This is a genomic window from Amycolatopsis sp. NPDC104587 (assembly GCF_055583645.1).
On record NZ_JBVJNO010000001.1, the window covers coordinates 482958 to 537857 of the forward strand.

The 54900-nt window shown below is 70.8% G+C and carries 56 protein-coding genes and 2 pseudogenes (2 of these 58 running past the window's edge); 26 read left to right on the forward strand and 32 right to left on the reverse strand.

All coding sequences use genetic code 11. The annotated features are described in order from the left end of the window. The 3 genes from ACZ61C_RS02345 to ACZ61C_RS02355 all read left to right on the forward strand — a co-directional run. A protein-coding gene (locus ACZ61C_RS02345) for an ABC transporter ATP-binding protein (protein ID WP_465301942.1) crosses the window boundary here: on the forward strand, positions 1–406 show its 3' portion. Its footprint begins 281 nt before the window's first position; 406 of the gene's 687 nt are visible here — the last part of the coding sequence; its start codon lies off the left edge, out of view; the stop codon is at positions 404–406. Further along, the gene (locus ACZ61C_RS02350) at positions 403–1608 is read left to right on the forward strand and encodes an ABC transporter permease (protein ID WP_465301944.1); all 1206 of its coding nucleotides are present in this window, start codon (positions 403–405) and stop codon (positions 1606–1608) included. The genes ACZ61C_RS02345 and ACZ61C_RS02350 overlap by 4 nt, the downstream gene beginning before the upstream one ends. 88 nt (positions 1609–1696) lie before the next feature. After that, positions 1697–2920 carry a glycosyltransferase 87 family protein gene (locus tag ACZ61C_RS02355; RefSeq protein WP_465301946.1) on the forward strand — a complete coding sequence of 408 codons (1224 nt, stop codon included), beginning with the start codon at positions 1697–1699 and terminating at the stop codon, positions 2918–2920. Here ACZ61C_RS02355 and serC read toward each other — a convergent pair. Next, the gene (serC, locus tag ACZ61C_RS02360) at positions 2913–4037 is read right to left on the reverse strand and encodes a phosphoserine transaminase (RefSeq protein WP_465301948.1); all 1125 of its coding nucleotides are present in this window, start codon (positions 4035–4037) and stop codon (positions 2913–2915) included. The genes ACZ61C_RS02355 and serC overlap by 8 nt on opposite strands. A 164-nt stretch (positions 4038–4201) precedes the next feature. Here serC and ACZ61C_RS02365 point away from each other — a divergent pair, with 164 nt between their 5' ends. Further along, positions 4202–4519, forward strand: coding sequence for a hypothetical protein (locus ACZ61C_RS02365; protein WP_465301950.1), 318 nt, complete (start codon positions 4202–4204; stop codon positions 4517–4519). A 49-nt stretch (positions 4520–4568) separates the two neighbouring features. Here ACZ61C_RS02365 and ACZ61C_RS02370 read toward each other — a convergent pair whose 3' ends face one another. Genes ACZ61C_RS02370 through ACZ61C_RS02390 form a run of 5 tightly spaced genes read right to left on the reverse strand, consistent with a single transcriptional unit; the run spans position 4569 to position 9385 of the window. Continuing rightward, a complete protein-coding gene (locus ACZ61C_RS02370) occupies positions 4569–5909 on the reverse strand; it encodes a serine hydrolase domain-containing protein (protein ID WP_465301952.1) in 1341 nt (446 codons plus the stop codon). Between the two features lie 59 nt (positions 5910–5968). Next, positions 5969–6589, reverse strand: a complete 621-nt coding sequence (locus ACZ61C_RS02375; RefSeq protein WP_465301954.1) for a response regulator transcription factor — start codon at positions 6587–6589, stop codon at positions 5969–5971. Continuing rightward, positions 6586–7743 carry a sensor histidine kinase gene (locus ACZ61C_RS02380; protein ID WP_465301956.1) on the reverse strand — a complete coding sequence of 386 codons (1158 nt, stop codon included), beginning with the start codon at positions 7741–7743 and terminating at the stop codon, positions 6586–6588. Before ACZ61C_RS02380 ends, ACZ61C_RS02375 begins: the two co-directional genes overlap by 4 nt. Next, positions 7740–8549, reverse strand: a complete 810-nt coding sequence (locus ACZ61C_RS02385) for an ABC transporter permease (protein ID WP_465301958.1) — start codon at positions 8547–8549, stop codon at positions 7740–7742. Before ACZ61C_RS02385 ends, ACZ61C_RS02380 begins: the two co-directional genes overlap by 4 nt. Further along, the gene (locus ACZ61C_RS02390; protein WP_465301960.1) at positions 8546–9385 is read right to left on the reverse strand and encodes an ABC transporter ATP-binding protein; all 840 of its coding nucleotides are present in this window, start codon (positions 9383–9385) and stop codon (positions 8546–8548) included. The genes ACZ61C_RS02385 and ACZ61C_RS02390 overlap by 4 nt, the downstream gene beginning before the upstream one ends. Positions 9386–9626: 241 nt before the next feature. Here ACZ61C_RS02390 and ACZ61C_RS02395 point away from each other — a divergent pair, with 241 nt between their 5' ends. Continuing rightward, entirely contained in the window at positions 9627–11321 is a 1695-nt protein-coding gene (locus tag ACZ61C_RS02395) for an SDR family oxidoreductase (protein WP_465302749.1), read from the forward strand. A gap of 17 nt (positions 11322–11338) precedes the next feature. Beyond that, positions 11339–11926, forward strand: a complete 588-nt coding sequence (locus ACZ61C_RS02400; protein ID WP_465302751.1) for a TetR/AcrR family transcriptional regulator — start codon at positions 11339–11341, stop codon at positions 11924–11926. 57 nt (positions 11927–11983) lie between these two features. On the opposite strand, the pseudogene ACZ61C_RS02405 reads toward ACZ61C_RS02400, so the two are convergent. Next, positions 11984–13133, reverse strand: a pseudogene (locus ACZ61C_RS02405) (citrate synthase 2). 288 nt (positions 13134–13421) lie between these two features. Here ACZ61C_RS02405 and ACZ61C_RS02410 point away from each other — a divergent pair. Genes ACZ61C_RS02410 through ACZ61C_RS02435 form a run of 6 tightly spaced genes read left to right on the forward strand, consistent with a single transcriptional unit; the run spans position 13422 to position 17823 of the window. Beyond that, entirely contained in the window at positions 13422–13724 is a 303-nt protein-coding gene (locus tag ACZ61C_RS02410) for an urease subunit gamma (protein ID WP_465301962.1), read from the forward strand. Between the two features lie 10 nt (positions 13725–13734). Then, positions 13735–14040, forward strand: a complete 306-nt coding sequence (locus ACZ61C_RS02415) for an urease subunit beta (RefSeq protein ID WP_465301964.1) — start codon at positions 13735–13737, stop codon at positions 14038–14040. Position 14041: 1 nt separating this feature from the next. Beyond that, a complete protein-coding gene (locus ACZ61C_RS02420; protein WP_465301966.1) occupies positions 14042–15757 on the forward strand; it encodes an urease subunit alpha in 1716 nt (571 codons plus the stop codon). After that, on the forward strand, positions 15757–16437 hold the full coding sequence (locus ACZ61C_RS02425; RefSeq protein WP_465301968.1) for an urease accessory protein UreF: 681 nt from the start codon (positions 15757–15759) through the stop codon (positions 16435–16437). The genes ACZ61C_RS02420 and ACZ61C_RS02425 overlap by 1 nt, the downstream gene beginning before the upstream one ends. Continuing rightward, the gene (gene ureG / locus ACZ61C_RS02430; protein WP_465301970.1) at positions 16427–17131 is read left to right on the forward strand and encodes an urease accessory protein UreG; all 705 of its coding nucleotides are present in this window, start codon (positions 16427–16429) and stop codon (positions 17129–17131) included. The genes ACZ61C_RS02425 and ureG overlap by 11 nt, the downstream gene beginning before the upstream one ends. After that, a complete protein-coding gene (locus tag ACZ61C_RS02435; RefSeq protein WP_465301972.1) occupies positions 17128–17823 on the forward strand; it encodes an urease accessory protein UreD in 696 nt (231 codons plus the stop codon). Before ureG ends, ACZ61C_RS02435 begins: the two co-directional genes overlap by 4 nt. 193 nt (positions 17824–18016) lie before the next feature. Here ACZ61C_RS02435 and ACZ61C_RS02440 read toward each other — a convergent pair whose 3' ends face one another. Further along, the gene (locus tag ACZ61C_RS02440; RefSeq protein WP_465301974.1) at positions 18017–19123 is read right to left on the reverse strand and encodes a lipase family protein; all 1107 of its coding nucleotides are present in this window, start codon (positions 19121–19123) and stop codon (positions 18017–18019) included. Between the two features lie 88 nt (positions 19124–19211). Between ACZ61C_RS02440 and ACZ61C_RS02445 the strand changes: the two genes are divergently transcribed. Continuing rightward, a complete protein-coding gene (locus tag ACZ61C_RS02445) occupies positions 19212–19922 on the forward strand; it encodes a TetR/AcrR family transcriptional regulator (protein ID WP_465301976.1) in 711 nt (236 codons plus the stop codon). Positions 19923–19971: 49 nt separating this feature from the next. Here the strand turns inward: ACZ61C_RS02445 and ACZ61C_RS02450 are convergent, their stop codons facing one another. Then, entirely contained in the window at positions 19972–21639 is a 1668-nt protein-coding gene (locus tag ACZ61C_RS02450) for a purine-cytosine permease family protein (RefSeq protein ID WP_465301978.1), read from the reverse strand. Positions 21640–21859: 220 nt separating this feature from the next. On the opposite strand from ACZ61C_RS02450, the gene pdxH reads away from it, so the two are divergent. Beyond that, positions 21860–22537, forward strand: coding sequence for a pyridoxamine 5'-phosphate oxidase (pdxH, locus tag ACZ61C_RS02455; RefSeq protein WP_465301980.1), 678 nt, complete (start codon positions 21860–21862; stop codon positions 22535–22537). Between the two features lie 9 nt (positions 22538–22546). On the opposite strand, the gene ACZ61C_RS02460 is transcribed toward pdxH, so the two are convergent. Beyond that, positions 22547–23416: a YwqG family protein gene (locus ACZ61C_RS02460; RefSeq protein ID WP_465301982.1), complete on the reverse strand. Its 870-nt coding sequence runs from the start codon at positions 23414–23416 to the stop codon at positions 22547–22549. A 436-nt stretch (positions 23417–23852) separates the two neighbouring features. Between ACZ61C_RS02460 and ACZ61C_RS02465 the strand changes: the two genes are divergently transcribed. Together ACZ61C_RS02465 and ACZ61C_RS02470 are read left to right on the forward strand one after the other, a co-directional pair. Continuing rightward, positions 23853–25118 (forward strand): MFS transporter, encoded by a 1266-nt coding sequence (locus tag ACZ61C_RS02465; protein ID WP_465302753.1) that lies wholly within the window; start codon positions 23853–23855, stop codon positions 25116–25118. Positions 25119–25140: 22 nt separating this feature from the next. Then, positions 25141–25689 carry a DUF3558 family protein gene (locus ACZ61C_RS02470; RefSeq protein ID WP_465301984.1) on the forward strand — a complete coding sequence of 183 codons (549 nt, stop codon included), beginning with the start codon at positions 25141–25143 and terminating at the stop codon, positions 25687–25689. 3 nt (positions 25690–25692) lie between these two features. Here ACZ61C_RS02470 and ACZ61C_RS02475 read toward each other — a convergent pair whose 3' ends face one another. Genes ACZ61C_RS02475 through ACZ61C_RS02485 form a run of 3 tightly spaced genes read right to left on the reverse strand, consistent with a single transcriptional unit; the run spans position 25693 to position 27928 of the window. Further along, on the reverse strand, positions 25693–26517 hold the full coding sequence (locus ACZ61C_RS02475; RefSeq protein ID WP_465301986.1) for an MBL fold metallo-hydrolase: 825 nt from the start codon (positions 26515–26517) through the stop codon (positions 25693–25695). Next, positions 26514–27350 carry an MBL fold metallo-hydrolase gene (locus ACZ61C_RS02480; protein WP_465301988.1) on the reverse strand — a complete coding sequence of 279 codons (837 nt, stop codon included), beginning with the start codon at positions 27348–27350 and terminating at the stop codon, positions 26514–26516. Before ACZ61C_RS02480 ends, ACZ61C_RS02475 begins: the two co-directional genes overlap by 4 nt. Then, positions 27350–27928, reverse strand: a complete 579-nt coding sequence (locus ACZ61C_RS02485) for a TetR/AcrR family transcriptional regulator (RefSeq protein ID WP_465301990.1) — start codon at positions 27926–27928, stop codon at positions 27350–27352. The genes ACZ61C_RS02480 and ACZ61C_RS02485 overlap by 1 nt, the downstream gene beginning before the upstream one ends. A 66-nt stretch (positions 27929–27994) precedes the next feature. Here ACZ61C_RS02485 and ACZ61C_RS02490 point away from each other — a divergent pair, with 66 nt between their 5' ends. From ACZ61C_RS02490 to ACZ61C_RS02500, 3 genes are read left to right on the forward strand one after another with little or no spacing between them, the layout of a single operon-like run. After that, the gene (locus ACZ61C_RS02490) at positions 27995–28900 is read left to right on the forward strand and encodes an aldose 1-epimerase family protein (protein ID WP_465301992.1); all 906 of its coding nucleotides are present in this window, start codon (positions 27995–27997) and stop codon (positions 28898–28900) included. After that, on the forward strand, positions 28867–29373 hold the full coding sequence (locus ACZ61C_RS02495) for a GNAT family N-acetyltransferase (RefSeq protein WP_465301994.1): 507 nt from the start codon (positions 28867–28869) through the stop codon (positions 29371–29373). The genes ACZ61C_RS02490 and ACZ61C_RS02495 overlap by 34 nt, the downstream gene beginning before the upstream one ends. 11 nt (positions 29374–29384) lie before the next feature. Then, the gene (locus ACZ61C_RS02500) at positions 29385–30602 is read left to right on the forward strand and encodes an amidohydrolase (protein ID WP_465301996.1); all 1218 of its coding nucleotides are present in this window, start codon (positions 29385–29387) and stop codon (positions 30600–30602) included. 48 nt (positions 30603–30650) lie between these two features. Here the strand turns inward: ACZ61C_RS02500 and ACZ61C_RS02505 are convergent, their stop codons facing one another. After that, positions 30651–31208, reverse strand: coding sequence for a Uma2 family endonuclease (locus ACZ61C_RS02505; protein WP_465302755.1), 558 nt, complete (start codon positions 31206–31208; stop codon positions 30651–30653). An 86-nt stretch (positions 31209–31294) separates the two neighbouring features. Further along, positions 31295–32440: an acyl-CoA dehydrogenase family protein gene (locus ACZ61C_RS02510; protein ID WP_465301998.1), complete on the reverse strand. Its 1146-nt coding sequence runs from the start codon at positions 32438–32440 to the stop codon at positions 31295–31297. A gap of 105 nt (positions 32441–32545) precedes the next feature. Between ACZ61C_RS02510 and ACZ61C_RS02515 the strand changes: the two genes are divergently transcribed. The 4 genes from ACZ61C_RS02515 (at position 32546) to ACZ61C_RS02530 (ending at position 37031) form a co-directional block, all read left to right on the forward strand. Next, entirely contained in the window at positions 32546–33121 is a 576-nt protein-coding gene (locus tag ACZ61C_RS02515; RefSeq protein WP_465302000.1) for a TetR/AcrR family transcriptional regulator, read from the forward strand. Positions 33122–33163: 42 nt separating this feature from the next. Beyond that, positions 33164–34105 carry a carbohydrate kinase family protein gene (locus tag ACZ61C_RS02520; protein ID WP_465302002.1) on the forward strand — a complete coding sequence of 314 codons (942 nt, stop codon included), beginning with the start codon at positions 33164–33166 and terminating at the stop codon, positions 34103–34105. Between the two features lie 197 nt (positions 34106–34302). Beyond that, on the forward strand, positions 34303–35619 hold the full coding sequence (locus ACZ61C_RS02525) for a citrate synthase (protein ID WP_465302004.1): 1317 nt from the start codon (positions 34303–34305) through the stop codon (positions 35617–35619). Between the two features lie 65 nt (positions 35620–35684). Next, positions 35685–37031 carry a cryptochrome/photolyase family protein gene (locus ACZ61C_RS02530; RefSeq protein ID WP_465302006.1) on the forward strand — a complete coding sequence of 449 codons (1347 nt, stop codon included), beginning with the start codon at positions 35685–35687 and terminating at the stop codon, positions 37029–37031. Here the strand turns inward: ACZ61C_RS02530 and ACZ61C_RS02535 are convergent, their stop codons facing one another. The 6 genes from ACZ61C_RS02535 to ACZ61C_RS02560 form a co-directional block, all read right to left on the reverse strand. Then, positions 37032–38222 carry an ABC transporter permease gene (locus ACZ61C_RS02535; protein ID WP_465302008.1) on the reverse strand — a complete coding sequence of 397 codons (1191 nt, stop codon included), beginning with the start codon at positions 38220–38222 and terminating at the stop codon, positions 37032–37034. Then, the gene (locus ACZ61C_RS02540) at positions 38219–39133 is read right to left on the reverse strand and encodes an ABC transporter ATP-binding protein (RefSeq protein WP_465302010.1); all 915 of its coding nucleotides are present in this window, start codon (positions 39131–39133) and stop codon (positions 38219–38221) included. The genes ACZ61C_RS02535 and ACZ61C_RS02540 overlap by 4 nt, the downstream gene beginning before the upstream one ends. Further along, positions 39126–39674: a hypothetical protein gene (locus ACZ61C_RS02545; protein WP_465302012.1), complete on the reverse strand. Its 549-nt coding sequence runs from the start codon at positions 39672–39674 to the stop codon at positions 39126–39128. Before ACZ61C_RS02545 ends, ACZ61C_RS02540 begins: the two co-directional genes overlap by 8 nt. After that, on the reverse strand, positions 39671–39940 hold the full coding sequence (locus ACZ61C_RS02550) for a helix-turn-helix transcriptional regulator (protein ID WP_465302014.1): 270 nt from the start codon (positions 39938–39940) through the stop codon (positions 39671–39673). Before ACZ61C_RS02550 ends, ACZ61C_RS02545 begins: the two co-directional genes overlap by 4 nt. An 89-nt stretch (positions 39941–40029) precedes the next feature. Next, complete coding sequence (locus ACZ61C_RS02555) at positions 40030–41571, reverse strand: glycerol-3-phosphate dehydrogenase/oxidase (protein WP_465302016.1); 1542 nt, start codon at positions 41569–41571, stop codon at positions 40030–40032. After that, on the reverse strand, positions 41568–42131 hold the full coding sequence (locus ACZ61C_RS02560; protein WP_465302757.1) for a TetR/AcrR family transcriptional regulator: 564 nt from the start codon (positions 42129–42131) through the stop codon (positions 41568–41570). The genes ACZ61C_RS02555 and ACZ61C_RS02560 overlap by 4 nt, the downstream gene beginning before the upstream one ends. 97 nt (positions 42132–42228) lie before the next feature. On the opposite strand from ACZ61C_RS02560, the gene ACZ61C_RS02565 reads away from it, so the two are divergent. Next, positions 42229–43848 carry an FAD-binding oxidoreductase gene (locus ACZ61C_RS02565; protein WP_465302018.1) on the forward strand — a complete coding sequence of 540 codons (1620 nt, stop codon included), beginning with the start codon at positions 42229–42231 and terminating at the stop codon, positions 43846–43848. Here ACZ61C_RS02565 and ACZ61C_RS02570 read toward each other — a convergent pair. The 3 genes and pseudogenes from ACZ61C_RS02570 to ACZ61C_RS02580 all read right to left on the reverse strand — a co-directional run bounded on the left by ACZ61C_RS02570 (position 43826) and on the right by ACZ61C_RS02580 (position 46626). After that, a complete protein-coding gene (locus ACZ61C_RS02570; RefSeq protein WP_465302020.1) occupies positions 43826–44380 on the reverse strand; it encodes a gamma-glutamylcyclotransferase in 555 nt (184 codons plus the stop codon). The two genes, ACZ61C_RS02565 and ACZ61C_RS02570, sit on opposite strands and share 23 nt — an antisense overlap. 65 nt (positions 44381–44445) lie before the next feature. Beyond that, positions 44446–45543: an S-(hydroxymethyl)mycothiol dehydrogenase gene (locus ACZ61C_RS02575; protein WP_465302022.1), complete on the reverse strand. Its 1098-nt coding sequence runs from the start codon at positions 45541–45543 to the stop codon at positions 44446–44448. A 293-nt stretch (positions 45544–45836) separates the two neighbouring features. Beyond that, positions 45837–46626: pseudogene (locus tag ACZ61C_RS02580) on the reverse strand (sigma factor-like helix-turn-helix DNA-binding protein). Here ACZ61C_RS02580 and ACZ61C_RS02585 point away from each other — a divergent pair. Then, on the forward strand, positions 46619–46873 hold the full coding sequence (locus ACZ61C_RS02585; protein ID WP_465302024.1) for a carboxymuconolactone decarboxylase family protein: 255 nt from the start codon (positions 46619–46621) through the stop codon (positions 46871–46873). The pseudogene ACZ61C_RS02580 and the gene ACZ61C_RS02585 overlap by 8 nt on opposite strands. Position 46874: 1 nt before the next feature. Here the strand turns inward: ACZ61C_RS02585 and ACZ61C_RS02590 are convergent, their stop codons facing one another. The 4 genes from ACZ61C_RS02590 to ACZ61C_RS02605 all read right to left on the reverse strand — a co-directional run bounded on the left by ACZ61C_RS02590 (position 46875) and on the right by ACZ61C_RS02605 (position 51095). After that, positions 46875–48128: a peptidase C39 family protein gene (locus ACZ61C_RS02590; protein ID WP_465302026.1), complete on the reverse strand. Its 1254-nt coding sequence runs from the start codon at positions 48126–48128 to the stop codon at positions 46875–46877. 71 nt (positions 48129–48199) lie between these two features. After that, on the reverse strand, positions 48200–48601 hold the full coding sequence (locus tag ACZ61C_RS02595) for a PaaI family thioesterase (protein ID WP_465302028.1): 402 nt from the start codon (positions 48599–48601) through the stop codon (positions 48200–48202). A gap of 57 nt (positions 48602–48658) precedes the next feature. Next, entirely contained in the window at positions 48659–50383 is a 1725-nt protein-coding gene (locus tag ACZ61C_RS02600) for a TIGR03767 family metallophosphoesterase (protein ID WP_465302030.1), read from the reverse strand. Between the two features lie 127 nt (positions 50384–50510). Continuing rightward, positions 50511–51095 (reverse strand): TetR/AcrR family transcriptional regulator C-terminal domain-containing protein, encoded by a 585-nt coding sequence (locus tag ACZ61C_RS02605; protein ID WP_465302032.1) that lies wholly within the window; start codon positions 51093–51095, stop codon positions 50511–50513. Between the two features lie 55 nt (positions 51096–51150). Between ACZ61C_RS02605 and ACZ61C_RS02610 the strand changes: the two genes are divergently transcribed. Then, positions 51151–51603 (forward strand): hypothetical protein, encoded by a 453-nt coding sequence (locus tag ACZ61C_RS02610; RefSeq protein WP_465302034.1) that lies wholly within the window; start codon positions 51151–51153, stop codon positions 51601–51603. On the opposite strand, the gene ACZ61C_RS02615 is transcribed toward ACZ61C_RS02610, so the two are convergent. The 4 genes in view from ACZ61C_RS02615 to ACZ61C_RS02630 are tightly spaced (at most 57 nt apart) and all read right to left on the reverse strand, a layout consistent with a single transcriptional unit that may run on beyond the window. After that, on the reverse strand, positions 51524–51979 hold the full coding sequence (locus tag ACZ61C_RS02615; RefSeq protein ID WP_465302036.1) for a DUF4190 domain-containing protein: 456 nt from the start codon (positions 51977–51979) through the stop codon (positions 51524–51526). The genes ACZ61C_RS02610 and ACZ61C_RS02615 overlap by 80 nt on opposite strands. A gap of 57 nt (positions 51980–52036) precedes the next feature. After that, positions 52037–52855, reverse strand: coding sequence for a carbohydrate ABC transporter permease (locus ACZ61C_RS02620; RefSeq protein ID WP_465302038.1), 819 nt, complete (start codon positions 52853–52855; stop codon positions 52037–52039). Then, positions 52852–53748: a carbohydrate ABC transporter permease gene (locus ACZ61C_RS02625; protein ID WP_465302040.1), complete on the reverse strand. Its 897-nt coding sequence runs from the start codon at positions 53746–53748 to the stop codon at positions 52852–52854. The genes ACZ61C_RS02620 and ACZ61C_RS02625 overlap by 4 nt, the downstream gene beginning before the upstream one ends. Next, positions 53745–54900 carry the 3' portion of an ABC transporter substrate-binding protein gene (locus ACZ61C_RS02630; protein ID WP_465302042.1) on the reverse strand. The gene runs 131 nt beyond the window's last position, so 1156 of the gene's 1287 nt are visible here — the last part of the coding sequence; its start codon lies off the right edge, out of view; the stop codon is at positions 53745–53747. The genes ACZ61C_RS02625 and ACZ61C_RS02630 overlap by 4 nt, the downstream gene beginning before the upstream one ends.

Genomic DNA, 54900 nt, shown 5'->3' on the forward strand with positions numbered 1-54900 from the left:
CGACGAGGGGATGAGCGCGGTGGACAACGTCTGCACCGGCCTGCTCTACGCGGGGGTGCCGCGGCGACGGCGGCGCGGGCGGGCGCTGGCCGCGCTCGACCGCGTCGGGCTCGGGCACCGGGCGTGGCACCGGCCGGGCGAGCTGTCCGGCGGGGAACGCCAGCGCGTCGCGATCGCGCGGGCGGTCGTCAACAACCCGGCGATCCTGCTGGCCGACGAGCCGACCGGCAACCTCGACACCGGCACCGGCGCGTCCGTGCTCGGGCTGCTCGGGGCGCTGTCCGCCGACGGCACCACGATCGTCGTGATCACCCACGACCGCGAGATCGCCGCGGGCATGCCGCGGCGGATCGAGCTGCTCGACGGGCACCTGCGGCTCGACACCGGCCTGGTGGGTGCGCGATGACGATGGTGACGCTGCCGGAGCCCGCCCGGCTCAAGCCGCCGGACGTCGTCGCGCTCGGCGCCCACGGCATGCGCACGCGGCCGGTGCGCGCGGTGCTTTCCGCGCTGGGCATCGCGATCGGCGTCGCGGCGATGGTCGCGGTGCTGGCGATCCCGGCGTCCGGCGCGCAGGCCCTGCACGACCGGCTGGCCGCGCTCGGCACCAACCTGCTCACCGCCGGGCCGGGCCAGACGCTGTTCGGCAAGGACGCGACCCTGCCCGACGACGCCATCCCGATGGCCCAGCGCATCGGCCCGGTGCAGGCGGCCAGCGGCACCGGGAACACGTCCGCGAACGTCCGCCGCAGCGACAAGATCGCGGTGGACGACACCTCCGGGCTCGCGGTGTTCGCCGCGCGGCCGGACCTGCTGGGGGTGCTCGGCGGGAAGGTCCGGGTCGGGTCGTTCCTGGCGGCAGGAAACCAGGACTACCCGGTGACGGTGCTCGGTTCGCAGGCCGCGGCCCGGCTCGGCATCGACCGCGTCGACCCGGCACGGCCGCCGCAGGTGCTGATCGGGACGCAGTGGTTCACCGTCGTCGGGATCCTCGCGCCGATGCCGCTCGCGCCGGAGGTCGAGCGGTCGGCGCTGGTCGGCTGGGACGTCGCGAAGCGGCTGCTCGGCTTCGACGGCCACCCGTCCACTGTGTACGTCCGCGCCGAAGAGTCCCAAGTGGACGGTGTGCGGTCGGTGCTGGCCGCGACGCTGAGCCCGCAGGCGCCGAACGAGGTCGAGGTGCGCCGCCCGTCGGACGCGCTCGCCGCGCAGAAGCTGACGGACACGACCTACAGCGCGCTGTTCCTCGGCCTCGGCGGGGTCGCGCTGCTCGTCGGCGGGGTCGGGGTGGCGAACACGATGGTGATTTCGGTGCTCGAGCGACGTCGTGAGATCGGCCTGCGCCGCGCGCTCGGGGCCACGAAACGGCAGGTCCGCGGGCAGTTCCTGGCCGAGTCGGTGCTGCTGTCGGGGCTAGGCGGGCTCGCCGGGGTGCTGGCCGGGGTGCTGGTGACGGCGGGGTACGCGCTGAGCCAGGGCTGGCCGGCGGTGCTGCCGTGGGGCGCGCTGGCCGGCGGTGTCGGCGTCGCGGCGCTGGTCGGGGCGGTCGCCGGGGCCTACCCGGCGGTCCGCGCGGCGCGGCTCGCCCCCACCCAGGCCCTCGCCTGAGCGGCACTTTCACGTGAAAGTGCAGGTCTGCCGAGGGGGGTGGGGCACGCCGGGTAATCTCGGCCGGTCTAAGACCTGAGGGGGACGTGTGGTGCTGTCGGGGCGGAGGCTTGCGGGAGCGCTGGTCGTCCTCGAGGTCGTGGCCGTTGTGCTCGTGCTGCTGCTGAAGCGGTTCGACGGCCTCGACCTGGAGGTCTACCTGGGCGGCGCGAAGGCGCTGGCCGAGCAGGGCTCGCCGTACGACGCCTGGGTGCCGACCACGCACCAGATCCTGCTGCCGTTCACCTACACGCCGTTCGCCGCCGCGGTGTTCCTGCCCGGCACGCTGCTGCCGTTCGCGGTGACGATGAAGCTGGTCAGCATCGCGTCGATCCTCGCGACCGGCGTGGTCGCCTATCTCTACGTCGCGACGCTCAACGGCTCGCTGACCGACGCGTCGAAGGTCCGCGGCCGCGCGGTGGCCGCGCTGGTCGCCATCGGCGCGCAGCTCGCCGGGGCCCTGCTCGAGCCGGTCCGCTCGACGCTCGGCTTCGGCCAGATCAACGCGCTGCTCATGGTCCTGGTGGTGCTCGACGTCCTGCTGCCCGGCGAGCGGCGGCGGACGAAGGGCCTGCTCATCGGCGTCGCCGCGGCGATCAAGCTGACGCCCGCCGTTTTTGTCGTGTACTTCCTGTTCCGCCGTGACTTCAAGTCGGCCGCGCGGGTCGTCGTCGGGTTCCTGGCCGCGGGCGCGCTGCTGTGGCTGGTCCGGCCGTCGGCGTCCTTCACCTACTGGACGAAGCTCGTTTTCGACGCGGGCCGCATCGGCGGTGTCGACTACGTCGGCAACCAGTCGCTACACGGTCTGACCGTGCGCGCCGGCTGGCCGGAGTTCGCCTGGGTGCTGGCCGCGCTGGTGGTGATGGCCCTGGTCGCGGTGGTCGTCGCGCGTGCCGAGCCGGTGCTCGGGCTCACCGCCTGCGCGCTCGGCGGGTTGCTGGTCTCGCCGATCTCGTGGACCCACCACTGGACGTGGTGCGTGCCGATCCTCGTCCTCGCCGGGTGGTACGCGTGGCGCTTCGGCCGGGCGATCCGGTGGACGGCGGCCGCGGTCGTCGTCGCCGGGCTCGCGCTGTTCATCTGGGGCCCGATGTGGTTCGCGCCGCGCCCGGCGCCGTCGGCCGGCTGGTGGCTGGCGACGGAGTCCTACGAGCTGTTCGGCCTGGCGCTGCTGGTCCTGGCCGCGTTCGGCGCCCGTCGCCTGAGCACGGAAAAGGGGACCTCCGCCACCGAAGCGGCGAAGGTCCCCTCGAAGGAGCCTCAGGTCAGCTGAGCCGCTCGACGACGTACTCGATGCTCTGCGTGAGCTTCGAGATGTCGTCCGGGTCGATGGCCGGGAACAGGCCGACGCGCAGCTGGTTGCGGCCCAGCTTGCGGTACGGCTCGGTGTCGACGATCCCGTTGGCGCGCAGCACCTTCGCCACCGCGGCGGCGTCGACGTCGTCGCTGAAGTCCACCGTGCCGACGACCTGCGAGCGCAGCTCCGGGTCCTTCACGAACGGCGTGGTGTAGCTCGTCTTCTCGGCCCACTCGTACAGCCGCGACGACGAGTCCTTCGTGCGCGAGGTCGTCCACTCGAGGCCGCCCTGGCCGTTCATCCACTCGATCTGCTCGGCGAGCAGGAAGAGCGTCGCGACGGCCGGGGTGTTGTAGGTCTGGTCCTTGCGGGAGTTGTCCAGCGCGGTGGTCAGCGACAGGAACTCCGGGATCCAGCGGTCGCCGCCGCCGATCTCGCCGATGCGCTCGACCGCGGCCGGCGAGGCCAGCGCGATCCACAGGCCGCCGTCCGCGGCGAACGACTTCTGCGGCGCGAAGTAGTAGACGTCGAAGTCCTCGGCCTTGACCGGCAGGCCGCCGGCGCCGGAGGTGGCGTCGATCGCGACGAGCGCGCCCTCGGAGCCTTCGGGACGGCGGACCGGGACGGCGACCCCGGTCGACGTCTCGTTGTGCGCCCAGCCGACCAGGTCCGCGCCGGCTTCGTAGGCGATGTCCGGAGCGCTGCCCGCGTCGGCCTTGACGACGATCGGGTCGGCCAGGAACGGCGCGCCCTTGGTGACGGAGGCGAACTTCGAGGAGAACTCGCCGTAGGTGAAGTGCTGCGAGCGCTCGCGGACCAGGCCGAACGCGGCCGCGTCCCAGAACGCCGTGGTGCCGCCGTTGCCGAGGATCACCTCGTAGCCCTCGGGGAGGGAGAACAGCTCGGACAGCCCGGCCCGGACGCGCCCGACGAGGGACTTGACCGGCTTCTGCCGGTGCGACGTGCCGAGGTAGGTGGAGCCGGACTCCGCCAGGGCGCTCAGCTGCTCGGCGCGGACCTTCGACGGTCCGCAGCCGAAGCGGCCGTCGGCCGGCTTGAGGTCTGCGGGGATGGTCAACTCAGCGTCGGTCATGCCGCCAGTCTCTCAGGTCGGGACGCGGCAGGTCGAAGCGGTGCAGAACTGCCCGGTATGTGGAACGGCGGCTGTTCCGCGCAGTGGGACCGGTCCGGACGGAACCCGCCGTGACCGTAAAAACACGGTTACCGGCGGGCCCGGCGGGCGCTAGGTTCTCGGTCGTGACGACTGTGCAGCTGACCTTCGCGGCGCCGCCCGAGGTGCTGTGGAACGCGCTCCCGGCGGGGGTCGGGGCCGTCCGCGGGCAGGCCCCGTTCTACGACGCGCAGCGGGGGACCGTGTTCTTCATGACCAGGATGACCTTCTTCAGCTGGGGTCAGCACGTCGGCGTGACGGTCTCGCACGCCCCGAGCGGCTCGGCCCTCACCGTGGAGACGTCCATGAAGTTCGGCGTGTTCGACTGGGGCGAGGGGAAACGGATCGGCAACCGCCTCGGGGCCGCCGTCGCCCAGGCTGCCGGCGTCCCGGCACTGACCTGAGGGCCCCGCTCACCTCACTCTGGGGGTGTGAGCGGGGCCCGGCTCGGGCTCAGCGCCAGTTCTCGACGCCGCCCGGCACCGGCGCGGCCGGGTCGTACGGCGTGCGTGTGAAGACGAACGTGGCGAGGTCGAGGTGCGTCGCGACGCCTTCGGTGCTTCGCCCGACTACGAGCGTCTCGCCGGCGTAGTAGCCGTCGAGACCGAGGTAGGTGTCTTCGCCCGTCGGCTGGAAGCGGGAGCTGCGCCCGGGGCCCTCGGCCGGGGCCAGCAGGAGCAGGCCGTCCCCCTGGATCCGCAGGTGGTACGGCGTCGGGCCCCAGTGCCAGAGCCCGGTCAGCGCGAGCAGCGCGGGGTCGACGGCGGACGGCTCCCACTCGGCGGGCACGCGCGGCTCGAGGGTGTCGGTCGTGGTGATCAGGTCGAGGCAGAGCTGGGTGATGCCGACCCCGGACGTCGAGTTGGTGAGCACCAGCGCCCCGGTCTGCGCGACCGGGTCGATGATCGACGCGGCGAGGAACCCGGGCATCGAGCCGGTGTGCCCGGCCAGCCGCCGGCCCTGGTAGCGCACGAGCATCAGGCCGAGGCCGAACCCGGTCGTCCAGACGTCGGTGTCGTCGACGGTGACCATCGTCCGCATCTCCTCGATGGTCTCCGGCGCGAGCACCCCGCCGCCGTGGCCGCCGAGGAACGCCGTCCAGCGCCCGAGGTCGGTGGCGGTCGACCACAGCTGCCCGGCCGGGGCCATCGCGCCGGCGTCCGGGTGCGGCTCCGGCAGCAGGACGTCGGCGAAGGGGTGCACGGCGAAGCCGTCGGCGTGCGCGCCGACCGGGTGCGGGGTGGTGCGGGTCATCCCGAGCGGGCCGAGGATCTCCTCGTCCAGCACGGAGAGCCAGCCCTTGCCGCGGTGGCGCGCGACGAGCTCGCCGAGCACGCCGTACCCGACGTTCGAGTAGTGGAACCGCGCGCCCGGCCGGTGCTTGGTGGCGCCGTCGGCGAGGCTGCCGGCGAGCGCGTCCCAGTCGGCGCCCGGCGTCCGCTCCCACCAGAGCCCGGGCGACTCCGAGGTCAGGCCGGAGGTGTGGGACAGCAGCTGGGCGACGGTCGCGGCGCCGAAGGGGGTGCCGGGAACATGCTTTTCGAGGGGGTCGTTGAGGTCGATCAGGCCTTCGTCGCGCAGCCGCATGACGGCGGTGGCGACCAGCGTCTTGGTGATCGAACCCAGCCGGTACTGCGTGTCGGTGCCGGGCCGGGAGTCCCCGACGCGCCCGCGGGCCCCGGACCAGACGATCTCCCCGTCCCGCACCACGGCGGCGACGAGCGACGGCGCGCGACAGGCCGCCTGCTCATGGGCGATCCGGCGGAGCAGGACGTGTTCGGTCGACTCAAGCATGAGGGCATTCTGCCGCGCGGCGCCGGACCCGGCAGCCACCGGGACGACGAGCGCCGGGGTCAGCCGAGGAGGTTGCGGGCCATGGCGGTGGTCACCGCGGCCGTCCGGTCCGACACGCCGAGCTTGCCGAACACCCGCAGCAGGTGAGTCTTCACCGTGGCCTCGCTGATGTGCAGCGCCCGGCCGATGTCCGCGTTGGTGCCGCCCTTCGCGACCAGCCGCAGCACCTCGGCTTCGCGGGCCGACAACGTCTGCGGCTCCGGGTTGCGGACCCGGTCGACCAGCTTCCCGGCCACCGACGGCGCCAGTACCGTCTCGCCGCGGGCGGCCGCGCGGATCGCGTTCGCCAGCTCCGTGCGGGACGCGTCTTTGAGCAGGTAGCCCGACGCGCCCGCCTCGACCGCGCGCAGGATGTCGGCGTCCGTCTCGTACGTCGTGAGCACGACGATCCGGCGGCCGGGCTGCTCGCGCAGGATCCGCTTGGTCGCGCCGACGCCGTCCAGGCCGGGCATCCGCAGGTCCATCAGCACCACGTCGGGCCGGGCGACGCGGTCGAGCGCGACGGCTTCGTCCCCCGAACCCGCTTCACCGACCACCGTGAGGTCGGGCTCGGCTTCGAGCATGCCGCGCAGCCCTTCGCGGACGACGGGGTGGTCGTCGACGAGCATGATGCGGATCAAGCGGGCACCTCCAAGGTGAGTTCGGTGCCGCTGGGGCCACTCCGGACGCTCAGTGTGCCACCGACCTGTTCGGCGCGGGACCGCATGCCGCGCAGCCCGAACCCGGCGGTGCGGTCCGGGTCGAAGCCGACACCGTCGTCGCGGACGGACAGCCGCACCGCACCGTCCACAAGAGACAACCGGACCGCCGCTTCGGCCGCCGACGCGTGCCGCCGGACGTTGTTCAGCGCCTCCTGCGCGCCGCGCAGCAGCACGACTTCGCTCGCCATGGCGAGCGTGGGCAGGCCTTCGTCCACTTCGTACCGCACCGCGAGGTCCGTCTCGTCGGCGAGCCGGTCGGCCTGGCGGCGGACGGCGTCGACCAGCGACCCCGACGTGAGGTCGGCCGGCGCCAGCGCGGCGACCATCGCGCGGGCCTCGGTGAGGTTGTCCCGCGCGGTGCGGGTGGCCAGCTCCGCGTGCCGCCGCGCCGCCGCCGGGTCGGTGTCCACTTCGGACTCGATGGCCTGCGCGAGGGTGACGATGCTGGTGAAACCCTGGGCCAGGGTGTCGTGGATCTCGCGGGCCAGCCGTTCGCGCTCGGCCGCCGTGCCCGCCTCCCGCGAGAGCCGGGCGACCTCCGCCCGGCTCGCCTCGAGCTCGTCGATCAGCTCCGCCCGCGCCCGGCTCTCCTCGATGACGTGCAGGATGAACTTGCCGGACAGCACCCCGAACACGATGAGGATCGCGGTCATCGGCAGCAGGATGTGCAGCACCGGGCCGCGCATCCCGTCGTTCACGATCGCCGACGCCGGCGACAGCAGGATCACGACCGTGGTGAGCACCGCCGCCGGGCGGAAGGCGAGCGTCGTGAACAGCAGCGGGCACACCATGAACAGGATGAAGCTGGCGGTCGTGTTGGCCAGCAGGGCGACCGCGACCAGGACGACGACGAGCACGGCCAGCGTCCACCGCTGCACCAGGTGCCCGTCGTCCCGCACGACCCGGCGGCCCCACACGAGGTAGGTGAGGGCCAGTGCGGTGAGCGCCCCGACCGCGAACACCGTCCGCACCGGATCGGCTTCGTCGAGGATCACCAACGCCGTCGTGGCGGCGTAGGCGACCGCGAAGAGGATTTCCCAGAGCCAGTTGAACCGGTCCCAGGCGTCACTCACTTCGCGTCGGTCCACCGGAAGCTCAGCCGCGCCAGCACTGCGCCCACCACGCACCAGATCCCCAGCACCAACGCCACCCGTGGGAGTTCCCATGACCCAGCCATCTCCATTCCGACCGCGCCGTCCGGCAGGAACACCGACCGGAAGCCCTGGCAGATCCACTTCAGCGGGAAGAACGACGCGATGTCCACCATAATCTTCGGCAGGTTCGTGATCGGGCTGACGAACACGCCGGAGATGAACTGCAGCACCAGGTACACCATCTGCACCACGGCGACCGTGCCGGTGGAGGACTTCCCGACCGAGCTGAGCGCGATCCCGAGCAGTGTGCACGAAACGATCCCCAGCAGGAAGATCCAGAACAGCGTCAGCCACTTCGCCGGCTCGGTGGGCAGCTTCAGCCCGAACAGCAGCACGGCGACCGCGGACATCAGCACGGTCTGCGCCAGGCTGGACACCGCGACCAGCACCATCTTGCCGACGAAGTAGGACGCCGAGGGCATCGGCGTGCCGCGAAGGCGTTTGAGCGCGCCGGCTTCCCGGTCGGCCGAGACGCCGGTGGCGATGCTGTTGAACGACGTCGACACGATGCCCGAGCCGATCATCCCGGCCGCCAGCAGCTGCCCGGACGTGACGCCGGCCAGCGCGGTCGGACCGTCCAGGATGGACCCGAGCAGGATCATCAGGACCGCGGGCAGGGAGAAGGTGAAGACCACCTGCTCCTTGTGGCGGAAGAACTGCCGCAGCTCGGTGCCGCCGCGGGCGAGGCCCAGTGTCAAGGGGCCGGGGAGGGCGAGCGTGGTCATGCCTTGTCTCCGATCAGGTCCAGGTAGACGTCTTCCAGGCTCGGCCGCGTCACGGTCAGCCCGGCGAGCTCTCTACCCCCAGCAGAGAGCTCGTTGACGAGCTTGGTCGGGTACGACGTGCGCTCGACGTGGTCGCCGCGGTCGTCGGTCCACCGCACGGTGGCCTCGGCGGCGGCGCGGCCACCAAGTTTCTGCGGCGTGTCCTGCGCGACGATCTCTCCGCGCGCGATCACCGCGACGCGGTCGGCGAGCGCCTCGGCCTCGTCGAGGTAGTGGGTGGTCAGCAGGATCGTCGTGCCTTCGGCGGCGAGCTCGCTGATCAGCGTCCAGAAGTGCCGCCGCGCCTCGGGGTCGAATCCGGTGGTCGGCTCGTCGAGGAACAGCAGCTCGGGGCGGCCGATGATGCCGAGGGCGACGTCGACGCGGCGCCGCTGCCCGCCGGAGAGCGACTTGACCCGGGCCTTCGCCTTCTCGGTGAGCCCGACCTTCTCGATCACCTCGTCGGGGTCGCGCGGGTCCGGGTAGTACTTCGCGAAGTGCCGGACGGTCTCGGCGACGCTCAGCTCGGCGGCGTCGTTGGCCGTCTGCAGGACGATGCCGATGCGCGAGCGCCACGCGCGCCCGGCCTTCCCGGGGTCCTCACCCAGGACGGTGACCTCGCCGGCCGTCCGCTGCCGGTGGCCTTCGAGGATCTCGACGGTCGTGGTCTTCCCGGCGCCGTTCGGGCCGAGCAGGGAGAAGACCTCACCCTGGGCGATGTCCAGGTCCAGCCCGGCCACCGCGAGGTGACCGGGGTACTGCTTGCGCAGGCCGCGCACGCTCACTGCTGTGGTCATGGCTCAAGCTTCGTCGCCCGGAGCCGCGGAGAGGAGCAACGGCCAGCTGAATCCGGCTGTCCACCGATCGGTGGACAGCGGTGTCAGCCGGGCCCGGCTTGGTTTCCCGTGGAACCACAAAAACGCTGTCATACAAGCAAAAACGGGCCTTCTGCATGAACGGCGGCGGTCCGCCAGCCGCCGCGTGGGTGAACCACGCTGTTGACAAGTTGTCTAACATGACAGAATGTCTCACAAGTGGGTGACCGCCAGCGACGGTGTCCGCCTCTCGGTCCAGGTCGAAGGCCGCGAAGACGGGCCCACGGTCGTGCTCGTGCACGGCTATCCCGACAACAGCTCGATGTGGGGTGGGGTGGCCGCCGAGCTGACGCCGAACCACCGCGTCGTCACCTACGACGTCCGCGGGGCCGGACAGTCGGACAAGCCGTCGGGACGCGCGTCCTACCGGCTGGACCAGCTGGCCGACGACCTCCGGGCCGTCGTCGACGAGGTCCAGCCGCACGGCAAGGTCCACCTCGTCGCCCACGACTGGGGCTCCATCCAGACCTGGCACGCGGTCACCGGCGACGGCCTGCGCGGGCGGATCGCGTCCTACACGTCCATCTCCGGGCCGAGCCTCGACCACGCCGGCGCGTGGTTCCGCGCCCAGGTCACCCGCCCGACGCCGAAGCGGCTCAAGAACGCGCTCAGCCAGTTCCTGCACTCCTGGTACATCCTCGCGTTCCAGATCCCGCTCGTCCCGCAGCTGCTCTGGCGCACCGGCCTGCTGGGCGCGCAGATCCAGCGCATGGAGCCCGACGCGGCGAAGCCGAGCGTCCAGGACGGCATCCACGGCCTCGAGCTCTACCGCGCGAACATGTTCACGCGGCTCTCGCGCCCGGCGCCGCGCGCCGCCGACGTCCCGGTGCAGGTCCTCGCGCCGACCGGCGACGCCTACGTCACCACACCGCTCCAGACCGAGATCGCGCGCTGGGTGCCCGACCTGCGTGTTCGCCCGGTCGTCGGGACGCACTGGGTGACCCGGGCGCGGCCGGCGGTGATCGCGGGCGCCGCCGCCGAGCTGATCGAGTACGTCGAGACCGGCGCCGAGAGCCGCGCGCTTCGCCGAGCCCGGGTGGGCGCCGGCCGGTTCGAGCACAAGCTGGTCGTCGTCACGGGCGCCGGGAGCGGCATCGGCCGCGCCACCGCGCTCGCCTTCGCCGCCGAGGGCGCCGACGTCGTCATCACCGACATCAACCCGACGGCGGCCGCGGAAACGCTGAAGCTCCTGGAAGGCCACGGGGTCGCGGAGTACACAGTGGACTCCAGCGACGGCGAGGCCGTGCACCGCTTCGCTCGTGATGTCCGCGAGAACCACGGTGTGCCGGACATCGTGGTCAACAACTCCGGCATCGGGATGTCCGGCCCGTTCCTCGACACGTCCGTCGAAGACTGGGAACGTGTCATCGACGTCAACCTGTGGGGCGTGATCCACGGCTGCCGCGCGTTCGCGCCGATGCTCGCCGAACGCGCCGAGGGCGGCCAGATCGTCAACCTCGCCTCGGCCGCCGCCTACCTGCCGTCGAAAATCCTCACCGCGTACGCGACCACGAAGTCCGCGGTGCTGACGCTGAGCGTCTGCCTGCGGGCCGAGCTGGCCGAGCACCACATCGGCGTCACGGCGGTGTGCCCGGGCATCGTGAAGACGAACATCACCAACACGACCACTTTCGTCGGAGTGTCCGAAGAGGAACAGCGGCGGCGGCAGAAGGAGAGCTCGAAGCTCTACGCCCGGCGCGGGTTCGGCCCCGAAGGCGTCGCGAAGGACATCCTGCGGGCGGTCGAAAAGGACACCGCGATCGCACCATCCACACCGGAGGCCAAGGCCGCCCTGGTCCTATCGCGACTGACACCCGGGCTGCTGCGCCAGGCGGCCAAGCTGGATCTGACACCTTGACCGTCCGACCGCGGCGGATGTCCCCGCAGGCCCGTCGGGACGACCTGATCCGCGCCGCGCTCGACCTGTTCGGCTCGCGGGCGCCGGAGCTGGTGACGGTGGACGACATCGTCGCGCGCGCCGAGGTGTCGCGGCCGTTGTTCTACCGGTACTTCTCCAGCCTTCGCGAGCTGCAGGTGGAGGCGCTGCGCACGGTCACCGACGGGCTGATCGACGGCCTGGCCGGGCTCGAGGAGGGCCCGCCGGAGGTGCGGCTGCGGGCGGCCGTGCGTGGCCTGGTCGACGTCGCCGACCACTACCGCGCGGGCTACATCGCGTTGCTGCGCAGCGGTTCGGTGATCGCGACGTCCGAAACGGACGCGGCGGTCGACGAGGTCCGCAACCGCGCGGTGGCCCTGATCCTGGACGCCCTGGCCGTCGAGCACCCCTCGCCGTTGCTGCTGCTCACCCTGCGCTGCTGGACCGCGGTCGTCGAAGGCGCCCTGCTCAGCTGGCTCCAAGAACGCACGGTCCCGCGCGAGCTGCTGGACACGTGGCTGGTCGACCAGCTCACGGCCATGCTCAGCGTCACCGCCACCCACGACAAGAGCGGCACTTTCACGTGAAAGTGACGTGGAGGTGGTAACTCCGGATCACTTTCACGTGAAAGTGCAGCATTGGGGTCAGTGCTTGGTGACGAGCTCCCAGCCCTCGACCTCTTCCGGGGTGCGCGGCGCCGGGCCGACGTACTTGGCCGACGGCCGCACCAGGCGTCCGGTGCGCTTCTGCTCCAGGATGTGCGCGGCCCAGCCGGCGGTGCGGGCCGAGCTGAACATCGCGGGCATCATGTGCGGCGGGACCTGGGCGAAGTCCAGGATGACGGCCGCCCAGAACTCGACGTTCGTCTCGATCGGGTGATCCGGACGCCGCTCGCGCAGCTCCTTCAACGCCGCCTGCTCCAGCGCCGCGGCCGCCTCGAAGCGGGTCGCGCCGAGCTCCTGGCACGTGCGCCGCAGCACGCGCGCCCGCGGGTCCTCCGCGCGGTAGACGCGGTGGCCGAAGCCCATCAGGCGTTCCTTGCGGTCGAGGATGCCCTTGACCAGGCCCGCCGGGTCACCGGTGCGTTCGACTTCTTCGATCATCGGCAGCACGCGCGCCGGCGCGCCGCCGTGCAGCGGGCCGGACATCGCGCCGATCGCGCCGGACATGGCCGCCGCGACGTCGGCGCCGGTGGACGCGATGACCCGGGCGGTGAAGGTCGACGCGTTGAGGCCGTGTTCGGCGGCCGACACCCAGTAGGCGTCCAGCGCCCGGACGTGCGCGGGGTCCGGCTCGCCGCGCCAGCGGATCAGGAAGCGCTCGGTGATCGAGTGGGCCTCGTCGACGCGGGTCTGCGGGACGGCGGGCTGGCCGATGCCGCGCGCGGACTGCGCGACGTAGGACAGCGCCATGACCGAAGCGCGGGCCAGCTGCTCGCGCGCCTCTTCGTCGGTGATGTCGAGCAGTGCGCGGTAACCCCAGATCGGGGCGAGCATGGCCAGCGCGGCCTGGACGTCGACACGGGACGTCACCGGTGTGCACCGGCAGCGGGAACGGCTCGGCGGGCGGGAGGCCGTGGCCGAACCGGCCGTCGACGAGCAGGCCCCACACGTCGCCGAAGGTCACCTTTCCGGCGAGGTCCTCGATGTCGACGCCGCGGTAGCGCAGCGCACCGCCGTCCCGGTCGGGTTCGGCGATCTCGGTGTGGAAGGCGACAACGCCCTCCAGACCCGGTCGGAAGCCGTCGTCGGGTTGGCCGGACGGCTGAGGCTTGCTGATCGTGGAGGTAGTCACTGTTTCGCGGAACCTTTCGGTGCGCTTTTTCCCCGTCTTGGTGGTGGTGCTCGCGCGGACGGAAATGCGCACGGAACGCGCGCGCCATCGCACGGATGGATAGACCTTGCTCCCTCGATCGCCGGGGGGCAATCGAAAGAAGCGGTGGTTTCGGTCACGATTACGAGAACGATTCAGTCACCGAGGCTGTCCGACCGGAGAATTTTCGCCACGGACTGTGACGAAAGCCAGGTTAAAGGTATGTTTCCGAACCAGGCGGGACCGTGGTCCGGGTGATAGACCTGAGCGATGCACCTCAGTCCGCAGGAGCGCGACAAGCTGCTCATCCACGTGGCGGCGGACGTCGCGCGGCGGCGGTTGGACCGGGGCGTCCGGCTCAACTACCCGGAGGCCGTCGCGCTGATCACCGACCACGTCCTCGAAGGGGCCCGCGACGGGCGCACGGTCAGCGAGCTGGTCGCGAGCGGTCGGACCGTGCTCTCGCGGGCACAGGTGCTCGACGGCGTGCCCGAGATGGTCGACTCCGTGCAGGTCGAGGCCACTTTCCCGGACGGCACGAAGCTCGTCACCGTGCACGCCCCGATCGTCTGAGAGGTCCGCGATGCACCCTGGCGAGATCATCCCCGGCGACGAGCCGGTCGAGTTGAACGCGGGCCGCGCGCGCGTCCGGCTGCTCGTGCGCAACCTCGGCGACCGGCCGGTCCAGGTCGGCTCGCACTACCACTTCGCCGCGGTGAACCCGGGCCTCGAATTCGACCGCGACGCCGCCCGCGGGCACCGGCTCGACGTCCCGGCCGGCACGTCGGTGCGGTTCGAACCCGGCGTCGAGCGTGAGGTCGACCTGGTGCCGCTCGCCGGCGCGCGCCGGGTTCCGGGCCTGCGGTCCGAATTTTCGGGAGAGTTCTGAAATGCCGCAGATCGACCGCGAGCGTTATGCCGAGCTTTTCGGGCCGACCACCGGTGACCGGATCCGGCTCGCCGACACCGACCTGCTGATCGAGGTCACCGAGGACCGCTCGATGGGCCCCGGCGGCTCGGGCGACGAGGTGCTCTTCGGCGGCGGCAAGGTCATCCGCGAGTCCATGGGCCAGGGCACGGCGACCCGCGCCGAGGGCGCGCCCGACCTGATCATCACCGGCGCCGTGATCCTCGACCACTGGGGTGTCGTCAAGGCCGACGTCGGTGTGCGCGACGGCCGGATCGTCGGCATCGGCAAGGCGGGCAACCCGGACACCATGGACGGCGTCGACCCCGCGCTGGTCATCGGCCCGTCGACGGAAGTGCTGTCCGGCAACGGGAAGATCCTCACCGCGGGCGGCATCGACTGCCACGTCCACTTCATCTGCCCACAGCTCGTCGACACGGCTCTGGCGGCCGGACTGACCACTTTGGTCGGTGGTGGCACCGGGCCCAACGAGGGCACGAAGGCCACGACCGTCACGCCCGGCGCGTGGAACCTCGGCCGGATGCTGTCCGCGATGGACGGTTACCCGGTCAACGTCCTGTTGCTGGGCAAGGGGAACACCGTCCGGCACGAGGCTCTGCGGGAGCAGCTGGCCGCCGGCGCGGGTGGGTTCAAGCTGCACGAGGACTGGGGGACGACGCCCGCCGCGATCGACGCGTGTCTCACGGTGGCCGACGAAGCCGGGGTCCAGGTGGCCATCCACACGGACACGTTGAACGAGGCCGGGTTCCTGGAATCCACTGTGGACGCGATCGGCGGACGGTCGATCAACGCGTACCACACCGAAGGCGCCGGCGGCGGGCACGCGCCGGACATCATCCAGGTCGTGTCCCTGCCGAACGTGCTGCCGTCGTCGACCAACCCGACCCGGCCGCACACGGCCAACACCCTCGACGAGCACCTCGACATGCTGGTGGTCTGCCACCACCTCAACCCGTCGGTGCCCGAGGACCTCGCGTTCGCCGAAAGCCGGATCCGGCCGTCGACCATCGCCGCCGAGGACGTCCTGCACGACATGGGTGCGATCTCGATGATGAGCTCGGACTCGCAGGCGATGGGCCGGATCGGCGAGGTGATCATCCGGACCTGGCAGACGGCGCACGTGATGAAACGCCGTCGCGGCGCGCTGCCCGGCGACGGCGCCGCGGACAACCTGCGTGCGCGTCGGTATGTCGCCAAATACACCATCAACCCGGCCATCGCGCACGGCATGGAGACCGAGATCGGCTCGGTCGAGGTCGGCAAGCTCGCGGATCTCGTCCTGTGGGAGCCGAAGTTCTTCGGCGTCCGGCCGCACGTCGTGCTGAAGGGCGGTTTTCCGGCGTGGGCGGCGATGGGAGACGCGAACGCGTCCATCCCGACCCCGCAGCCGGTCATGGCGCGCCCGATGTTCGGCGCTTCGATCGGCGCGGCGCTGAGCCTGCACTTCGTCGCGCCGTCCGCTTTGGACAGTGGACTGCGGGAGACGTTCGGCATCACGCGTCCGCTCGTCGCCGTGTCGAACATGCGGGCCCGGACCAAGGCGGACATGGTGCTCAACGACGCCACCCCGGACGTCCGGGTCGAGCCGGACAGCTTCGCCGTGCACGTCGACGGTGAGCTGATCGAGCCGCAGCCGGTGACGGAACTGCCGATGGCCCAACGGTACTTCTTGTTCTGATGGACCTCTCGGCGCTCATTCTCGCGGACTCCCGCTTCCCCGGCGGCGGCCACGTCCACAGTGGCGGGCTGGAGGAAGTCGTCGCCCGTCGGCTGGTGACTTCGGTGAGCGACCTCCCGGGATTCCTTTCCGGACGGTTGCGGACGGCAGGTTCGCTGGCGGCGGTTTTTGCTGCCGCTTCAGCGCATACGGCAGCTCGGTCTGTCGCTAGTGGACACTGGAACCGCCTGGACGCGGAACTGGACGCGCGGACGCCGTCGCCGGCGCAGCGCGAGGCGTCGCGGGCGCAGGGCCGGGGAACCGCGCGGGCCGGGCGGATCGCTTGGCCGTCACCGGTGCTTTCCGCTCTGCTGGAGGAAACTCCGCGGCCGCACCACCCGATCGTGCTGGGTGCGCTGGTCGGTGGTGCGGGCGGTTCGCCGTACGACGCCGCGATGGCCGTCGCCTACCTGGCGGTGAGCGGGCCGGCCAGTGCGGCGGTGCGGCTGCTGGGGCTGGACCCGTTCGCCGTCAACGCCGTGGTCGCGCGGCTCGACCTGCGTTCGGTTTGTGAGGCCGCGGCCGCGGTCGCCGGGGACGATCCGGCGGCGCTGCCGTCGCCGGGGTCGCCCGCGTTGGATCTGTTCGCCGAGGCACACGCCCGGCACCACCAGGAAGAGGTGCGTCTCTTTGCCAGCTGAAGGCCACGGCCACGGTCACTTCCACGAGGTCAACTTCGACCCGACGGCCGCCGAACCGGACCACTACGACGCCGCGCCGACGGCCGGGCGCGCCTACCGGATCGGCATCGGCGGCCCGGTCGGCTCCGGCAAGACGGCGCTGACGGCGGCGCTGTGCCGCGCGCTGGGTGACGAGGTCAACCTCGCCGTGGTCACCAACGACATCTACACCACCGAAGACGCGGACTTCCTGCGCCGCGCGGGTGTTCTCGACCCGGAGCGGATCGAGGCGGTGCAGACGGGCGCGTGCCCGCACACGGCGATCCGCGACGACATCACCGCGAACCTCGACGCCGTCGAGCGGCTGGAGGAGAAGTTCCCGGACCTGGACCTGGTGATCATCGAAAGCGGCGGCGACAACCTCACCGCGGTGTTCAGCCGCGGCCTGGCCGACAGCCAGGTGTTCGTGGTGGACGTCGCGGGCGGCGACAAGGTGCCGCGCAAGGGCGGCCCGGGGGTCACGACGGCGGACCTGCTGGTGATCAACAAGATCGACATCGCGCACCTGGTCGGCGCGGACATGGACGTGATGACGTCGGACGCGCACCGGATGCGCGGTCCGCTGCCGGTCATCACGCAGTCCCTTGTGGACACCCCGGACGCGCCGGCGGTGGCCGACTGGGTCCGCTCGTTGCTGCCGGTCCGCGCGGGGTGAAGGCCCACGCCCGGCTGACGGCGTGCTTCGACGGCTCGCGCACGGTGTTGCGCGAGCTGCGTTCGATGGCGCCGTTGACGCTGTTCCCCCGCCGCGGCGGCGGCCGGACGGCGGTGGTCCACCTGGTCAACTCGGCGACGGCGCCCTTGGGTGGCGACGACCTGCTGCTGACCGTTCACGTCGGCCCGGGTGCGTCGTTGCGCCTTTCGGGCGTGGCGGCGACCCTGGCCCTGCCCGGGCTTCGGGGTGAGGGTTCGCTGTCCACAGTGGAGGTTTTGGTGGAGGACGGTGGCTCGCTGGAGTATCTGCCTGAGCCGACGGTGGTCACGGCTCGTGCTCGGCACACAGCGGTGTTCCGGGCTTCGCTGGCTGCCGACGCGTATTTGCACACGCGTGAGGTGCTGGTGCTGGGGCGGGCGGGGGAGCGTCCGGGTTTGTTGACCACCAGGCAGAACGTGACGCGGGGCTCGGTGCCGGTGCTGCGTCAGACTTTGACGGTGGGGGATTCTACTTTGGACTCCAGTCTGGCGGTGCTGGCTGGGCGTCGGGTGCTGGCGACGGATCTGGTCGTCGGGGGGCCGGAGCTGCCGGCGGAATCCGGTGAGTGGTGGTCCCGGACGCCGCTCGCCGCCGGCGGAATCCTGACGACTTCGCTGGCTCCGGACGCGGTTACGGCCTTGGCGCCGTTCTGAGCAGCCCCCGATTTCCACGCTACCGGAGGGCGCCGACAGTTTCGGGCGTCCGCCGCTGCGGTGCCATGAGTGACTCATTCATGGCGTTCGGGATGCGGTGGCACCGGCGGCAGAACCGCGACTTCGCCACCGTCGAGCCGCTGGGACCCGATCGCTCGCCGGGGAAGACCCCCTGCGCCGTCCCCGGCGAGCGTCAGAACTTGGTGCCCAGCCAGCTCATCGCCACCGGGCCGCCGATCGACACCCCCGCGATGTGCTCCAGCAGCGGAAACTCCTGCCACGTCACCGAAGCGCCCGAAGACCTCCAGCGGTCGCGCAGGGCCGTGCCGACGCTGAACGGGATCAGCTCGTCCGCCGTCCCGTGGTACAGGAACACCGGGGCCGCCGGCGCCACCGTGCCCAGCAGGTTCGCGTTCAGCCGGGCCTGCCAGCGCGGGTCGTGGATCGGGTCGGGCACCGTCACGAAGTCCCGCAGGTGCGCGAACGGCGCCGCCGCGCCCAGTTCTACCGTGCACGCCTGGGACACCTTCGACACCGCCGCGCGGCCGCGGTCGTTCAGGATCGACTCGAACGGCAGCTCCGGGTACGCCGCGGCGAAACCCGTTGCCGCGCCGAGGACCAGGCCGAACGCCGCGCCGCCGTCGTTCGAGCGGAACACCGCGTTCAGGTCCGCCGGCACCCCGCCCGCCGCGACCCCGACCACCCGCAACGAAGGCGCGTACGAAGCCTGCAGCTCCGCCGCCCACGCCGCGGCCTGGCCGCCCTGCGAATACCCGAACACGCCGACCGGCCCGGCGGCCGACAGGCCGGCGCCCGGAACCAAGGCCGCCGCGCGGGCCGCGTCGAGGACCGCTCGGCCCTCGGACTGCCCGACCGCGTACGTGTGCGTGCCCGGTGTGCCCAGTCCTTCGTAGTCCGTGACAACCACCGCCCAGCCCTGGGACAGTGCCTGCGCCAGCAAAGCGCTTTCGTTCTCGATACCGTGCGCCAGGAGGTTCGACGGCGCGCACCGGTCGCCGAGCCCGTGCGTGCCCACCGCGTACGTGACCAGCGGACGCGGGCCACCGCGCAACCAGGGTGCCGCCGGCACCAGCAGAGTTCCGGAGACGGCGTTCGGCGCGCCGGTCGCCGACGTCGAACGGTAGAGGAGGTGCCACGCCCTGACCGGCGCCGGGAACGGGCCGACGAAGACTGTCGCCGGGCGCTGGTCCAGCAGGGTCCCGGGTGCGCTCGACGCGTTCGCCGCGGGGGCGGCCGCCACGAAAAGGAGCGTGACGGCGACCAGTAACCGACGAAGCACCCTTGCCTCCGGCTGGTGGTAATCGAGATTTTCACAAGTTAGCCACCCCGGTAGGATCTGACAATCCCTCGAAAGGAGGAGAGAGCCGGTGGCTCGCACCTACGGCGGGGTCACGGCCGAGAAGCGCCGTGCCGACCGGCGCGAGCGATTGCTCGTGGCCGGCCTGGAGCTGTTCACCTCCACCGGTTTCCGGCACACCAAGATCACCGAGCTGTGCGCGCGGGCGGGGGTGTCGACGCGGAACTTCTACGAGGAGTTCACCAGCAAGGAAGACGTGCTCCGCACCCTCCACGACCGGATCAACAGCCTCGCGCTCGCCCACGTGACGGCGGAGGTCGAAAAGGTCGCCGACGCCGACGCGCTCACCCGCATCTCGACGCTGCTGGACGTCTTCATCGCCACGGTCACCTCGGATCCGCGGATGCCGCGCCTCAACTACGTCGAAGCGGTCGGCGTCAGCGCGGAACTGGAGGCGCAGCACCAGGTGTGGGTCGACCGCTGGGCGAACTTCATCGCGGCGGAGGCGAGCCGCGCCGCGGACCACGGCGTCGCGCCCCGACGCGACTACCGGCTGACGGCGATCGCGCTGGTCGGCGCGGGCACCGGGCTGCTGCGCGAATGGCAGGCGCACGAGCCGCCGCTGCCGGTGGAAGAGGTCGGCGCGGAGTTCCGCGCGATGATGCTGGCGGCCATCATGCGGCCGGAAAAAATCTTGGAACTGCCGGGCAACCCCGGTGCTGTCCCGGACGTGAACGAGTCGAGCCGGGAGGGGGAGCAGGGGGGACCCCGGCCGAAGTGAAGGCCCTGTTCCCGGCAGCGGACGCCGGGAACAGGGCCTTCACGGCACTTTACGCCGGGCGGACCGTCGGCAGGCCGAGCGCCACCGGGCCGGCCGTCTGGCACAGGTCGTGGCAGGTGTTGTCGAGCGTGCAGCACAACGAGCAGATCGGGCCGCTCTGCTTCGCGCAGTCGGCGATGTCCGGCAGCTCGTACGGATCACCGCAGACCGAGCAGGTGTAGGTCGCCCGCAGGTCGGCGTCGGGCCCGGCGACGTCGTTCGGCCGGGCCAGGTAGTACTTCCCGCGCGTGACGACGGCGAGCGTCGGCACCAGCACGATCGCGATCAGCAGGGCCAGCAGCGGGCTGAACGCGGCCAGGAACTGCCCGAAGGCGCCGAAGTACGCCACGATCGACACCGCTGAGGCGACGAGCATCGAGCCGAACCCGACCGGGTTGATCTTGTGCAGGTAGGCCCGCTTGAACTCGATGTGCCGCGGAGACAGCCCCAGCGGCTTCGCGATCACGAGGTCGGCGCAGACCGCGCCGATCCACGCGATCGCGACGTTCGAGTAGAAGCCCAGGATCTTGTTGAGGAAGCCGAACGCGCCGAACTCCATCAGCGCGAGCGCGATCCCGCAGTTCACCAGCACGTACCAGACGCGGCCGGGGTGCTTGTGCAGCACGCGGGAGAAGAAGTTCGCGAACGACAGCGACCCCGAGTACGCGTTCGTCGTGTTGATCTTGATCTGCGAGACGACGACGAACAGCGCGGCGAACGTCAACGCGACCGGGCCGAGCGCCGGCTTGACCGCTTCGAGGTACGGCGCGATCGGCTCGAGCGCGTGCGTCTGGCCGACCACGCCGAGCGCGAGGAACGCCAGCAGCGCGCCGCCGATCTGCTTCGCGGCCCCGAGGATGACCCAGCCGGGCCCGGCGGCGAGCACCGCGGCCCACCACGAGCGTTTGTTCTCCGCCGTCTTCTCGGGCATGAACCGCAGGTAGTCGGCCTGTTCGCCGATCTGCCCGATCAGCGACAGCGCGACGCCCATGCCGAAGCCGAACCCGATCGCGGAGAACCCGGCGCCGGCGCCCTCGGTGCCCCCGAAGTGGGTGAACTCGGCGAACTTCCCGGGTTCGCGGACCAGCACGACGACGAACGGCAGCGCCAGGCCGGCGATCCACAGCGGCTGCGTCCAGGTCTGCATCTTCGCGACCGCGCCCATGCCGTAGAGCGCGAACGGCAGCACGATCAACGTCGCCAGGAGGTAGCCGATCGGCAGCGGGATGCCGAGCGCCAGCTCGAAGGCCTGGCCCATGATCGAGCCTTCGAGGGAGAAGAAGATGACGGTGAAGCTCGCGTAGACGAGCGAAGTGAGCGTCGACCCGAAGTAGCCGAAGCCCGCTCCGCGGGTCAGCAGGTCCATGTCCACTCCGGACTTCGCGCAGGCGGCCGCGATCGGCACGCCGGTCGTGAAGATGACGACGGCCGCGGCCAGGATCGCGAGCACCCCGGACGTGAAGCCGTAGGAGAGGACGATGCTGGCGCCGATCGCGAAGTCGGCGAGGTAGGCGATGCCGCCCAGCGCCGTCGTCGCGACCACGAACGGTGACCATTTCCGGAACGAATGAGCGGCGAAGCGCAGTGAATAGTCCTCGCGGTTCTCGTTGGCCGCGAGCGGGGCGTACCGGCGTTTCGGCGGAGCGCTTTCTTCGGCGTTCGACAGGGTCTCGGTCATGCCTGCCTCCGGGGGGTGGTGGGGAACGCGCCGAAGGTAGGTCGGTCCTGTATCGATCCTGGTCCGGCGGGTAACGCACGGGTTACGGCTTGTTGTCCAGCGGTTACGCCGCGGTGGTGTCGGGTGTCACCGTTCAGTGGGTTCCGCCGCAGCTCGGAAGGCCCTAACGTGCCTAAGGCCGAAGTCGACTGATGCCCCGACCGGGCGTGGAGGTTTGGCGATGACGCCGAGGATCGAGGACCAGGTGGAAGACGCCGTAGTTCGCCTGCCCGGAATGCGGGTCGCGTACGACGGCGCGGCGTTCGACGAGTCCGCCCTGGCGGCCACGTGGACCGACCAGCTGCAGGGGTGGCTGAACCAGGCCGTCTCCTCGGGGATGGCCGAACCGAACGCGATGGTGCTGGCGACGGCGGACGCCGAAGGCCGGCCGTCCTCGCGCACCGTGCTGTGCAAGGGCCTCGACGACCGCGGTGTCGTGTTCTACACGAACTACACGTCCGAGAAGAGCCACGACCTGACCGCGACGCGGTACGCCTCGGTGACCTTCCCCTGGTACCCGCTGCACCGCCAGGTCCACGTCCGCGGCGAGGTCGAGAAGGTCGGCGTCAAAGAGACGGCGGAGTACTGGGCCCAGCGCCCGCGCGGCTCGCAGCTGGGGGCGTGGGCGTCCCCGCAGTCCCGTGTGGTCGACGGCCGCCGCGCGCTCGACAACGCGCTCCACGGCATCGAGCGCCGCTTCGCCGACACCGAGCAGATCCCGGCCCCGCCCCACTGGGGCGGCTGGCGCATCCGCCCGGACCTGGTGGAGTTCTGGCAGGGCCGCGAGGACCGCATGCACGACCGGCTCCGTTACGTCCGCAACGACGACGGCTGGCAGATCGAGCGCGTCGCCCCCTGAGCCGGGGCGTCAGCCGCACTGCATGGTGCACCTCGCTTCCCCGAAGCGGCCGGCTTCGAGGTCGGCGGTTCGGATGACCCAGTAGAGCGACCCGACGTCGCCCCACATCATCTCGGTGGCTTTTTCGCTCGTGATCTCCGCGAGCAGCACCCAGCGGGCCGCTTCGTCGGCCAGCCGGGGATCGGCCCAGGAGCCGTCGAGCAGCGCGGCGGCGACTTCGACCTCGACCGCGCCCTGAACCGGACTGGCGAACCCGCCGACGTGGTGGCCGAGCCCGTCACCGGCGGCGTCGTAGACCAGGTCGCCGAACACGTCGGTGCCCCATTCGTCGAGTTCTTCGGCGTCCTCGACTGCCTCGGTCAGCGTCGCGCCGCTCGCGGTCGTGGTGCGGTCCAGCAGGATGTGCTCCCGCTCGGGAGCGGTGGCCACGACCTCGGCGTACTTGTCCTGCGCGGGGTAGGGGACAACACCGCCGGGCGCGCTCCTGGGCGCGACCGGCGCGTCTGCCGGGACGAAGAGCACCCGGCTGCCCTCGGCGTCTTCGACCGCCGCCGAATCGGCTTCGACGGGCCGCCGGTCCCCGTCGAAGTAGAAGAACAGCAGCGTGCCCGCGGCCGGCAAAGGAATGTTCAGGAACTCCCGCGGCAGTGCGCCGCAGTCGACGGCCGCGACGAAGTTGAGCGGCCCGCGGCCCGGCCAGGTGGGCCACTCCGTCTCCGCCGGCAGCTCCGGATCACCGCCGAGCCGCGCCACGCGCGGCCCTTCCCCGGTCGGGACCAGCCGGATCCCCGGCCGCATCAGCCCGGTCCACGCCGTCGCCAGCTCGGCGGGCAGCCGGTCGTGGGCCAGGGCACTGAGTCGATCTCCCCAAGAAGTCACCCGCTGATCTTGGCAGGGGGGTCCGACAAAACGCCGGTTTCGAGCGCCTCGGTCCTGGGTTGTGCACAGCCCGGCCGTGATGTGGACAACCGCCTTCCGACCGCGGCTTTTCCGGCCTTTCGTCGGGAGGCGCGGCGCGGTGGCCGCTCAAATGAGGTGAATGATTCGCTCACACCATCGCGACCGGACTCTCGAACGACATTGCTCAAGTCGGCGGTCGGAGCGAGTTGAGACGCGGCCCGCCGTTGCAGGGGCCGCAGTCGCCGACGGCAGCTCGGCTGCGCGAATCCGACCTTGACGGAACCCTGCCAGGGAGGGCGGGGTCTGTTTTCGAGGACGTCAGCCGCCACCGCAGAGTTCGTGGCGACGAAAATCACGCGACCGGAGATAGTTAGCCGAGCTAAGCTCGTTTGTTGTGACTGGTGAACCGGGGACCATGCCGCCCCGCTCGGGCCTGCGGGGGCTGCTCGGCCGCATCATCGTCGACACCCGGCCGCTGAAGATCCCGGCCTTCCGACGGCTCTGGCTGTCCACTGTGGTCACCGCCGTGGGCACCCAGCTGACCGCCGTCGCGGTGCCCAAGCAGGTCTTCGACCTCACCGGCTCCTCCGCCTACGTCGGCCTCACCGGGCTCGTCGCGCTCGTCCCGCTGCTGGTCTTCGGGCTCTGGGGCGGGGCCATCGCCGACGCCGTCGACCGGCGGAAGCTGCTGCTCGTCACCAACGTCGGGGTCGCGATCACCTCCGCGCTGCTCTGGCTGCAGGCGTTCATGAACTTCGGCTCGGTCTGGCTCGTCCTCGCCCTGCTGGCCCTCAACCAGGCGTTCTTCGCGATCAACATGCCCACCCGCGGCGCGGTGGTCGCCCGGCTCGTCCCGGCCGAGCTGCTGCCGTCGGCGAACGCGCTGAACACCACCATGTCGACCTTCGGCGCCGTCTTCGGGCCGCTCATGGCCGGGGCGCTGATCCCCGTCCTCGGCCTCTCGACGCTCTACCTGATCGACGTCGTCGCCCTCACCATCACGCTCTTCGCGGTCTGGCGGCTGCCGTCGATCCCGCCGCTCAACGGCCCGTCGCGCCGCGCCGGCGTCCGCGACGTCGTCGACGGCTTCCGGTACCTCGGCGGGCAGAAGATCCTGCTGGCCTCGTTCGTCGCCGACATCATCGCGATGGTGTTCGGGATGCCGCGGGCACTGATCCCCGAGATGGCCGAACGCACCTTCGGCGACCCGCCCGGCGGCGGCCCCGCGCTCGGCTGGCTCTACGCCGCGCTGCCCGCCGGCGCGATGCTGATCGGCCTGTTCTCCGGCTGGCTGACGCGCATCCACCGCCAGGGTGTCGCCGTGGTCGTCTCGATCTGCGCGTGGGGCGCCGCGGTGGCCGCGTTCGGGCTCGCGCACTCGCTCTGGCTCGCGGTCCTCTTCATGGCGCTGGCCGGCGCCGCCGACATGGTCAGCGCGGTCTACCGGATGGCCATCCTGCAGACGGCGACGACCGACGAGATGCGTGGCCGGCTCCAGGGTGTGTTCACGGTGGTCGTCGCGGGTGGCCCGCGGATCGCCGACCTGACCCACGGCTGGGGCGCCGCCGCGTTCGGCACGGAAGCCGCGGCGACCGTCGGCGGGCTGCTGGTCATCGTGCTGGTGTGCGCCTCGATGCTGGTGCTCCCGGCGTTCTGGCGGTACCGCGCGCCCGTAGCGTGACGAAGCGGGTACGGTGCGGGACATGCGCACCCTCGCCGTCGTCTTTGTCGCTTTTGCCGCTTTGACTGCCTGCTCCTCGGGGGACGAGCCGTCGAAGGCTCCTTCGTCCTCGAAGCCGTCCCCGGCGCCCAGCTCGAAGGCCACCGCGGCCTCGCTGGACCCCTGTCAGCTGCTGCCCGCCGACGCCGTCTCGAAGGCGCTCTTCCTCGACAACCTCAAGGCTGTCCCGGGCCCGGTCCAGGACAACGCGGCCAACGGCGGAAAGGCCCGCAGCTGTGAGTACCAGCTCGACGGCAAGGCCGCGGGCGCGCTCGCGGTGACCCGCTACGAGGGCCGCCAGGCGAAGCCCGCCGACATGGTGGCGTCGATCAAGAAGGCGAAGGCGGGCGCGCAGGACGTCGCCGGCTTCCCGGACGGCGCCGTGTACTACGTCGACGACCAGAAGACGGCGACGCTCGCCTCGGCGGAGCTCGTGTCGGGCACACCTGTGCTGGTCAACTACACCGGCCCGGCCAAGATGACGCCGGACGTGATGGCGCCGCTGGTCAAGAAGGCCCTCGAAGCGAGCTGACGCTCACCGGCGCAGCGCGGCCAGCTCGACCGGGCTGTGCGCCGAGAACACCGTGACCTCGTTCTGGTGGTCGCGGGCCAGCTCGTGCAGCCGCGCCAGGTTCTCCAGCCGCGGCCCGCGCAGCGTCTGGACGATGTTCTGGAACGCCGTCAGCCCCGGCGGGCAGTGCGGTGCGACCGGGTCCAGCTGGCCGTGGAAGAAGTACGCGTCGCCGGCGTGCAGGAGCCAGCCGTCGCCGGTGTCGACCGCGACCCCGGTGTGGCCGCGCGTGTGGCCGGTCAGCGGGACCAGCAGGATCTCCTCCGGCAGACCCTTGAGCGCGCGGACGGCGTCGAAGCCGAACCACGGCTCGCCCGTCTCGTCGTAGGTGCTCCACAGCGGGTGGTGCGCGAACTGCGCGGCCCGGTAGCGGTTCTTCTCGGCCGCGTTCGCCGGGGCCGTCGCCGCCCGGTGCTCCTCCGCGCGGACGTGCACCACGGCGTTCGGGAAGTCGGCGAGCCCGCCCGCGTGGTCGACGTCGAGGTGGGTCGTCACGATGTGCCGGACGTTCGCCGGGTCGAGGCCGAGCGCCTTGATCTGTGCGACGGCCGTCTCGGCGGCCTGGGGCTTGGCGCCGACCATGGTCAGGAACGGCCGGCCGAGCCACTCGCCGGGCCGGGCCACCCCGCGGCTGCCGAACCCGGTGTCGACCAGCACCAGGTCGTCGCCGGTCTCGATGAGCAGGCAGTGCGCGACCAGCTCGGACCGCCGCAGCAGGCCGGGCTCGCCGTCGAGCAGCTTGCCGCCCGCCGGGCGCATGGTTCCGCAGTTCAGGTGGTGCACCTTCATACGCTGCTCCTGGTGCTCAGCCGGAGGAACTCGGTCTCGTCGTGCGCGGCGAAGACGGTGACCTCGTCGCCGTGCTCCTGAACAAGCTGGCGCAGGCGGCGATGATTGTCCAGCCGGGCGCCGCCGACGGTTTCCATCCGGCCCTCGAACCACTTCAGGCCCGGCGGGCAGTGCGGGGCGGCGGGGTCGACCTGGCCGTGGAAGAAGTACGAGTCGCCGGCGTTGAGCAGCCAGCCGCTGCCGGTGTCGACGGCCACGCCCGCGTGCCCGCGCGTGTGCCCGGAGAGCGGGATCAGCAGGATCTCCGGCGGCAGGCCGTCGAGCTGCCGGACGGCGTCGAAGCCGAACCACGGCTCACCGCTGTCCGCATAGGACGTCCATTGTGGACCATGGGCGAACTGGATCCGCCGGTACCGGCCGCGTTCCTTGCTGTCACGCGGTTCCTGGAACGCCCGCAGCTCCTCGGCGTAGACGTGCACGCGGGCCCACGGGAAGTCGATGAGCCCGCCCGCGTGGTCGAGGTCCAGGTGGGTCAGCACGATGTCGCGGACGTCGGCCGGGTCGAAGCCGAGCGCCCGGATCTGCGCGATCGCGGTCTGCGCGGGGTCGGCCACCGGGTTGGACTGGCGGACGAACCCGGCGCCGAGCCAGGCTTCCCGGTCGACGGCGGCCGGGGTGCCCATGCCCGTCTCGACGAGCACGAGACCGGTGTCCGTCTCGAGCAGCAGGCAGTGGCAGACCATGGTGGCGCGCCGGAACAGGCCCGGCTCGCCGTCGACGAGCTTGCCGCCGAGCGGCCGCATGGTGCCGCAGTTCAGGTGGTGGACGCGCATCAGGAGAACTCCCGGTCGAGGGTGGCGTGCAGGTGGGCGGCGACGGCGCGCAGCGGCGCGACGTCCCGGCGGGTGCGGGCCAGCAGCAGCCCGCCTTCGATCGTGGCGAGCACCACGGTGGCCAGCTCGTCCGCGCGTTGGGCGGAAAGTCCTTGCGCGGCCAGGTAGTCCGCGAGGATGCCGTGCCAGGACGAGTAGCCGTCCGCGCAGGCTTCCCGGATCGGCTCGCTCGCCGCGGCGGCGTCCAGTGCGACCGTCGCGAGTGGACAGCCGCGCTGGAAGTCCGACTCCGTCAGGAATCCCGCGAGCGCCTCGACGGCCTGGGTGATTGCCGTCGGGGCGTCGGGCGCGGCCTGCACGATCGCCCTGAGCATCGCGCCGGTGCGCTCGCTCGAAAGCTGGACGGCCTCGGCGGCGAGCTGCTCCTTGCCGCCGGGGAAGTGGAAGTAGAGCGACCCCTTGGGCGCGCCCCCGGCCGTGGTCAGCTGGGTGAGGCCGGTGGCGTGGTAGCCCTGGGTCTGGAACAGGTCGGCGGCGGTGTCGAGCATCCGCTGCCGCGTGTCGGTGCGGCGAACCATGGCACGACCGTAGCGCAAACTATGACGACCGGTCTAGTGACTTCGCGGATCGGTAAGGTCGTCCGCATGGGCAACCCGACCGGTCAGCAGTTCGAGATCACCCGCGGCAACGCGCGCGCCGTCGTCACCGAAATCGGCGCCGGGCTGCGCGCGTTCGAGGTCGGCGGAGTGCCGTACGTCGAGGAGTTCCCCGAAGACGCGAAGCCGCCGAAGGGCGCCGGACAGGTCCTGCTGCCCTGGCCGAACCGCACCAAGGCCGGCAAGTGGACGTTCCAGGGTGAGGAGCAGCAGCTCGAGATCACCGAGGCCGCGCGCGGCAACGCCATCCACGGCCTGACCCGTCACCTCGAGTGGGAGCTGCTGGAGCACGCCGAGTCGTCGATCACGCTGGCCGTCGACGTCGAGGTGCAGCCCGGCTGGCCGGTGCCGCTGCGCGCGACCGTCACCTACGAGCTCGCGCCGCGCGAACTGACCATCACCCACGAAATCCGCAACGAGGGTGAGCAGCCGATCGGCGTCGGCGTCGGCACGCACCCGTACTTCCGGATCGGCGACGTCCCGACCGACGACCTGACCCTGACGCTGCCCGCGAGCCGGGTCCGGCCGTACGTCGGCGACGAGCAGATGCCGTACGCGCCGGAGCAGGACGTCGAAGGCACCGAGTACGACTTCCGCGGCGGGCGGGTCCTCAAGGACGTCGACCTCGACACGGCGTTCGGCACACTGACGGCGGCTGCGGACGGCACGCACCACTTCGTCCTCGGCCACGAGGACCAGCAGCTCGTCGTCTGGACCGGCCCCGACTTCCGCTGGGCGCAGGTGTTCACCCCGGACGACCTGGTCGGGCGCGGCCGGGCCGTCGCGATCGAGCCGATGACCTGCCCGGCCGACGCGCTCAACACCGGCACCGACCTGATCGACCTCGAGCCCGCGGCGTCGTGGTCGGGCAGCTGGGGCATCCGGGTCCGGTGACGCCGCTTCGCCTGAGCGTCGCCGACGCGGGCGAAGTGCTGACGCTGCAACGCGCCGCGTACGTGACCGAAGCCCGCGCGCACGACGACTTCGACCTGCCGCCGCTGCTGGAGACGCTGCCCGAGACACAGGCGGCGCTGGAGACCGGTCTTTCGTGGGGCTTCCGGGACCACGGACGGCTGGTGGCGTCGGTGCGGCTGACGGTGTCCGGGCCGGTCGCGACGGTCGGCCGGCTGGTCGTGGCGCCGGACCGGCAGGGTGCGGGGCTGGGCAAGGCGCTGCTGCTGGCCGCGGAGGCCGCGGCGCCCACAGCCGTGACGGTCTTCCGGCTGTTCACCGGGTCGAAGAGTGTCGGGCCGCAGGCGCTGTACCTCAAGCTGGGCTACCGCGAGACGCACCGGACGCCGGAGCACGGCTACCAGCTCGTCCACTTCGAGAAGGCCCGTGTGGAGTGTTCCCGCGCAGTTCGTTAGCGTGGCGAACTATGGCGAAGGCAATTGTCGGGGGCTACGTCGTCCCCATCGACGGTGATCCCATCGACGGCGGCACGGTCCTCATCGACGACGGGAAGATCGTCGCGGTCGGCGCCGAGGCCGACGTCGACATCCCGGAGGACGCCGAGCTGGTCGACGCGGCCGGCACCTGGGTGCTGCCGGGCTTCTTCGACGCCCACGCGCACCTCGGCGTCCACGAGGACGGCGAAGGGTGGGCCGGTAATGACACGAACGAGATGACCGACCCGAACGGCGCCCGCTTCCGCGCGATCGACGGCATCGACCCGTACGAGCCCGGCTTCGACGACGCGCTGGCCGGCGGCGTCACGAGCGTCGTCATCAAGCCCGGCTCGGGCAACCCGATCGGCGGCCAGACGATCGGCGTCAAGACGTGGGGCCGCAGCATCCTCGACATGGTGTTCGCGGAGCAGGTCAGCGTGAAGAGCGCGCTCGGCGAGAACCCGAAGCGCGTGTACGGGGAGAAGAAGCAGACGCCGTCGACCCGGCTGGGTGTCGCGGCGATCCTGCGCGAGGCGTTCACGAAGGCCCGCAACTACCAGGCGAAGCGCGCGCACGCGGAGTCCGAGGGCAAGCCGCACGAGGTCGACCTCACGATGGAGACCCTGTCGAAGGTCCTCGACGGCGAGCTGTACTGGGACCAGCACGTCCACCGCGCCGACGACATCGTCACGGCGCTGCGGCTGGCCGACGAGTTCGGCTACAAGCTGGTGATCAACCACGGCACCGAGGGCCACCTGATCGCGGACCTGCTGGCTTCGCGCGACGTTCCGGTCATCCTGGGCCCGCTGTTCACCACGAAGTCCAAGGTGGAGCTGCGCAACCGGACGCTGCGCTCGGCCGGCATCCTGGCGCGCGCGGGCGTGAAGATCGCGATCACGACGGACCACCCGGTGATCCCGATCAACTTCCTGGTCTACCAGGCGGCCCTGGCCGTCAAGGACGGCCTCGACCCCGCGACGGCCCTGCGTTCGCTCACCGTGAACCCGGCTGAGATGCTGGGGCTGGACGGGCAGATCGGATCGCTGAAGCCGGGCCTGGACGCGGACGTGGTGCTGTGGAGCGGCGACCCGCTCGATGTGATGAACCGCGCGCTGCGGGTGTTCGTCCGCGGCGCCGAGGTGTATCACTTCGACGAGCAGCTGGGCGAGGGTGTTTCCGCGGACCGCAGGTACCGCGAAACCCACTGAGTTTCGGACGGCACGCCGGTTACCGGGCGGTTCCGGCGTGTCGTCCGATCAGTCGAGAAGCGCGTCCAGGTCGATCTTGACCGGGAACGGGACGTCGGTGGTGAAGCTGCCGGTGACCGCTGACGCGTCCTGGTAGCCGAACTCGCCCGCTTGGTGGCACGCGACCAGCGAGATGGGATCGGTGATGTCGACGAGCCAGTAGTGGGAGATCCCCGCATCGGCGTATTCGTCGTGCTTGACGTGGTAGTCAGTGCGCTTCGAGCCCGGCGAGACGATTTCAACGACAACGACCACTTCGTCGGCTCGAAGCATGTCGTTGTCGTCGCGAGCGAGCGCGGCCTTGTCGAAGATCAGCAGGTCCGGCCGGCGGGAGAAGCCGGGTTCACCGGCGGATGCCAGTCGCAGGTCCAGGTCGATTCCGTGGACGAAGTCGAGCTCGGGTGGCACCTGCGGTTCGAGCTGCCGGCACAGCTCGAACGCCGCGCAGTTGTGCGCGGCGCCCGGATTCGGCAACGTCACCACGCAGCCCTCCACGAGTTCGGTGAAACCGACTTCGGTCTCGCCGAGCGCTGCGTACTCGTCGATGGTCAGCAGGCGAACAGGAATCACGGGCACGGCACTCCACTGAAGTCGGACTGAACGTGAAGTGACGCTATCCGTACCGTGCGTGTGACAGCATTCGCTCAGCCGGGTCAGCTCGCCTTCAGCTCCCGCGCGATGACCATCCGCTGGATCTGGTTGGTCCCCTCGAAGATCTGCGGCACCTTCGCCTCCCGCATGTACCGCTCCACCGGGAAGTCCCGCGTGTACCCGGCCCCGCCGAGGACCTGGACCGCGTCCGTCGTCACCTTCATCGCGCCGTCCGTGGCCACCAGCTTCGCGATCGACGCCTGGCGCTGGAACGGCAGCCCGCGGTCGCGTCGCCGGGCCGCCTCCAGGTAGGTCGCTCGGGACGACTCCACCGTCGCCGCCATGTCGGCCAGGAGGAACTCGACGCCCTGGAAGTCGATGATCGGGCGGCCGAACTGCGAGCGGCCCTTCGCGTACTGCACCGCTTCGTCCAGCGCCGCCTGCGCCAGGCCCACCGCGCACGCCGCGATGCCGAGGCGGCCCGAGCTCAACGACGACAGCGCGATCCGGAGACCGTCGCCCTCCGCGCCCAAGCGCCGGGAAGCGGGCACGCGCGCGTTGTCGAAGATCATCTGGGCCGTCGGGGACCCCGTGAGGCCCATCTTCCGCTCGCGCGGCGCCGCCGAGAGGCCGTCCGTCGACGCCGGGACCAGGAGGCACGAGATGCCGTGGCCGGCGTCGTCGCTCGTGCGGACCATCGTCGTGTAGAAGTCGGCCGCCCCCGCGTGGGTGATCCACGCCTTCGTGCCGTTGACGACGTAGTCCGAGCCGTCGAGACGCGCGCGCGTGGTCAGGGCCGCCGCGTCCGAGCCCGCCTGGGTCTCCGACAGCGCGTACGCCCCCAGGAGCGAGCCCTCCAGCATGTCCGGGAGCCAGCGGTCGCGCTGCTCGTCGGCGCCCCACTCGGCCAGCGCGTAACAGGACATCGTGTGCACCGAGAGCCCGACGCCGACCGTCATCCACGCGGCCGCGAGCTCCTCGAGGACCTGCAGGTAGACCTCGTACGACAGCTCGCCGCCACCCCAGCGCTCCGAATACGGCAGCCCCAGCAGCCCGGACTTGCCGAGCAGGCGGAACTGCTCGCGCGGGAACTCCTCGGCCTCCTCGGCCGCGGCCGCCCGGGGCGCGAGCTCGTCGCGCGCGATCTCGGTGGCCAGCGCGAGCAGGTCCTCGGCGGCCGAATCGGGCAGCAGGCGTTCGGCGGGCATCGTCGTCCTCCAGCAAAACGGTACTGAAAACAGTACTGTGGGCCCGCTCAGAGTACAGTAAGAAGAGCCTGGGGTGGCCGACTAGCGGTAAGGGATAGTGGTCCGATGGAAGCCCGTCGCCGGCCCACGGCTCGCCAGCGAGCCCTGCTCGCCGACCTCGAGGCGCTTTTCCTCGCCGAAGGCTTCGCCGTCTTCACGCTGGAGGACATCGCCACCCGCCTGCGCTGCTCGAAGTCGACGCTCTACGCCCTCGCGCCCAGCAAGGAGCAGCTCGCCGTCAAGGTCGTCACGCAGTTCTTCCGGGGCGCCGCGGAGCGGATCGAGGAGCGGATCGCCGGCATCGACGACGCCCGCAAGCTCATCGGGGAGTACCTCGACGGCGTCGCCGAGCACCTGAACCGGGCGTCCGCGGCGTTCATGCGCGACCTCGCCGAGTTCGGCCCGGCCCGTGAGGCCTACCAGCTCAACAGCAGATACGCGGCGAAGCGGCTTCGCGACTTCATCGACCAGGGTGTCGCCGAAGGGGTGTTCCGCGACGTCCACGCGCGCCTCGTGGCGGAGATGACCGGGCTGATCATCGAAGGCATCCAGACCGGGGTGCTCGGCCGGCGGACCGACGTGTCCGACGCCGAGGCGTTCACCGCCCTGGGTGAACTGCTCCTCGGCGGGCTGAACAAATAGCGGACAGGAATTGTCAGCCTCCGGTCACTTAAACTCCTCCTCGTGATCGTCGTAGGCGGAGAAGCTCTGGTCGACCTGGTTCCCGGCGACCCCCTGGATTCCACTGTGGACGGTGGGTTGCGCGCGCTGCTGCCGCGGCTCGGCGGCGGCCCGTACAACGTCTCGCTGGCCGCCGGCCGGCTCGGCGTGCCGACGGCCTTCCTCTCGCGCGTGTCCACCGACCGCTTCGGCGACGCGATGGTCGAGCGGCTGCACGCCTCGGCCGTCGACACCACGCTGCTGCAGCGCGGAGGCGAGCCGACGACGCTGGCCGTCGTCGCGCTCGACGCGAAGGGCGCGGCGCACTACACGTTCTACGTCGAGGGAACCGCCGACCGGCTCGTCGCCGACCCGGGACCGCTGCCGGAAAACGTGACGGCGCTCTCGCTCGGCACGCTCGGCATGGTCCTCGAGCCCGGCGCCTCGGCGTACGAAGCGATCCTGCGGCGCGAGGCCGCCCGCGGGGTGCTGACCGTGCTCGACCCGAACATCCGCGAAGCGCTCATCACCGACCCTGCCGCCTACCGCGCCCGGTTCACCTCCTGGCTGCCGGACGTCCGGCTGCTGAAGATCTCCGACGACGACGCCGCGTGGCTCACCGAAGGCGCCGACCCGGTCGCCGCGGCGAAGACGTGGATCGAGTCCGGTGTGGACGCCGTGGTGCTCACCCGGGGCGCCGACGGCGTCGCGGTGATCACCGCCGCAGGTGAGCTGGCCCACGTGCCGTCGCGCAAGGTCACCGTCGTCGACACGATCGGCGCGGGCGACACGGTCCAGGGTGCGCTGCTGGCCTGGCTGCACACCCACGATGTCACTGACCTGGCCGCACTGGACGCGGACGCGTGGCGCGAAGCTCTCACGTTCGCCGCAAAAGCGGCCTCGATCACCGTCTCCCGCAGCGGCGCCGAACCGCCGACGTCGGCCGACATGGCATCCACCGTGTGAACCTGGTCCCAAAGGGGCCCCCAGGAGCAACGTCACCGCTGCGCGAACACACGTTTCTCGACTAGCGTAGAGGGGCATTCTTCATACCCCAGCGGGGCGGTGTGCAGCGAGGCGCCAGTGTTTCCTCGCGTGAACACGTGGCTACCTGTGGAACGTACAGGCGCCGCCGGCCCGTGCCCAACGTGAGAGGGACTTGCATGTCCGACGCGACGACTGCGGGGCAGTCCGGCGGCGAAACCGCGAAGCTGACCCTGCCGAGTGGCGAGCACGAGTTCAAGATCGTCCACCCGGTCGAGGGCGCGCCCGGGATCGAACTGGGGAAGCTGCTGGCGCAGACGGGGCACATCACCTACGACCCCGGCTTCGTCAACACCGGCGCCGCGTCGTCCGCCATCGCCTACATCGACGGTGACGCCGGCATCCTCCGGTACCGCGGGTACCCGATCGAGCAGCTGGCCGAGAAGTCGACCTTCGTCGAGGTTTCCTACCTGCTGATCTACGGCGAGCTGCCGACCGAGGCCCAGCTGGCCGACTTCACCGAGAAGATCCAGCGCCACACGCTGCTGCACGAGGACCTCAAGGCGTTCTTCAGCGGCTTCCCGCGCGACGCGCACCCGATGCCGGTGCTGTCCAGCGCGGTGTCGGCGCTGTCGACGTTCTACCAGGACTCGCTCGACCCGTTCGACGAGCCGAACGTGGAGCTGTCGACCATCCGCCTGCTCGCCAAGGTCCCGACCCTGGCCGCGTACGCGTACAAGAAGTCCGTCGGCCAGCCGCTGCTGTACCCGGACAACTCGCTCGGCCTGGTCGAGAACTTCCTGCGGATGACGTTCGGCTTCCCGGCCGAGCCGTACGAGGTCGACCCGGACGTCGCGAAGGCGCTCGACCTGCTGTTCATCCTGCACGCCGACCACGAGCAGAACTGCTCGACCTCGACGGTGCGCCTGGTCGGCTCGTCCGAGGCGAACCTGTTCGCGTCGATCTCGGCCGGTATCAACGCGCTGTTCGGCCCGCTGCACGGCGGCGCGAACGCGGCGGTCCTCGACATGCTCGAGGGCATCCAGCGCGACGGCGGCGACGTCGCCAAGTTCGTCGAGCGGGTGAAGAACAAGGAAAAGGGCGTGAAGCTGATGGGCTTCGGGCACCGGGTCTACAAGAACTACGACCCGCGCGCGAAGATCATCAAGAACACCGCGGACGAGATCCTCGGCAAGCTCAAGGGCGGCGACCAGCTGCTCGACATCGCCAAGAAGCTCGAAGAGACCGCCCTTTCGGACGACTACTTCATCGAGCGCAAGCTGTACCCGAACGTGGACTTCTACACCGGCCTGATCTACCGGGCGCTGGGCTTCCCGACGAAGTTCTTCACGGTGCTGTTCGCGCTCGGCCGCCTGCCGGGCTGGATCGCGCACTGGCGCGAGATGATCAACGACCCGGCCACCAAGATCGGCCGCCCGCGGCAGATCTACACCGGTTACCCGTCGCGGGACTACATCCCGATGTCGGAGCGCTGAGCGCTCTCACCCTGGCAAACGCCCCGTCGTGCACACGCACGGCGGGGCGTTTATCGTTGGGCCGCGTGACCAGAGAAGCACCCGTTGTCCTGTGGTTCCGCCGCGACCTGCGGCTGGGCGACCACGCCGCGCTGCTCGAAGCGTCGAAGCACAGCAAGCACGTTCTCGCGTTGTACGTCCTCGACGAGGCGCTGCTGAAGCCGGGCGGCGCGCCGCGGGCGGCGTTCCTCTACGGCTGCCTGGAAAAGCTGGACGAGCAGCTCGGGGGCCGCCTGATGGTCGTGCGCGGCGAACCGGCGGCCGAAGTCGTGAAGGCGGCCAAGAAGATCGGCGCCGCGGCGGTGCACGTCAGCGCCGACACCGGTCCCTACGGCCGGCGCCGTGACGCCGAGGTCGCCAAAGCGCTGGCGGACAACAACATCGACTGGGTCGAGACGGGATCGCCGTACGCGGTGACGCCGGGGCGCGTGACCAAACCGGACGGTGACCCGTACCGCGTCTTCACGCCGTTCCACCGCGCCTGGACCGCACACGGCTGGCGGGGGCCCGCCGACACCGGACCGTCCCTTGTGGACTGGGTTGAGCCGCCCCGCTCGCTGAAGATCCCTAAGCCACCGCGCGTTTCGGCGTCGCTGCCCGAGCCGGGTGAGCAGGCCGCGCTGGACGTCTGGCACGCCTTCCTCGACGGCGGGCTCGAGACGTACGACACCGACCGCGACCGGCCGGACCGGGAAGGGACCACGCGCATTTCGCCGTACCTGCGCTGGGGGTGCGTCCACCCGCGGACGCTGCTGGCGGACCTGGCCGGGAACGACGGCGCCGGCGCGAAGTCGATGCGGGGCGAGCTCTGCTGGCGCGAGTTCCACGCCGACGTCCTGTGGCACCGGCCGGAAACCGCGCGCAAGAACTACGACGCACGGTTCGACAAGATGAAGCACGACAACGACAACGAGGCTTTCGAGCAGTGGTGCGCCGGCCGGACCGGCTACCCGATCGTCGACGCGGGGATGCGGCAGCTGCTGGCCGAAGGCTGGATGCACAACCGCGTCCGGATGGTCGTCGCGAGCTTCCTGGTGAAGGACCTGCACCTGCCGTGGTGGCTCGGCGCGCGGCACTTCATGAAGCACCTCGTCGACGGCGACCTCGCGTCGAACCAGCTGAACTGGCAGTGGGTCGCGGGCAGCGGCACCGACGCGGCGCCGTACTTCCGGATCTTCAACCCGACCACGCAGGGCGAGAAGTTCGACCCGAACGGCGACTACGTCCGCAAGTACGTGCCGGAACTGCGTTCGGTGGCGGGGAAAGCGGTCCACAAGCTGAAGGACCGCCCCAAGGAGTACCCGGAGCCGATGGTCGACCACGCCCACGAGCGCCAGGTGTCCTTGGAGCGGTACGGCACGATCACGTCGTGATCAGCCGCGCAGGGCCTCCGACAGCTTGATGCGGCTGCCGATCCGCAGCACGCTGTTGCCGTAGATCCGTCCGCCCAGCCAGGTCAGCAGCGCGACGAGCGCGACGGTCAGCCCTAGCGACAGCGCGATCTCCCAGCCCGCCGCCGCGCCCGTCGAGATGCGGGCCGGCATCAGGATCGGCGAGAGCAGCGGGATCAGCGAGAGCACCTTGGTCCCGGTGCCCGACGGGTCCTGCAGCAGCAGGTTGATCCCCGCGATGAACCCGACGATCAGCACGATGTTGAGCGGCGAGACCACCGACTGCGTGTCCTCCTGTCGTGACACCAGCGACCCCAGCGCGCCGTAGATCGTCGCGTACAGCAGGAAACCGAGCAGGTACCAGAGCAGACCCCACAGGAGTGTCCCGGTCGCGAAGCCGGACAGCGAGAACACGCCGGTCGCCGACGCCGCCGCCAGGCCGGCCGCGCCGAGGATCACCAGCTGCGTCAGGCCGACCAGGCCGAGCCCGATCACCTTGCCCAGCAACAGCTGCCACGGCCGGACGCTGGCGAGCAGGATCTCCACGACCCGGCTCGACTTCTCCTCGACGACCCCCTGGGCGACCATCATCCCGTAGGTGATGATGCTCATGTAGAGCAGGAAAGCGACGATCAGGCCGACGATGAGCCGCTGGGTCTGGTCGGCCGGCTCCGGCGACAAGGCATCGTCCTGCACGTGGGTGCCGTGGACCTGGGCCATCACCTCGGCGGGCTCGAGCTGCGCGGACGAGAGCACTCCGTCGAGCACCTGCTGCTGCGCGACCTGGTCGAGCACCCGGCGCAGCTGGTCGTCCAAAGAGGACTTGTAGGTGGCGGTCAGCTTCGCCGCGCTGCCCGAGACGAGCGCGTCGAGGTCGCCGTCCTCGACCTGCTTCCGGCCCGCCGCCGGATCGGTCACGACGGCCGTCGAGATCTCCCGCCCGGACAGGGCCGCTTCGGTCTGCAGCTGCCGGGCGATCCCGATCGCCTGGCCGGTGAGCCCGACCTTGCTCTTGCCCGCCGAGCCCGCCAGCGAGCTCTGGAACCCGACGTACCCCAGCAGCAGCACCAGCAGCACGACGGTGCCGATCACGAACGAGCGTGTGCGCAGCCGCGTGTTCAGCTCGCGCTTCATCACGAGCCAGACGGCCCGCCGGCCACTCAGCTTCCTCATCGCGGTTCCCCCTTGTCGGCCACGGCGTCGCGGAAGAGCTCGGTCAGCGACCGGCGACGACGGCTGAACTCGGTGACCGGCCCGGTCGCCAGCGCGGCGGCGAGCACGGCCTGGTCGTCGGCGCTCGGGTCGAGCTCGAGCACGGTGGTGGCGCCGTTCTCCTCCAGCACGCGCACGCCGGGCAGGCCCGCGGCCCAGCCGGGACGCGCGGCCGGAGCGGTGACCACGAGCTTGCCGGCCGCCCCCGACGTCAGCTCGTCAACGGTGCCGACGGCGACCATCCGGCCGTTGCGGATGATCCCGACCCGGTCGCACAGCCGCTCGACGAGGTCGAGCTGGTGGCTGGAGAAGACCACCGGCACCCCGGCGGCGGCCTTCTCCCGCAGCACACCGCTCATCACGTCGACGGCGAGCGGGTCGAGGCCGGAGAACGGCTCGTCGAGCACCAGCACGGCCGGGTCGTGCACCAGCGCAGCGGCCAGCTGGACGCGCTGCTGGTTGCCGAGGCTGAGCTTCTGCACCTCGTCGCGGCGGCGCTCGGCCAGCCCGAGCCGGGTGATCCAGTTCTCGGCGTTGCGGTGCGCCTCGTTCGCGCTCAGACCGTGCAGCTCGGCCAGGTAGACGAGCTGGTCGAGCACCTTCATCTTCGGGTACAGCCCGCGTTCCTCGGGCATGTAGCCGATGTGCGTGCGCGCTTCGTGCGTGATCTTCTCGCCGCGGAACCGCACCTCACCGCCGTCGGCGGCCAGCACCCCCAGCGCGATCCGCATGGTCGTCGTCTTGCCGGCGCCGTTGCTGCCGACGAAGCCGAACAGCTCCCCGGCCCGGACGTCGAAGGTCACGCCGTCCAGCGCGACCTTGGCGCCGTAGCGCTTGGAGACCGTGTCGATCTCCAGTGTCCCCTCACTCATTCCCCATCCCCTCCTCGAAGTCCTCGGGGTCGTCGTCCGGCAGTGACCAGCCCAGCACGATCGGCGGGACGGTGGTGCCGGTGACCAGCAGCGCGGACAGCATCATCGCGCCGCGGACGCCGCCCTCTTCGGCGTGGGCGACCAGCAGGCTGTAGATCAGCGCGGCGACCATCAGGAAGGCCAGCGTCTGGTAGCCGATGAAGGTGACGCGGTGGCGCCACTCGCGCTCGCGTTCGTCCAGCAGCCGCGAGAAGCCGCCGCTCATCCGGCCGGTCAGGATCCGCAGCAGCATGAAAGCGGTGCCGCCGAGCAGGATGCTGCCGGCCCACAGGCCGAAGTAGAGCCAGTCGTTCGCCACGGTGAACATGGTGGCGCTGACGATCAGCACCAGATCGGCCCCGGCCAGCACGACAGCCAGCGAGCGCCGTCGCCGCCGCGTCCGCCAGCGAGGTAGCTGCCGCGCCGCCTGCCGTTCTCGTTCGTCAAGTTTGTCCAGCTGACGTTCCCAGTAGGCCGCGAGCCGGCCCGGTCGTTCGGTCATGCTCCCCCCTCGCGGTAGACCTGGGTGGACAGCGGCGTGAACGGCGCGCGGCTGAACACCGCTTCGACGGGCAGGTCGAACACCGCGCAGATCCGGAACGCCAGGTCCAGGCTCGGATAGTGGTCCCCGCGCTCGAGCGCGCCGATGGTCTGCGGATTGACCTCGACGGCATCGGCGAGCGCGGCCCTGCTCAACCCGCGCTCGGCTCGAAGCACGGGAAGCCGGTTGTAGATCGGCAGCTCCTTGCCGCGTCTGACCGGACTCATGGAACGTACTGTTGCAAAAACCCAACGAGTCGTCAACTTAAGAGAACATCAAGGAGGATTTGGGGCCCGGTGCCGGGCCCCGCAACCGGTCAGGTCAGTCCGGCGAGCGACTTGTCGACAAGCTCCGCAACCCGCGGCGCAGCCGCAGCGGCATCCGACGGGATCAACGCCAGCCGGGTCCGGCGTTCCAGCACGTCCTCGACGCTCAGCGCCCCCTCGTTCCGCACCGCCCAGACCACCTCGGCCGCTGTGATCTCGGTTCCCGGGGCCACCGGCGCCGCGAACTCCGCGTCCAGCTCGCCCAACGCCGCCACCCGCGGGGCCTCCGTCCCGTACTGGGCCACCAGCCGCGGAGCAGCGTCCACAAGAGACAGACTCGACCGCGCCGCCGCGCCCAGCAACGGGAGGCGAGCAGTCCGGCAAGGCGACGCCGTCAGCCCGGTCAGCCGCACCGCCGCGTCGACGGCGTCCTCCGCCATCCGCCGGTACGTGGTGAGCTTCCCGCCGACCACTGTCAACAGACCGTCGGAACCGGCGAGCACCGCGTGCTTCCGGGACAGGTCCGCGGACCGGCCACCGCCGCCCTCGACCAGCGGGCGCAAGCCCGCGTACGACCCCGCGACGTCCGCGCGGGTCAGCGGGCGCGCCAGCACGGAAGAGGCCAAAGAAAGCAGAAAGTCCACATCGGACTCAGGAACAGCCGGCACATCGGGAATCTCACCGGAGACCGGCTCGTCCGTCAGTCCTAAGTAGACTCGGCCGTCCGGCTGAGGCAACAGGAAGACGAACCGGTTGGTCTCACCGGGCACGCCGATGTTCACCGACGTGGTCCCCATCGGCACCGTCCCCGGCGCGAGCACCAGGTGCGAACCGAGGGACGGCCGCAGCCGCACCGAGCCGGTCAGGGTTCCCGCCCACACGCCCGTCGCGTTGATCACCTGGCGGGCGTGGATGTCCAGTGAGTCACCCGAAACGCCGTCGCGGACCCGGACCCGGTCGGCGGAAACCGACAACGCCGAAAGCCGGGTCAGGATGCGCGCGCCGAACGTCGCCGCCGTGCGGGCCAGGGACACCACCAGGCGGGCGTCGTCGACCAGCGCGCCGTCGTACGCGAGGAGCGCCCCGCGCAAGCCCGCCGGCGACAACCCCGGAGCCAGCGCCAACGCCTCGGCGGTGGGGATCGACCGCGGCCGGGGCAGCACCGACGACGGCGTGCGCGCCGCGCGGCGGAGGCCGTCTCCCGCGTGCAGGCCGGCCGCCACGATGGCCTGCTGGGCCCGGGAAGTGCTGGGGTACAACGGAAACAGCTGCGGCATCGCCCGCGTGAGGTGCGGCGCCGTGCGTGTCATCAGGACGCCGCGCTCGACAGCGCTTTCGTGCGCCAGCCCGAGCTCGCCGTGCGCCAGGTACCGCAGGCCGCCGTGGACGAGCTTCGACGACCAGCGGGACGTCCCGAACGCCAGGTCGTGCGCCTCGACGAGCGCCACCGACAACCCGCGTGTCGCCGCGTCCAAGGCGATTCCCGTGCCGGTGACCCCGCCGCCGACCACCACCACGTCGACACGCTCGCCCGACGCCAGCTCCGCGAGCTCGCGGTCCCGGCGCCGGGCGTTGAGTGAGCCGGACGTCATGGTCGCAACGCCGAATCGAGCACGTGGGTGAACTCCGCCAGCAGCGCTTCTTCGTCGACGTCCGCCGTGGCCGGGCGCAGGGAGAACGCGAAGGACTGGACCACCAGCAGCACCGACCGGGACTGCGCCGCGACCGGCGCGCGCCGGACCGAGCCGTCCTGGTGGCCGGCTTCGAGGAGCTGGTGCAGCGCCTGCTCGGCGAACTTCTGCGTCGCGCCGAGCCGCTCCACGATGTACGGCAGCAGCAGTTCCGGGTCGACGTCGAGCAGCGTGCGGAACAGCGGGTCGGCCGACAGCGAGCGGACGCCGGCCGAGGCGATGAGCACCAGCCGTTCACGGCTGTTCGCGGCGTCGGCGCCGCGCTCGCTGGCGGTGCGCAGCAGTCCGCTGAACTCCCGCGTCATCAGGGCGGCGAGCACACTGCGGACGTCGGGGAACCGGCGGTAGACCGTCATCCGGCTGACGCGGGCGGTGCGGGCAATTTCGGCGAGTGTGGTGCGACGCACACCGACAGCCAGCACGCACGAGCGCGCGGCGTCGAGCAGCACGTCATCGGCCACGCGCGTCGCCGTCTGGCGGTTGCGGGTGTCCGCGAGCGCGGAGGAACCCGCGTTCTGTGTGGTGTGACGTTTCACGTCCATATGTCACACTGTAGTCGTGAACGAGCTGATTGACCACCGTCTCCGACGGTCCTGGACCCCGGAAGCCGCCGACGCCGCCGAGCTGCCCGCGCGGGCGGCCAAGTGGCTCGACCAGCGTATCGGTCCGATCGGGGCCGACGCCGCCTCAGCGGCCGAAATGACGGCGGAAATACCGTCACCGAAACTCGGCGAACCTGCGTGCGAAGCGCTCGCCGCGGTGGTCGGCGCGGAAAACGTGCTGGTCGACGACGTCTCGCGGCTCGCGCGGGCGACCGGACTGTCCTACCTCGACCTGCTGCGCCGCCGGTCGGGGACGGCGGACTTCCCGGTCCCCGACGCGGTGGTCCTGCCGGCCGACCCGGACGAGGTCCAGGCCGTGCTCGACGTCTGCGTCCGGCACGACGTCGGGGTGGTGCCCTTCGGCGGCGGCACCTCGGTGGTCGGCGGTGTCACGGCGCTGCGCGGGGACAAGACGTCGGTGATCGCGCTCGACCTCGTCCGGCTCGACGCGCTGGTGTCGGTCGACACCGAGTCGCGCATCGCCGTGCTGCAGGCGGGGGTCCGCGGTCCCGAGGCCGAGCGCCTCCTCGGCGAGCACGGCCTGACGCTCGGGCACATCCCGCAGTCCTTCGAGCGGGCCACGATCGGCGGTTTCGCGGCGACGCGCTCGGCCGGGCAGGCGTCGTCGGGGTACGGGCGGTTCGAGGACATGGTGACCCGCGTGCGGCTGGCCACCCCGCGCGGCGAGTGGAAGCTCGGTGTCGCGCCCGCGTCCGCCGCCGGGCCGGACCTGCGCCAGCTCGCGGTCGGCAGTGAAGGCGCGCTCGGCGTGATCACCGAGGTCGCGCTGCGGGTGCGGCCCGCGCCGCCGGTCCGCCGGTACGAGGGTTATGCGCTGCCCAGCTGGGAAGCGGGCCGGGAGGCTGTGCGCGACCTGGCGCAGAACCACGCGCTCGCCGACGTCACGCGACTGTCCGATGGGGACGAAACCGCGGTTTCGCTGGCGTTGAACGCGGGACTCAAGACGACGGCGCTGCGCCGGTACCTCGCGGCACGCGGTGTGCCGCACCCGTGTTTCCTCATCGTCGGCTGGGAGGGCACCGCGCACGACGTGGCTTTGCGGCGCCGGGAAACCACGCGCCGGCTCAAGGCTTCCGGTGCTGTGCGGGTCGGCAAAGCGCTCGGGGAGTCCTGGCGGCACGGCCGGTTCGCCGGTCCGCGGCAGCGGGACATGTTGCTGGATCAAGGAGTCTGCGTCGAAACGCTGGAGACCGCCGCGTACTGGTCCACTGTGGACGAGCTGCGTGACGACGTCCGCGCGGCGCTGACGGCGTCCTTGGGGCGCGCGATCGTCATGTGCCACATTTCGCACGCGTACGAGACCGGCGCGTCGCTCTACTTCACCGTGCTGACCGCGCGCGACGAGGCCGACCCGGTCGGCCAGTGGCAGCGGGCGAAGGCGGCCGCGTGCGAGGCGATCTCCGGCCTGGGCACGATTTCGCACCACCACGCCGTCGGTGTCGACCACGCGCCGTACCTGAAGGCGGATATCGGCGAGCTGGGTGTCGAGGTCCTGCGCGCGGCGAAGTCCACTGTGGACCCGACGGGGATCCTCAACCCGGGGAAGCTGGTCTGAGCACTTCGCAGGGAACGCCGTGGCCGTCCGCGGCGACGCCGTCGAGCGCGGCCGCCCCGGCCTGCGGGACGTCGGCGGTGCGCACCGGTTTGCCGTCCACCAGCAGGGGATAGCGGATCGGCGCGGCGCCGACGTAGCTGCACACCTCGGTCAGCCGCGTGCCGTCTTCGAGGGTGATGTCGGGCTCGGTCAGCCGGGCCAGGTGGTACCGCGTGCCGCGGCCCTCGCAGCGGTCGAGCACCGCGAGCTGGTCCGGCGTCACGAACCAGACGGCGTGCTCCTCGACGCCGTCCATCGCGGTGAGGGTGGCCGGGCGCTGGTCGTCGACCACGCGGAAGCCGGCCGCCCACACCGCGGCGAGCCCGCCGCAGCGCGCGTGCGCGACCACGACCGGGCCTTCGAGCCCGAGCCGCGCCCGCAGCCAGGTGATCTTCGACGGGTTCGCGTTCGAGCCGTAGGCGAGCACGGCCATCCGGTCGCGCCAGCCCGCGGGCGCGGCGTCGAGCGGGTGCCCGACGCCGTCGACGTGCACGAACGAGAAACCCGGCCGGGCGCCCGGGTAGGGCTCGGCCGGGTACTCGTCGTCGGTGAACAGGGTCAGAACGTCACCACGCTGCGCAGGACGTCCCCGTGGTGCATGCGCTCGAAGGCCTGCTCGACGCCGTCGACGCCGATCCGTTCGGTGACGAACTTGTCGAGCGGCAACCGGCCCTGCAGGTAGAGGTCCACGAGCATCGGGAAGTCGCGGGAGGGCAGGCAGTCGCCGTACCACGACGACTTGAGCGAGCCGCCGCGCGAGAAGAAGTCGATCAGCGGCAGGTCGTTCAGGCGCATCTCCGGCGTCGGGACGCCGACGAGCACGACGGTGCCCGCGAGGTCGCGGCCGTAGAAGGCCTGCCGCCAGGTCTCCGGGCGGCCGACGGCGTCGATCACGACGTCGGGACCGAAGGAGTTCGTGGCGTCCTGCATGGCCTCGACGACGGCTTCTTCGCTGAGCCCGCGGCTGTTGACGGTGTGCGTCGCGCCGAAGTCCTTGGCCCACTCGAGCTTCCGGTCGTCCATGTCGATCGCGACGATCGTGGTGGCCCCGGCGAGCTTCGCGCCGGCGATGGCCGCGTCACCGACCCCGCCGCAGCCGATGACGGCGACCGAGTCGCCGCGGGTGACGGCGCCGGTGTTGATCGCCGCGCCGAGCCCGGCCATCACCCCGCAGCCGAGCAGCCCGGCGACGGCCGGCTCGGCGTCGCGGCTGACCTTCGTGCACTGTCCGCTGTGGACGAGCGTCTTCTCGAGGAAGGCGCCGATGCCGAGGGCGGGTGACAGCTTGGTGCCGTCGGCGAGCGTCATCGGCTGGGCGGCGTTGAACGTCGAGAAGCAGTACCACGGCTTGCCGCGCCGGCAGGCCCGGCAGGTGCCGCAGACGGCGCGCCAGTTGAGGATGACGTAGTCGCCGGGCTCGAGATCGGTGACACCCTCACCGACGGCTTCGACCACGCCGGCGGCCTCGTGGCCGAGCAGGAACGGGAAGTCGTCGTTGATCCCGCCCTCGCGGTAGTGCAGGTCGGTGTGGCAGACCCCGCAGGCCTGCACGTTCACGACGGCCTCACCCGGCCCGGGATCGGGGACGAGGACGGTCTCCAGCGAGACGGGCTCGCCCTTCGCCCGCGAAACAACCCCCTGGACCTCGTACGGCATGCGAATCCACCTTCCGGCCGCGCTGCTGGTGCTGCCCGCAGCTAATCACGGATCATGCGGAGATGGCGACATCCGCATGAGTGAGGTTCGGTGGTGAGGGTGCAACGGGTTGCGTAATCCGCAACTTCGAGTGGACGCGGTCCAGCTTGAGCAGACACGGTCCGGCTCGAGCGGCCTCGGGGTCGGTCCGGCGGAGCAGCGGATTGCCCGGGCCGGCGTCCGTTGCGAATTCAGCCGCGTCCGAACGGGATCAGCGGGCTTCTTGCGCGTGCCTCCGGCCCCCGGTCTCCAGCTTACCGGGACTCACCGACAGTTCCGGGCGGCTCCGGCAGCGCCATCGACGCCAGCCGCGCCGGGTCGGCGATCGCCGAGATCAACTCTCCCACCACCGTGAACGCCACCACCGACAGCGGGCTGCCGTCCGGGCGCCACGCCACCACTCCCGGCAGGCCGCCCACCAGGACTTCGCGTCCTCCGAAGCCGCGCCGAAACGTGCGCCCGCCGCCACGCTCGTCGCGCCCAGGACCACCACCACGCCGCCCGGGGTGTCGACCGTCAGCTGGACCTGGGGGTCGAGGACCCGCAGCAACCCCTCGAAGTCGCCGTCGCGGGCCGCCGTCAGGAACGCTTCGACGACCTTTCGCTGGTCGCGGCCCGGCGTCGCCGGGCGGGAGGCCTCGCGCACCTTGCGCCGGGCGCGGCCGGCGAGCATCTTCGTCGCGCCCGGGGACTTGCCGATGATGTGGGCGATCTCGTCGAACGGGACCGCGAACAGGTCGTGCAGCACGAACGCCACCCGCTCGCCCGGCCCGAGCGACTCCAGCACCACCAGCAGCGCGAGCCCGACCGAGTCCGCCCGCGCCGCGTCCTCCTCCGGGCCCTCCTCGGCCGCCACCACGATCTCGTCGTACGGCGACTCGGGCCGCGACTTGCGCGAACGCAGGACGTCCAGGCTGATCCGGCCGACGCCTCCTGGACGACGTCCTCGGCGTCGGCGTGCGAGCCGAGCATGCGGTGGGCGTGGCGGTGACGAGCCCGGAGGGGCGCAGGTAACCGATGGAAGCACGACGCGGCGGTGCACACCGGCGGCGTCGACCCGCTGCTGCTGGAGCTGGTCCACCTGCGGGCCAGCCAGATCAACGGCTGCAGCCCGCGCGCCTACGCCGGCGTCCAGGACGGTGAGCCGGGCGTGACCGACGAGATCTGGGACGCCGCCGCCGGGCAGTTCGACGAGAAGCAGCTCTCCGCGATCATCCTGAACATCGCGTTGACCAACTTCTTCAACCGGATCAACCGCACGATCCGGGAGCAGGCCGGCAAGACCTGGTGAGCTACGCGGGCGTGATGATGTACACGACCCCGCCGGGGCCGCTCGCCACGGTCCCGTCCGCCCGGTACCGCTTCGTCCGCTGCCAGATCTTCTCGAACTGGTCCCGCTTGTAGACGTTCCGGACCCGGTCGTTGCTGCTGGACGCCGGGTCGTTGACGATCACGTCGCCGTCCTTCGTGAACCCGACGACCACCATGATGTGCCCGGCCGTGCCGTAGCCGGCGCCGTCGAGCTCCTCGGACAGGAAGGACTGCGACGTGATCACCGGGATGCCGCGGGCGATGTAGGTCTCGAGCTCGTTCAGCGAGTGCAGCCGCGTGATGTGCCCACGCAGCCCGCGCGATGCCGCGTACGCCGTGTTGAACGGCCAGTTGCCAGTGCCGTCGTACGCGTGGTCGTAGGTGTAGCGCGCCGCGAAGGCCACCGACGGGTCGACGTAGTCCGCCGGGATCCAGGACATCTCCGCCGCCGACGGCTTCTTGCCCCAGTACTCGGCTACCATCTCGGTGGAAGTCGGGCTGCACCAGGCTTCGCCGCCCCCGCCGTACTGCGGGAACTGTCCCTTGTGGAGGTTCTGCGCGTACGCGGGCACCTTCAGCTCGATCCCGGTGGCACGGCCCGGCTTGGTCGTCTGCACGTCGAAACGGTCCGGCACGGCCGAGGTCATCGCGCCCAGCGACGTCACCGACGGCGTCGCGCGCGAGCCCTGCTCCCGGTACAGGCTGATCCGCAGCTTGAACGACCTCAGCGTCACGCCGGCCTTCGTCACCAGCGTGTCGACGTCGACGAGCGCGTTGGTGTCGTCCTGGCCGTCGACGCTGGTGCGCAGGATGTCGGCGTCTCCGCTGGCCCAGCGGCCCATCACGTACCACGCCGTTTCGGCGCCCGCAGACGTCTTGCCCTGCGCCTCGACCTGCAGCCAGGTCTTCGCCGGCGTCTGCGCGTTCCAGGACGCGACCAGCTGCGTCGCGCCGAAACCCTGGCGGTAGGACGGCGACGTCCACTGGCCGTACTCGTACGTCTTCGTGGTGCCGAGCTCGGGCTCGGTGTGCTCGACCGTGCCGATCGGGCGGGTGATGCGCAGGCCGTCGTGGGTGAGCGCGAGCCCGGCGAAGCTGCCCTCGTGGAGGCGGCCGCCGGCCCATTCGTGGTAGTCGATCGCCTCGTCGTCCCGGGGCACAGCCTCGGCGACCTGCGCGGTTACCGCTGTCAGCATGACAACCGACAATAAGGTGAACAGACTGCGTACGCGCATCCCGGCTCCTCGTTCGACCCACCCAGTAGCCAGGGATTTTCGCCGGTCGGGCCCGGTATGTAAACAGGTACCTAGAGGACGGCCTGGGTCTGTGTCACTTTCGCGACCAACTTGCCGTTGTCGTCGTGGATCTCCGTCTCCACCACGACGAACCTCCGGCCGGCGTGCAGTGGTCTGGACGACGCAGTCGCATAGCCCGAACGCACGCCGCGCACGAAGTTCGTCTTCGACTCGACGGTCGTGGTGCCCTGCGCGCCCTCGGGCAGGTTGAGGAACGCGCACACGGCGCCGGTCGAGTCGGCCAGCGCCATGAGCGCGCCCCCGTGCAGCACGCCGCCGAGCGTGCAGAGGCTCTCGTCCCACTTCACCCGGCTGCGGACGAGCTCGCGCCCGTGCGCCAGCACCTCGATGCCGAGGCGCTCGGCGAACGGCATGGTCCGGTGGAAGAGCTCGGTGCCCTCGGGATCGGTCATGCCCCGGAGCTTGCCGGACGCCGGGCCGTCGCGCGATTACCTCCGGGGTAACGCGAGTCAGCTCAGCGGGTTCACCAGCAGCAGCTCGGTGTTGTGGTCGACGGCCTCGCCGACGCGGCCGAGGTCGACGTGGATGTCGTTGTACGACAGCTCGCGGTACAGCGACGCAAGCGCTTGCGGCGTCCGGGCGTCGTAATCCACGGCGTACGGCGCCTCGGCCTCGATCAGCGTGGTGAACAGGGACAACGTGCCGTCGGCGTTGTCCGCGACCTCGACGATCCGGGCCTGCTGCGGGAAGTCGACGTGCGACGCGGTGTTGATCTCCCAGAAGCTCTGCTTCGGCGTGCTCCCGGCGTGCGCGGTGATCTTGTTGAGGTGCGTGTGGCCGTTGACCCACGCCAGCACGTTCGGGAACCGCTTGAGCAGCGCGACGAACGCGTTGCCGTCGAGACGCGGGTCGAGCAGGTGGCGCGAGTCCGGCAGCAGGTTGCCCATCGAGCCGCTGGTGTGGTGGCTGAACAGGACGAACAGCTCGTCGGTGACGCCGTGGGTGACCTTGCGGCCGAAGAAGTCGTAGTAGGTCGAGCTGCCGGCCTTGAGCGTCGACTCGACCCAGCTGTACTGCGCGAGGCCGATCGAGCCGTCCGCGAGCCCGGCGTCGGTGGTCGTGTCGAGGCTGATCCCGGTGATGCCCGGCGCGATCCGGAAGGTGTAGTAGACGTTCTTGCCGTCGGAGTTCGCGCTGGTGAAGCCGTGCCCGACCGGACCGGGGCCGGTGTTGGCGGGGTCGAGGTGCGCGCGGACGAACTCCGCGGTGCTGAACGGGCGGCGCCGCGCGTCCGGCGTGATCTCCCGGATGGTGCCCCCGCCGCCGAACAGCTCGGCGACCGGCACGCCCGACCCCTTCTTGACGGCGGCGGCGAGCTTCTTCGCGGTGGCCTCGTCCTTGCCGATGACCTTGTACTTCCCGGTGTACCAGGCGCTGATGCCCGGGATCTGCGCCGGCAGCGAGCCGACGATGCTGTCGTCGTGGTTGCCGAAGGTGCAGAACCACGGCACGTCGAGGCCGGGCGCGGTGAACGTCCGCTGGCCGGCTTCGAGCAGGCCGGGCAGCTGCGGGAAGCCCTTCGCGGAGTAGTCGTCACCCACGCCGGGGATCGACGGGTTCCAGAACTCGCTGTTGCCCGAGCTCTGGACACCTTCGTAGGCGTTCGTGTCGCCCGAGTTCGGCGTCACGCTGCCGCCGTTGAGGACCTTGAGGAACCAGTCGAGCTCGATCAGCTCGTGGTTGTCGGTGTTGTCGCCGGTGGTGACCATGAGGTCGAACGGCCGTCCGGTGAAGGGGCCCTGGCGAACGCTGTTGACGCGTTCGACGAGCGCGCTCGTCGCGACGGTGCCGAGGGCTTCCTGCGGCCGGTGCGCGGAACCGATGAAGGGGTGCAGGTACTCGAAGCGCGCGGGGCTCTCGGTGTCGGTGATGTGCAGGTCGGTGAACTGCACGAACGCGCTGAGGGCGCGGCGCCGGTCGTCGCGGCCGGCCTGAGGGGCGGCGAGGTCGCCGCGGACGACGAGCGGCCAGCCGGGGCCCGCGCCGAGCCGGCTGTAGCTCGCGGTGCCGCCGCCGGTGGCGACCTGCTCCAGCGTGGTCCCGGTGGTGCTGACCGAGCGGATGGCGGTGCGCCGCAGGGCGCGGTCGAGGGCGTTCGCGGTCGGCGTGCACAGCAGGAGTCCGAGTCCGGCGGCGCCCGCGGTGGCGAAGGTGCGCCGGGTGAGTTCGGCCATGTGTTTTCGCTCCCCAGTTTCTCGGTTGCCCAGCACCGTGCCGGACGCCGGTGTCCGGGCGGTGAACGTGACATTTCGAGGTACCCTGTCACAGGTGTCGGGGTGGGTGTACCGCCGAAGGTCGTGGTCATTTCCGCCGGTGGGCGAGACCGTCGAGGATGACTTCGGTGCCCAGCGCGAAGAGGGCGTCGGCGGTCGTCTTGGCGAAGGCCGGGCCGAGGGCTTTGACGGCGGGGAAGTCGTCCAGCCGGTCCTGGAACGCCTGCGCCGCTTCGGGATCACGTTCCTGGACCGAACCGAGGACGTGCGCGGTGAGCAGCTGCGAGATGCCCGCGGTGTCCTCGGGGGAGAAGCCGGCGTCCCGGAGGATCCGGACGGTGGTTTCGATGTGGGCCAGCCGGTTCGGGCCGGGCGGGCGGTCGCGGAGCAGGGTGGCGGCGTCGCGGTGCTTGAGGAGCAGCGCGCGGAACTGGTTCAGGCCCTGCTCGAGCTGGTCGCGCCACGGCCGGGTGCCGTCGATCTCGAAGGCGTCTTCGCAGAGGGTTTCGGCGAGGAGGTCGAGGAGCTGGGCCTTGTCCTTGACGTGCCAGTAGAGGGTCGGCGAGCTGACGCCGAGCCGGGCGGCGAGCCGCCGGGTGCTCAGCTCGGCGAGGCCGGCTTCGTCCAGCAGTTCGAGGGCGGCTTCGGTGATCCGGCGGCGATCGAGCGGCACCTGGCGCACTCTATCAGTGATAGATTGGTCTCTATCACTGATAGGGGGGGCTGGGATGCGGTGGTGGGTGGCCGGGTGTTCGCTGGTTTTCGCGATCGGGACGGCGTTGCAGAACTTCGTGGTGATCTCACCCGAACTGGTGGCCCGCGCGGCTTTCCTGTCGGGAGCGCCGCCGTCGGACGGCTTCCTGACGGGGCTGCGCCTGGTTGGGGACGTCTACCTGGTGGGCAACCTACTGGGGTTGCTGGTGCTGTCCGGGCGCGCGTGGGTGTGGTGGGTGGTGCTGGTGGTGAATGCGACGCAGGCGTTGGGCGTCTTCGTGATCCCGCCGTCGGTGTGGCGGGCGACGGTGGATCTGTACGGCTGGGCGGGGCTGCTGCCGTCGCTGGTGACCGACGGCGGCGCGCTCGTGCTGACGGTGGTGCTGGTCAGCAGGCTATTCCGCACGCGGTTCCGGCCGCGGCGAACATGCCGAAGAAGAACAGCATCACGACCAGAGCCGGGATGACCGCGATGATGCCGCACACCAGGCCGGCGATGCCCATGCCGTTGCCGGTGTACCCGGGCCGGCCGGCCTGGACCATCCCGGCCCACGACAGGCCGATCGCGAGGAAGCCGAGGAGCAGGTCGACGAAGGGGACCCAGAACGCCAGCAGTGCCACGATGCCGAGCACCATGCCCGCGACCGCGAGGCCGCTCGTGCGCAGGATCGGGTACGCGACCACGGGGTACGGCTGCTGACCGTAGGGCTGCGCGGGGTACGGCTGGGAAACGTGGGGCTGCACGGGGTACGGCTGCGTCCCCCACGGCTGGACCGGCCCCGAAGGCGGGTACGCCGGATCGATCGGCGGCTGGTCAGCCTGGTGAGGGTCGTAACTGGTCACTGTGCACCTGCTTCTGTCCGTCCACAGCGGAGTCGCGCGGACGGCTTCGCACGTTACTCAGGTCCCGCCCAGGCCGGACTCCGTCACCCCGCGGACCAGGTACCGCTGCAGGAACACGAACAGCAGCACGATCGGCAGGATCGACACCGCCGCCGCCAGGAAGAGCAGGTTCAGCTGCGGGTTCTGCGCCGTCAACAACCCCGACAGCGCCACCTGGACCGTCCACGAGTCCGGGGACTGGGCGATGATCAGCGGCCACAGGAACGCGTTCCAGCTGCCGATCACCGTGATGACCGCGATCGCCGCGAAGAAGCCGCGGGAGTTCGGGACCACGATGCGCCAGAACACTCCCCAGCGCGTCAACCCGTCCACCCGGCCCGCTTCCTCCAGCTCGCGGGGGAAGTCCAAAAAGTACTGCCGGAACAGGAACACGCTGAACGCGCTGAACAGCCCCGGGATCACCAGGCCGCGGAAGTCCGACAGCCAGCCGAGCGTCGAGACCACCACGAAGCTCGGCACGAACGTCACCGACGTCGGGATCATCAGCGTCGCCAGCACCGCGTAGAACACCAGGCGCGAGTGCCGGTACGGGATGCGCGCCAGGCCGTAGCCCGCCAGCGAGCAGATCACCAGCAGGCCGGTCGTCTGCAGGGTCGCGACCAGTGCCGAGTTCAGCAAGCTCCGTCCAAAAGGGACGTCCGAAAGGGAGAACAGCCGCGAGAAGTTCTCCCAGTGCACTGTGGACGGGAAGAACGTCCACTCCGGAGCGGTGATCTCCGCGCGGGACGCCAGGCCGTTGCGCAGCAGCAGGTAGAACGGCAGCAGGAACAGGACCGCCGCCACGGCGAGGGACGCCCAGCGCAGGACCGCCTTCATGACGCACGCCCGAAGCGGAGCACGCGGCCCTGTAGCAGCGTCACCAGCGCGATGATCAGCGCCAAGATCACCGCGCCCGCGCTGCCGCGGCCGAGGTCCTGGCCGCCCGAACCCAAGGACGTGTAATACAGGTACACCAACGGCGGCCGGGCGAACGGCGGGTAACCGCGGGAGTCGCCCATGATGTTGTAGAACTCGTCGAACGCCTGGTACGCGTTGATCAGGTTCAGCAGCAGCACCGCCACGGCCGTCGCGCGCAGCTGCGGCAGCGTGATGTGCCGGAAGACCTGCCATCCCGGCTTCGCGCCGTCGAGCCACGCGGCCTCGTACAGGTGCCGCGGGATGCGTTGCAGTGCCGCGATGAACAGGATCATGTAGAACCCGAGCTGCAGCCACAACCGCGCCGTCACCAAGACGACCCAGTACAGCGGCGGGCTGACCGTCCCGGTCCAGGCCACCGGGTCCGCGCCGAACAAGGCGAGCACCGTGTTCGCGAGTCCGTACCGGACACCCGAGAACAGCGACGTCTTCCAGATCAGCGACGCCACGACGTACGAGCACGCGAACGGCAGGAAGAACACCGACCGGAAGAACGCCTGCGCGAACCGCAGCTGGTTGACCCCCAGCGCCAGGGCCAGCGACAGCACGAACGTCAGCGGCACGATGAACACCGCGAACACGCTGAACGTGCCCAGGCTCGACAGGAACGGCTCGTCGGTGAGCATGTGCCCGTAGTTGTCCAGCCCGACGAACTCGGTCGGCGTCACCGTGTTCCGGGCGTCGAAAAAGGACAGGTACGCGCTCCAGCCGATCGGCAGGTAGGCGAAGACCGCCAGCCCCAGCAGGAACGGCCCGACGAACAGCCAGAACGTCCGCGCGTCGCGCCGGTTCATCCGAACAGGCGCTTCAGTTCAGCCTGCGCGACTCCGACCGCCGTCTTGACCTGCGCCGCCGGGTCCGCTCCCTCTTTCGCGATCTTCGCGACCGCGTCCGACAGCGCCGTGTTCGCCTGCTGTGTCCACACCGGACCGCCGACGAGGTGGCTGTTCTCCTTGACGAACCGGGCGGCGTCGGCCGCCGGTCCCGAAGCCAGGCTGTCCGCCTTGGCGACCAGGCTCTGGCGGGCCGGGACGTGGAAGCCGAACTTCGTCGCGAACTCCAGCTGGTCCTGCGTCTGGTCGACCCACAGCCACTTCACGAACGCCTTGGCCTCGCCGACGTGCACGCTCTTGGCGTTCACCATCGCGCCGTACGCGCCGACCGGGACCGAAGGCGCGCCGGTGCCGTCGAGCCGCGGGAACGGCAGCACGCCGAAGTCGTCGTCGAACGCGTCGCGGATCTTGGGCATGTTCCACAGGCCGGTCCACTGCATCGCGGCCAGCCCGTCGATGAACGCGCCCGGGTCCGACCAGTCCGCCGGCGCGCCGAGCAGCAGGGAACCGTTGGTGTTCAACGTGTGCAGCTTGCCGAGCGCGGTCGCCGCGCGCGGGTCGTCGAAGCCGACTTCGCGGTTGCCGTTCTTCAGGTAGTCGAGGCCGGCCGACCACAGGAGCGGGCCGGTGAGCACCCCGACCCCGCCGTCGTTGCCCGCGAAGAGACCCTTGACGCCGTCCTTCGTCAGCTTCGACGCCGCGTCGACCAGCTCGTCGACGGACTGCGGCGGCTGCACCCCGGCGGCCTGCAGCAGGCTCTTGCGGTAGAAGAGCACCTGCGTGTCGGTGGCCTGCGGGATGCCGTAGACCTTGCCTTCGACGGTCTGCGCGGCGAGCACGGCCGGGCTGAAGTCGCCCTTGACCGGCGCGATGACGTCGTCGAGCGAGACGACCTGGTTCTGCCGCACCCAGTCGATCTTGACCTGCGCCTCGAAGACGTCCGGCACCTTGCTGTTCTGCAGCGCGGTGACGATCTTCGAGTCGTAGTCGCCGGGGTTCCACTGGACGTCGACCTTCGCGCCCGGGTAGCTCGCGGCGTACCGCTTGACGGCGTCCTGGACACCGTCCTCGCCGTAGGCGTGGTACCACTGCTGCAGCGTCACCTTCGGCGCG

Excerpts from the sequence above, each read along its gene's own strand:
- ACZ61C_RS02535 (WP_465302008.1), bottom strand. The coding sequence starts at position 38,222 with ATGAGGAAGCTGAGTGGCCGGCGGGCCGTCTGGCTCGTGATGAAGCGC.
- ACZ61C_RS02620 (WP_465302038.1), bottom strand. The coding sequence starts at position 52,855 with ATGAAGGCGGTCCTGCGCTGGGCGTCCCTCGCCGTGGCGGCGGTCCTG.
- ACZ61C_RS02590 (WP_465302026.1), bottom strand. The coding sequence starts at position 48,128 with ATGCGCGTACGCAGTCTGTTCACCTTATTGTCGGTTGTCATGCTGACA.
- ACZ61C_RS02480 (WP_465301988.1), bottom strand. The coding sequence starts at position 27,350 with ATGCGCGTCCACCACCTGAACTGCGGCACCATGCGGCCGCTCGGCGGC.
- ACZ61C_RS02490 (WP_465301992.1), top strand. The coding sequence starts at position 27,995 with ATGGGCAACCCGACCGGTCAGCAGTTCGAGATCACCCGCGGCAACGCG.
- ACZ61C_RS02475 (WP_465301986.1), bottom strand. The coding sequence starts at position 26,517 with ATGAAGGTGCACCACCTGAACTGCGGAACCATGCGCCCGGCGGGCGGC.
- ACZ61C_RS02370 (WP_465301952.1), bottom strand. The coding sequence starts at position 5,909 with ATGCTTGAGTCGACCGAACACGTCCTGCTCCGCCGGATCGCCCATGAG.
- ACZ61C_RS02420 (WP_465301966.1), top strand. The coding sequence starts at position 14,042 with ATGCCGCAGATCGACCGCGAGCGTTATGCCGAGCTTTTCGGGCCGACC.
- ACZ61C_RS02390 (WP_465301960.1), bottom strand. The coding sequence starts at position 9,385 with ATGACCACAGCAGTGAGCGTGCGCGGCCTGCGCAAGCAGTACCCCGGT.
- ACZ61C_RS02595 (WP_465302028.1), bottom strand. The coding sequence starts at position 48,601 with ATGACCGATCCCGAGGGCACCGAGCTCTTCCACCGGACCATGCCGTTC.
- ACZ61C_RS02555 (WP_465302016.1), bottom strand. The coding sequence starts at position 41,571 with ATGACGTCCGGCTCACTCAACGCCCGGCGCCGGGACCGCGAGCTCGCG.
- ACZ61C_RS02510 (WP_465301998.1), bottom strand. The coding sequence starts at position 32,440 with ATGCCCGCCGAACGCCTGCTGCCCGATTCGGCCGCCGAGGACCTGCTC.
- pdxH (WP_465301980.1), top strand. The coding sequence starts at position 21,860 with ATGACGCCGAGGATCGAGGACCAGGTGGAAGACGCCGTAGTTCGCCTG.
- ACZ61C_RS02350 (WP_465301944.1), top strand. The coding sequence starts at position 403 with ATGACGATGGTGACGCTGCCGGAGCCCGCCCGGCTCAAGCCGCCGGAC.
- ACZ61C_RS02575 (WP_465302022.1), bottom strand. The coding sequence starts at position 45,543 with ATGCCGTACGAGGTCCAGGGGGTTGTTTCGCGGGCGAAGGGCGAGCCC.
- ACZ61C_RS02470 (WP_465301984.1), top strand. The coding sequence starts at position 25,141 with ATGCGCACCCTCGCCGTCGTCTTTGTCGCTTTTGCCGCTTTGACTGCC.
- ACZ61C_RS02550 (WP_465302014.1), bottom strand. The coding sequence starts at position 39,940 with ATGAGTCCGGTCAGACGCGGCAAGGAGCTGCCGATCTACAACCGGCTT.
- ACZ61C_RS02465 (WP_465302753.1), top strand. The coding sequence starts at position 23,853 with ATGCCGCCCCGCTCGGGCCTGCGGGGGCTGCTCGGCCGCATCATCGTC.
- ACZ61C_RS02610 (WP_465302034.1), top strand. The coding sequence starts at position 51,151 with ATGCGGTGGTGGGTGGCCGGGTGTTCGCTGGTTTTCGCGATCGGGACG.
- serC (WP_465301948.1), bottom strand. The coding sequence starts at position 4,037 with ATGACCGACGCTGAGTTGACCATCCCCGCAGACCTCAAGCCGGCCGAC.
- ACZ61C_RS02545 (WP_465302012.1), bottom strand. The coding sequence starts at position 39,674 with ATGACCGAACGACCGGGCCGGCTCGCGGCCTACTGGGAACGTCAGCTG.
- ACZ61C_RS02540 (WP_465302010.1), bottom strand. The coding sequence starts at position 39,133 with ATGAGTGAGGGGACACTGGAGATCGACACGGTCTCCAAGCGCTACGGC.
- ACZ61C_RS02515 (WP_465302000.1), top strand. The coding sequence starts at position 32,546 with ATGGAAGCCCGTCGCCGGCCCACGGCTCGCCAGCGAGCCCTGCTCGCC.
- ACZ61C_RS02385 (WP_465301958.1), bottom strand. The coding sequence starts at position 8,549 with ATGACCACGCTCGCCCTCCCCGGCCCCTTGACACTGGGCCTCGCCCGC.
- ACZ61C_RS02415 (WP_465301964.1), top strand. The coding sequence starts at position 13,735 with ATGCACCCTGGCGAGATCATCCCCGGCGACGAGCCGGTCGAGTTGAAC.
- ACZ61C_RS02525 (WP_465302004.1), top strand. The coding sequence starts at position 34,303 with ATGTCCGACGCGACGACTGCGGGGCAGTCCGGCGGCGAAACCGCGAAG.
- ACZ61C_RS02425 (WP_465301968.1), top strand. The coding sequence starts at position 15,757 with ATGGACCTCTCGGCGCTCATTCTCGCGGACTCCCGCTTCCCCGGCGGC.
- ACZ61C_RS02485 (WP_465301990.1), bottom strand. The coding sequence starts at position 27,928 with ATGGTTCGCCGCACCGACACGCGGCAGCGGATGCTCGACACCGCCGCC.
- ACZ61C_RS02410 (WP_465301962.1), top strand. The coding sequence starts at position 13,422 with ATGCACCTCAGTCCGCAGGAGCGCGACAAGCTGCTCATCCACGTGGCG.
- ACZ61C_RS02500 (WP_465301996.1), top strand. The coding sequence starts at position 29,385 with ATGGCGAAGGCAATTGTCGGGGGCTACGTCGTCCCCATCGACGGTGAT.
- ACZ61C_RS02400 (WP_465302751.1), top strand. The coding sequence starts at position 11,339 with ATGTCCCCGCAGGCCCGTCGGGACGACCTGATCCGCGCCGCGCTCGAC.
- ACZ61C_RS02450 (WP_465301978.1), bottom strand. The coding sequence starts at position 21,639 with ATGACCGAGACCCTGTCGAACGCCGAAGAAAGCGCTCCGCCGAAACGC.
- ACZ61C_RS02625 (WP_465302040.1), bottom strand. The coding sequence starts at position 53,748 with ATGAACCGGCGCGACGCGCGGACGTTCTGGCTGTTCGTCGGGCCGTTC.
- ACZ61C_RS02600 (WP_465302030.1), bottom strand. The coding sequence starts at position 50,383 with ATGGCCGAACTCACCCGGCGCACCTTCGCCACCGCGGGCGCCGCCGGA.